Annotated in this window: 54 protein-coding genes (1 of these 54 cut by a window edge); 17 read left to right on the top strand and 37 right to left on the bottom strand. The window is 72.0% G+C overall.

The features are described from left to right. Both ABZ893_RS10030 and ABZ893_RS10025 read right to left on the bottom strand, forming a co-directional pair. Positions 1-90: the 5' portion of a sigma-70 family RNA polymerase sigma factor gene (locus ABZ893_RS10030; protein ID WP_361399693.1), read on the bottom strand. It extends 429 nt beyond the left edge of the window; 90 of the gene's 519 nt are visible here — the first part of the coding sequence; its start codon is at positions 88-90; its stop codon lies beyond the left edge, outside the window. A 98-nt stretch (positions 91-188) separates the two neighbouring features. Beyond that, positions 189-1,370 carry a glycerophosphodiester phosphodiesterase gene (locus ABZ893_RS10025; RefSeq protein ID WP_361399690.1) on the bottom strand — a complete coding sequence of 394 codons (1,182 nt, stop codon included), beginning with the start codon at positions 1,368-1,370 and terminating at the stop codon, positions 189-191. A gap of 284 nt (positions 1,371-1,654) precedes the next feature. On the opposite strand from ABZ893_RS10025, the gene ABZ893_RS10020 reads away from it, so the two are divergent. Continuing rightward, complete coding sequence (locus ABZ893_RS10020) at positions 1,655-2,326, top strand: lysophospholipid acyltransferase family protein (protein ID WP_361399687.1); 672 nt, start codon at positions 1,655-1,657, stop codon at positions 2,324-2,326. 127 nt (positions 2,327-2,453) lie between these two features. On the opposite strand, the gene ABZ893_RS10015 is transcribed toward ABZ893_RS10020, so the two are convergent. From ABZ893_RS10015 to argH, 3 genes are all read right to left on the bottom strand, one after another. Further along, positions 2,454-4,004, bottom strand: coding sequence for an MFS transporter (locus ABZ893_RS10015; RefSeq protein WP_361399684.1), 1,551 nt, complete (start codon positions 4,002-4,004; stop codon positions 2,454-2,456). Further along, entirely contained in the window at positions 4,001-4,552 is a 552-nt protein-coding gene (locus ABZ893_RS10010) for a helix-turn-helix domain-containing protein (protein ID WP_361399682.1), read from the bottom strand. Before ABZ893_RS10010 ends, ABZ893_RS10015 begins: the two co-directional genes overlap by 4 nt. A gap of 201 nt (positions 4,553-4,753) precedes the next feature. Further along, entirely contained in the window at positions 4,754-6,181 is a 1,428-nt protein-coding gene (gene argH, locus ABZ893_RS10005) for an argininosuccinate lyase (RefSeq protein ID WP_361399679.1), read from the bottom strand. A 247-nt stretch (positions 6,182-6,428) separates the two neighbouring features. Here argH and ABZ893_RS10000 point away from each other — a divergent pair, with 247 nt between their 5' ends. Together ABZ893_RS10000 and ABZ893_RS09995 are read left to right on the top strand one after the other, a co-directional pair. Then, positions 6,429-7,016, top strand: a complete 588-nt coding sequence (locus ABZ893_RS10000) for a pyridoxamine 5'-phosphate oxidase family protein (protein ID WP_361399676.1) — start codon at positions 6,429-6,431, stop codon at positions 7,014-7,016. 3 nt (positions 7,017-7,019) lie between these two features. Next, a complete protein-coding gene (locus ABZ893_RS09995) occupies positions 7,020-7,730 on the top strand; it encodes a L,D-transpeptidase family protein (RefSeq protein ID WP_361399675.1) in 711 nt (236 codons plus the stop codon). 14 nt (positions 7,731-7,744) lie between these two features. On the opposite strand, the gene ABZ893_RS09990 is transcribed toward ABZ893_RS09995, so the two are convergent. Both ABZ893_RS09990 and ABZ893_RS09985 read right to left on the bottom strand, forming a co-directional pair. Continuing rightward, positions 7,745-9,259 (bottom strand): HAMP domain-containing sensor histidine kinase, encoded by a 1,515-nt coding sequence (locus ABZ893_RS09990; RefSeq protein WP_361399672.1) that lies wholly within the window; start codon positions 9,257-9,259, stop codon positions 7,745-7,747. Continuing rightward, complete coding sequence (locus ABZ893_RS09985) at positions 9,256-9,984, bottom strand: response regulator transcription factor (RefSeq protein ID WP_361399669.1); 729 nt, start codon at positions 9,982-9,984, stop codon at positions 9,256-9,258. The genes ABZ893_RS09990 and ABZ893_RS09985 overlap by 4 nt, the downstream gene beginning before the upstream one ends. Before the next feature lie 262 nt (positions 9,985-10,246). Between ABZ893_RS09985 and ABZ893_RS09980 the strand changes: the two genes are divergently transcribed. The 4 genes from ABZ893_RS09980 (at position 10,247) to ABZ893_RS09965 (ending at position 13,955) form a co-directional block, all read left to right on the top strand. After that, complete coding sequence (locus ABZ893_RS09980; protein WP_361399666.1) at positions 10,247-11,614, top strand: ferric reductase-like transmembrane domain-containing protein; 1,368 nt, start codon at positions 10,247-10,249, stop codon at positions 11,612-11,614. 8 nt (positions 11,615-11,622) lie between these two features. Further along, positions 11,623-12,111 (top strand): FMN-binding protein, encoded by a 489-nt coding sequence (locus ABZ893_RS09975; protein ID WP_361399663.1) that lies wholly within the window; start codon positions 11,623-11,625, stop codon positions 12,109-12,111. Positions 12,112-12,142: 31 nt separating this feature from the next. Continuing rightward, a complete protein-coding gene (locus ABZ893_RS09970; RefSeq protein WP_361400200.1) occupies positions 12,143-12,835 on the top strand; it encodes an FAD:protein FMN transferase in 693 nt (230 codons plus the stop codon). A gap of 148 nt (positions 12,836-12,983) precedes the next feature. Further along, on the top strand, positions 12,984-13,955 hold the full coding sequence (locus ABZ893_RS09965) for a bile acid:sodium symporter family protein (RefSeq protein ID WP_361399660.1): 972 nt from the start codon (positions 12,984-12,986) through the stop codon (positions 13,953-13,955). Between the two features lie 118 nt (positions 13,956-14,073). Here the strand turns inward: ABZ893_RS09965 and ABZ893_RS09960 are convergent, their stop codons facing one another. The 8 genes from ABZ893_RS09960 to ABZ893_RS09925 all read right to left on the bottom strand — a co-directional run bounded on the left by ABZ893_RS09960 (position 14,074) and on the right by ABZ893_RS09925 (position 21,785). Continuing rightward, positions 14,074-14,613, bottom strand: a complete 540-nt coding sequence (locus ABZ893_RS09960) for an arginine repressor (RefSeq protein ID WP_361399657.1) — start codon at positions 14,611-14,613, stop codon at positions 14,074-14,076. Between the two features lie 17 nt (positions 14,614-14,630). Then, complete coding sequence (locus tag ABZ893_RS09955; RefSeq protein ID WP_361399654.1) at positions 14,631-15,833, bottom strand: acetylornithine transaminase; 1,203 nt, start codon at positions 15,831-15,833, stop codon at positions 14,631-14,633. Then, positions 15,830-16,753, bottom strand: coding sequence for an acetylglutamate kinase (gene argB / locus ABZ893_RS09950; protein ID WP_361399652.1), 924 nt, complete (start codon positions 16,751-16,753; stop codon positions 15,830-15,832). Before argB ends, ABZ893_RS09955 begins: the two co-directional genes overlap by 4 nt. Next, entirely contained in the window at positions 16,750-17,901 is a 1,152-nt protein-coding gene (gene argJ, locus ABZ893_RS09945; RefSeq protein ID WP_361399649.1) for a bifunctional glutamate N-acetyltransferase/amino-acid acetyltransferase ArgJ, read from the bottom strand. The genes argB and argJ overlap by 4 nt, the downstream gene beginning before the upstream one ends. 88 nt (positions 17,902-17,989) lie before the next feature. Then, positions 17,990-19,018 (bottom strand): N-acetyl-gamma-glutamyl-phosphate reductase, encoded by a 1,029-nt coding sequence (gene argC / locus ABZ893_RS09940; protein WP_361399646.1) that lies wholly within the window; start codon positions 19,016-19,018, stop codon positions 17,990-17,992. A gap of 102 nt (positions 19,019-19,120) precedes the next feature. Beyond that, complete coding sequence (locus ABZ893_RS09935) at positions 19,121-19,735, bottom strand: phosphoglycerate mutase family protein (protein WP_361399643.1); 615 nt, start codon at positions 19,733-19,735, stop codon at positions 19,121-19,123. Positions 19,736-19,820: 85 nt separating this feature from the next. Beyond that, the gene (locus tag ABZ893_RS09930) at positions 19,821-20,291 is read right to left on the bottom strand and encodes a GNAT family N-acetyltransferase (RefSeq protein ID WP_361399640.1); all 471 of its coding nucleotides are present in this window, start codon (positions 20,289-20,291) and stop codon (positions 19,821-19,823) included. A gap of 57 nt (positions 20,292-20,348) precedes the next feature. Continuing rightward, positions 20,349-21,785 carry a PLP-dependent aminotransferase family protein gene (locus tag ABZ893_RS09925; RefSeq protein ID WP_361399637.1) on the bottom strand — a complete coding sequence of 479 codons (1,437 nt, stop codon included), beginning with the start codon at positions 21,783-21,785 and terminating at the stop codon, positions 20,349-20,351. 475 nt (positions 21,786-22,260) lie between these two features. Here ABZ893_RS09925 and ABZ893_RS09920 point away from each other — a divergent pair, with 475 nt between their 5' ends. Together ABZ893_RS09920 and ABZ893_RS09915 are read left to right on the top strand one after the other, a co-directional pair. Then, positions 22,261-23,097: a DMT family transporter gene (locus tag ABZ893_RS09920; protein ID WP_361400197.1), complete on the top strand. Its 837-nt coding sequence runs from the start codon at positions 22,261-22,263 to the stop codon at positions 23,095-23,097. Positions 23,098-23,222: 125 nt separating this feature from the next. Further along, positions 23,223-23,435, top strand: coding sequence for a DUF1918 domain-containing protein (locus tag ABZ893_RS09915; protein WP_361399633.1), 213 nt, complete (start codon positions 23,223-23,225; stop codon positions 23,433-23,435). A 6-nt stretch (positions 23,436-23,441) separates the two neighbouring features. Here the strand turns inward: ABZ893_RS09915 and ABZ893_RS09910 are convergent, their stop codons facing one another. After that, entirely contained in the window at positions 23,442-24,650 is a 1,209-nt protein-coding gene (locus ABZ893_RS09910) for a family 10 glycosylhydrolase (protein ID WP_361399630.1), read from the bottom strand. Between the two features lie 176 nt (positions 24,651-24,826). Here ABZ893_RS09910 and ABZ893_RS09905 point away from each other — a divergent pair, with 176 nt between their 5' ends. Together ABZ893_RS09905 and ABZ893_RS09900 are read left to right on the top strand one after the other, a co-directional pair. Beyond that, a complete protein-coding gene (locus ABZ893_RS09905; protein WP_361399627.1) occupies positions 24,827-25,687 on the top strand; it encodes a 3-hydroxybutyryl-CoA dehydrogenase in 861 nt (286 codons plus the stop codon). A 193-nt stretch (positions 25,688-25,880) separates the two neighbouring features. Continuing rightward, positions 25,881-26,138 (top strand): hypothetical protein, encoded by a 258-nt coding sequence (locus tag ABZ893_RS09900; RefSeq protein WP_361399624.1) that lies wholly within the window; start codon positions 25,881-25,883, stop codon positions 26,136-26,138. A 24-nt stretch (positions 26,139-26,162) separates the two neighbouring features. On the opposite strand, the gene ABZ893_RS09895 is transcribed toward ABZ893_RS09900, so the two are convergent. The 10 genes from ABZ893_RS09895 to infC all read right to left on the bottom strand — a co-directional run bounded on the left by ABZ893_RS09895 (position 26,163) and on the right by infC (position 37,502). Further along, the gene (locus ABZ893_RS09895) at positions 26,163-26,753 is read right to left on the bottom strand and encodes an NUDIX domain-containing protein (protein WP_361399621.1); all 591 of its coding nucleotides are present in this window, start codon (positions 26,751-26,753) and stop codon (positions 26,163-26,165) included. Positions 26,754-26,830: 77 nt separating this feature from the next. Further along, a complete protein-coding gene (locus ABZ893_RS09890; protein ID WP_361399619.1) occupies positions 26,831-28,171 on the bottom strand; it encodes a transcriptional regulator in 1,341 nt (446 codons plus the stop codon). Positions 28,172-28,458: 287 nt separating this feature from the next. Next, on the bottom strand, positions 28,459-29,493 hold the full coding sequence (locus tag ABZ893_RS09885; protein ID WP_361400194.1) for a PP2C family protein-serine/threonine phosphatase: 1,035 nt from the start codon (positions 29,491-29,493) through the stop codon (positions 28,459-28,461). 467 nt (positions 29,494-29,960) lie between these two features. After that, positions 29,961-32,471, bottom strand: coding sequence for a phenylalanine--tRNA ligase subunit beta (pheT, locus tag ABZ893_RS09880; RefSeq protein WP_361399617.1), 2,511 nt, complete (start codon positions 32,469-32,471; stop codon positions 29,961-29,963). Beyond that, positions 32,471-33,595, bottom strand: coding sequence for a phenylalanine--tRNA ligase subunit alpha (gene pheS, locus ABZ893_RS09875; RefSeq protein ID WP_361399615.1), 1,125 nt, complete (start codon positions 33,593-33,595; stop codon positions 32,471-32,473). Before pheS ends, pheT begins: the two co-directional genes overlap by 1 nt. Positions 33,596-33,739: 144 nt before the next feature. After that, a complete protein-coding gene (locus tag ABZ893_RS09870) occupies positions 33,740-34,900 on the bottom strand; it encodes an ATP-binding protein (protein ID WP_361399613.1) in 1,161 nt (386 codons plus the stop codon). Positions 34,901-34,955: 55 nt separating this feature from the next. After that, positions 34,956-35,801, bottom strand: a complete 846-nt coding sequence (locus ABZ893_RS09865) for an RNA methyltransferase (protein WP_361399611.1) — start codon at positions 35,799-35,801, stop codon at positions 34,956-34,958. Positions 35,802-35,983: 182 nt separating this feature from the next. Beyond that, positions 35,984-36,367 carry a 50S ribosomal protein L20 gene (gene rplT / locus ABZ893_RS09860; RefSeq protein ID WP_037628363.1) on the bottom strand — a complete coding sequence of 128 codons (384 nt, stop codon included), beginning with the start codon at positions 36,365-36,367 and terminating at the stop codon, positions 35,984-35,986. Positions 36,368-36,464: 97 nt separating this feature from the next. Then, entirely contained in the window at positions 36,465-36,659 is a 195-nt protein-coding gene (rpmI, locus tag ABZ893_RS09855) for a 50S ribosomal protein L35 (RefSeq protein WP_100597076.1), read from the bottom strand. Between the two features lie 117 nt (positions 36,660-36,776). Further along, entirely contained in the window at positions 36,777-37,502 is a 726-nt protein-coding gene (infC, locus tag ABZ893_RS09850) for a translation initiation factor IF-3 (protein WP_361399608.1), read from the bottom strand. A gap of 346 nt (positions 37,503-37,848) precedes the next feature. On the opposite strand from infC, the gene ABZ893_RS09845 reads away from it, so the two are divergent. Further along, entirely contained in the window at positions 37,849-38,211 is a 363-nt protein-coding gene (locus ABZ893_RS09845; RefSeq protein WP_361399606.1) for a DUF1844 domain-containing protein, read from the top strand. Between the two features lie 110 nt (positions 38,212-38,321). Here the strand turns inward: ABZ893_RS09845 and ABZ893_RS09840 are convergent, their stop codons facing one another. Further along, positions 38,322-39,053, bottom strand: a complete 732-nt coding sequence (locus tag ABZ893_RS09840) for an SseB family protein (protein WP_361399603.1) — start codon at positions 39,051-39,053, stop codon at positions 38,322-38,324. Between the two features lie 103 nt (positions 39,054-39,156). Between ABZ893_RS09840 and ABZ893_RS09835 the strand changes: the two genes are divergently transcribed. Further along, a complete protein-coding gene (locus ABZ893_RS09835) occupies positions 39,157-39,855 on the top strand; it encodes a serine hydrolase (protein WP_361400192.1) in 699 nt (232 codons plus the stop codon). A gap of 6 nt (positions 39,856-39,861) precedes the next feature. Here ABZ893_RS09835 and mycP read toward each other — a convergent pair whose 3' ends face one another. Together mycP and ABZ893_RS09825 are read right to left on the bottom strand one after the other, a co-directional pair. Next, complete coding sequence (gene mycP, locus ABZ893_RS09830) at positions 39,862-41,028, bottom strand: type VII secretion-associated serine protease mycosin (protein WP_361399600.1); 1,167 nt, start codon at positions 41,026-41,028, stop codon at positions 39,862-39,864. Further along, entirely contained in the window at positions 41,025-41,840 is an 816-nt protein-coding gene (locus ABZ893_RS09825) for a hypothetical protein (RefSeq protein ID WP_361399597.1), read from the bottom strand. The genes mycP and ABZ893_RS09825 overlap by 4 nt, the downstream gene beginning before the upstream one ends. A gap of 1,173 nt (positions 41,841-43,013) precedes the next feature. Between ABZ893_RS09825 and ABZ893_RS09820 the strand changes: the two genes are divergently transcribed. Beyond that, positions 43,014-44,216, top strand: a complete 1,203-nt coding sequence (locus tag ABZ893_RS09820; protein ID WP_361399594.1) for an amino acid deaminase/aldolase — start codon at positions 43,014-43,016, stop codon at positions 44,214-44,216. 20 nt (positions 44,217-44,236) lie between these two features. Here the strand turns inward: ABZ893_RS09820 and ABZ893_RS09815 are convergent, their stop codons facing one another. The 5 genes from ABZ893_RS09815 to ABZ893_RS09795 all read right to left on the bottom strand — a co-directional run bounded on the left by ABZ893_RS09815 (position 44,237) and on the right by ABZ893_RS09795 (position 50,172). Next, positions 44,237-45,175 (bottom strand): DUF2510 domain-containing protein, encoded by a 939-nt coding sequence (locus tag ABZ893_RS09815; protein WP_361400189.1) that lies wholly within the window; start codon positions 45,173-45,175, stop codon positions 44,237-44,239. Between the two features lie 34 nt (positions 45,176-45,209). Beyond that, positions 45,210-46,502, bottom strand: a complete 1,293-nt coding sequence (locus ABZ893_RS09810; RefSeq protein ID WP_361399591.1) for a haloacid dehalogenase-like hydrolase — start codon at positions 46,500-46,502, stop codon at positions 45,210-45,212. A gap of 68 nt (positions 46,503-46,570) precedes the next feature. Continuing rightward, positions 46,571-47,353 (bottom strand): 3-oxoacyl-ACP reductase, encoded by a 783-nt coding sequence (locus ABZ893_RS09805; protein WP_361399588.1) that lies wholly within the window; start codon positions 47,351-47,353, stop codon positions 46,571-46,573. Between the two features lie 7 nt (positions 47,354-47,360). Beyond that, positions 47,361-48,734 (bottom strand): aldehyde dehydrogenase family protein, encoded by a 1,374-nt coding sequence (locus ABZ893_RS09800; protein ID WP_361399585.1) that lies wholly within the window; start codon positions 48,732-48,734, stop codon positions 47,361-47,363. Between the two features lie 73 nt (positions 48,735-48,807). Next, positions 48,808-50,172, bottom strand: coding sequence for a glutamine synthetase family protein (locus tag ABZ893_RS09795; RefSeq protein ID WP_361399582.1), 1,365 nt, complete (start codon positions 50,170-50,172; stop codon positions 48,808-48,810). Positions 50,173-50,258: 86 nt separating this feature from the next. On the opposite strand from ABZ893_RS09795, the gene ABZ893_RS09790 reads away from it, so the two are divergent. Both ABZ893_RS09790 and ABZ893_RS09785 read left to right on the top strand, forming a co-directional pair. Further along, positions 50,259-50,984, top strand: a complete 726-nt coding sequence (locus tag ABZ893_RS09790) for an FCD domain-containing protein (RefSeq protein WP_361399578.1) — start codon at positions 50,259-50,261, stop codon at positions 50,982-50,984. Positions 50,985-51,210: 226 nt separating this feature from the next. Then, positions 51,211-51,900: a gamma-glutamyl-gamma-aminobutyrate hydrolase family protein gene (locus tag ABZ893_RS09785; RefSeq protein ID WP_361400186.1), complete on the top strand. Its 690-nt coding sequence runs from the start codon at positions 51,211-51,213 to the stop codon at positions 51,898-51,900. 82 nt (positions 51,901-51,982) lie between these two features. Here ABZ893_RS09785 and ABZ893_RS09780 read toward each other — a convergent pair whose 3' ends face one another. Continuing rightward, positions 51,983-52,927: a LysR family transcriptional regulator gene (locus tag ABZ893_RS09780; protein ID WP_361399577.1), complete on the bottom strand. Its 945-nt coding sequence runs from the start codon at positions 52,925-52,927 to the stop codon at positions 51,983-51,985. Between the two features lie 70 nt (positions 52,928-52,997). Between ABZ893_RS09780 and ABZ893_RS09775 the strand changes: the two genes are divergently transcribed. Next, positions 52,998-54,155, top strand: coding sequence for a TDT family transporter (locus ABZ893_RS09775; protein WP_361399575.1), 1,158 nt, complete (start codon positions 52,998-53,000; stop codon positions 54,153-54,155). On the opposite strand, the gene ABZ893_RS09770 is transcribed toward ABZ893_RS09775, so the two are convergent. Beyond that, the gene (locus ABZ893_RS09770; RefSeq protein ID WP_361399572.1) at positions 54,082-54,810 is read right to left on the bottom strand and encodes a helical backbone metal receptor; all 729 of its coding nucleotides are present in this window, start codon (positions 54,808-54,810) and stop codon (positions 54,082-54,084) included. The two genes, ABZ893_RS09775 and ABZ893_RS09770, sit on opposite strands and share 74 nt — an antisense overlap. A 2-nt stretch (positions 54,811-54,812) precedes the next feature. Then, a complete protein-coding gene (locus ABZ893_RS09765) occupies positions 54,813-55,388 on the bottom strand; it encodes an XRE family transcriptional regulator (protein WP_361399569.1) in 576 nt (191 codons plus the stop codon). Positions 55,389-55,510 lie beyond the last annotated feature (122 nt).

The raw sequence follows: 55,510 nt of genomic DNA, 5'->3' as shown, positions 1-55,510 counted from the left end.
GCCGGGTTCGGTGCCGGCGGCATGGGTCTCGGCCGAGACCTCGGCGGCGACGAGCGGGCGCAGGGCGTCGATGACCAGGTCGTACGTCATGCCGGGCGGGACGCGACCGGCCGCGCCCTCGGTTTCCGGTGAGGCCCCGCGTCACCCCAACCGGGGCCGGGGTGCGCGGGGTTGACGACGTGGAGCCGTCAGGCCTTGCGGAAGTCCTCGCGGGCGAGGAGGGCCGTGTCGCAGTTGTCGGAGAAGACGCCGTCGATGCCGGTGGCGAAGTACGCCTTGAAGGCGCCGAACGCGTCGCCGTACGCGGTCGGGTCGGTGCCCTTCTTGAAGTCGGCGGGCAGGAAGGTGTTCTCGTTGCGCATCGTGTACGGGTGCAGGATCAGGCCCGCGTCGTGCGCGTCCTTGACCAGCGTGGTCGGCGCCTGGAGCTTGCCGTCCTTGTCCTTGGGGATGACGAGGTCGAGCGTGGGGCCGATGCCTTGCGCGTAGGACGCGATCTCCTCGAGCCCCTTGGGGGTGATGAGGTCGGCGACGGTGCGCGGGTCCCCGGAGTCGACGAAGTCGTACGGGCGTGAGTTCGCCGTCGACAGGAGCACCACGAGCGGGTTGCCGACGAGCTTGCCGAGGCGCTGGATGCTGGTCGGCTCGAAGGACTGGAGGAAGACCGGCGATTTCTCCTTGTCGACGCCGTACTTGCGCAGCAGCGGCGCGACGCGCTCCTCCAGGCCGAGGCCGAGCTTGCGGAAGTAGGTGGGGTGCTTGGTCTCGACGTGGATCCACACCTCCTTGCCGCGTTCCTTGCTCTGCCGCTCACGCCACCTCAGGACCTCGTCGAACGTGGGGATCTCCCAGCGGCCGTCGTAGAGGGTGTTGCGCGGGCGGGTGGCCGGGATGCGCTCCTTGGCGCGCAGGGTCTTCAGCTCGGCGAGCGTGAAGTCCTCGGTGAACCAGCCGGTGGTGGCGACCCCGTCGAGGCTCTTGGTGGTTCTGCGGTCGGCGAACTCGGTGCGCGCGGAGACGTCGGTCGTGCCCCCGATCTCCGGCTCGTGACGGCATACGAGGTGACCGTCCTTGGTGGGCACGAGGTCGCCCGCCTCGATGACGTCCGCACCCATGTCCAGGGCGAGTTGATACGAGCCGAAGGTGTGCTCCGGCCGGTAACCGCTCGTGCCGCGGTGGGCGATGACGGTGGGCACGGGCAGGTTCCTGTAGCCTCCGCCGCCGTGATGTCCGCCACTGCCGGGCTCGTCCGCGCGCGCCGCGCCGGGCGCTCCCAGGACGGCACCACCCGCACCGAGGACCGCCGCGCCGAGGACCGAACGGCGGCCGAGCTGTGTTCCCTGGGACTTCTGAGACTTCTGCGTTCCCATTGAGCACTCCTCCCACATCGCTGCCTTGCACCTGTCAAAGCGTCACCGATGCTAGGTGTGCGGGAGTGACGTGCGGGAGACCTTGGGCCGAACGGGAGGGTGCGGCCGGGTGATACCTGCGGGTCGTGTGACGGCCAACGGAACGTAAACCAGTGTCAACACTCCGCATCCACCAGGTGACCCGATGTGCACCGGGCGGGCGCCCGCGAGTATCGTCCTCACCTGCGCAGTCTTCAGCGCTTCCGCGGCGGCTCAGCCCGCCACCCCCTGACCCGGAGGGCCCGTTGTCCCGTTTCGCGTTCATCAAGGCAGTGCTCTCACCGGCCATGCGCCTGATGTTCCGTCCCCGGGTGGAGGGCGCCGAGAACATCCCGGGCACCGGTCCGGTCATCCTCGCGGGCAACCATCTGACCTTCATCGACTCGATCGTGCTGCCCATCGTCTGCGACCGTCAGGTCCAGTTCATCGGCAAGGACGAGTACGTCACCGGCAAGGGTCTCAAGGGCCGCGTCATGGCGTGGTTCTTCACCGGCGTCGGCATGATCCCGGTCGACCGCGACGGTGCGAACGGCGGTGTGGCGGCGCTCATGACCGGCCGTCGCATCCTGGAGGAGGGCAGGGTCTTCGGCATCTACCCCGAGGGCACCCGCTCCCCCGACGGCCGGCTCTACCGCGGCCGCACCGGCATCGCCCGGCTCACGATGATGACGGGCGCGCCCGTCGTCCCGTTCGCGATGATCGGCACGGACAAGCTGCAGCCGGGCGGCAAGGGCTTCCCCCGTCCGGGCCGCGTCACGGTCCGCTTCGGCGAGCCGATGGAGTTCTCCCGCTACGAGGGCATGGACCGCGACCGCTATGTGCTGCGCGCCGTGACGGACTCCGTGATGACGGAGGTCATGCGGCTGTCGGGTCAGGAGTACGTGGACATGTACGCGACCAAGGCCAAGGCGGCGTAAGCGCTGCGCTGACTTCTGGACGGCGCTGACGCACCGCCAATGAGGATGGGCCGCACCTGATCGGGTGCGGCCCATCCTTGCGTTTCCGCGGTTGCTCCTTACGCATGACGCGTTCCGGAGTCAGGCGTCACGGGTGTTCGACTCCGTCCTCCAGCTTCTGACCCCGCAGCAGGAACCACGCCGCCACCGCGGTGGCGATGAGCACCGCCGCACCGATGCCGGAGGCCGCGTGCAGGCCGTCGACGAACGCGCCCTGCGCCGAGGCGAGGAGTTCGCCCGCGGTGTGCGGGGGCAGCGCCGTGGCCGACTCGACCGCGCCGCCCAGGGACTCGTGGGCGGCCGAGGCCACGTCCGCCGGGGTGCCCGCCGGGGCGGTGAAGTCCCGGTAGACGCCCGTGACGATGGAGCCGAGCAGGGCGATGCCGAGGGCCGCGCCCAGTTCGTACGCCGTCTCGGAGACCGCGGACGCGGCACCCGCCTGGTCCTTCGGCACGCTGGAGAGGATCACGTCGGCCGTGACGGTGAACGAGAAGCCGGCACCGACGCCGACGACCAGCAGGACCGAGCCGAGCAGCGGATAGCCGGTCGACTGGTCGAGCACGGTCAGCGCGGCGAGCGCGATTCCGACCGCCGCGAGGCCGCCCGCGACGACTGACCGCACCGAGTACCGGCGCGCCACCGTACCGGCGACCAGTCCGGCCGCCACCGAGCCGATGGCGGCGGGCAGTTCGGCGAGTCCCGCCTCGAACGGGCCGCGCCCCTGCACCAGTTGCAGGAACTGCGACAGGAAGAACACCAGGCCGGACAGGCCCAGGATGGTGAGCAGGTCGGCGAGGACCGCGGCCGAGAAGCCCCGGTTGCGGAACAGGCGCATGTCGAGCAGCGGCGCGGGCAGCGTGAGCTGGCGCCGGACGAACCAGGTGAGGGCCCCGACGCCGAGCACCGCGGACGCCGCCACCGCTGCGCCGAAGCCGTGCGACGCGGCCTCCTTGATGGCGTAGACGACGGCGATCATGCCGACGAGGGACAGGACGACGCTGATCAGGTCCCACGGGCCCGGCGCCGGGTTCTTCGACTCGGGCAGGAACTTGATGCCGACGAGGACGAGGACCGCCATCACGGGCAGGTTGATGAGGAAGACCGAGCCCCACCAGAAGTGTTCGAGCAGGAAGCCGCCGACGACGGGACCCACGGCGGCGCCGGCCGATGCGGCGGCGCCCCAGATGCCGACGGCGAAGGAGCGTTCGCGCGGGTCGTGGAAGATGTTCCGGATCAGGGCCAGCGTCGAGGGCATCAGGGTCGCGCCCGCGACACCGAGCAACGCCCGCGCCAGGATCATCAGTTCGGGAGTCGTCGCGTACGCGTTGAGGACCGAGACGGCGCCGAACGCGACGGCGCCGCTGAGCAGCAGCTTCTTGCGGCCGATGCGGTCGCCGAGGCTGCCCATGGAGACCAGCAGGCCCGCGATGACGAACGAGTAGACGTCACCGATCCACAGCAGCTGGTTGCCGGTCGGCTTCAGGTCCTCGCTGATGTACGGCGTCGCGAGACCGAGCACCGTCGCGTCGACCGCGACCAGGAGCACCGCGAGCACGAGGACGGAGAGCGCGAGCCATCGTCCCCGTCCGGGCCTCGGCTCCACCTCCGCCGCCGGTATGCGCTGGTGTGTGCTGGTCATCGTTCCACTCTCCGTCTGGCGCCGCCGAGCATCAGCTCGACGATCATGTGCTGGAAGTCCTTGGTGGCCATTCGGCCGTCCTGTACGGCCCAGGCGGCTCCCCCGATCAGGGAGTAGAGCGCCTCCGTGAGCCACGCGGGTGTCAGGTCGATCCGGAACTCGCCGCGTTCCTGGCCGCGGGTGAACAAGGCGGCGATACGGGCGTCGAGCCGGGCCCAGCCCTCGTTCTGCGCGTCACCTTCGAACAGCTGGTTCTCGGTGACGAGGAAGGCGAGGAGTCCGGCCGCCGGCTCGATCTCTTTCACGAGCCGCCGTACGGCGTCGTCGGCGCTGCCCTCGTCGAGCCGGGCGGCGTCGAGGGCCGCCTCGCACTCCTGGATCCCCAGATCCTCCAGGGCCCGCACGAGCGCGTCCCGCCCCGCGAAGTGCCGGTGCAGCGTGGCGCGGCTGAGCCCGGCGGCGCGGGCGACCTCGTCCATCGTGGCGGTGGACTTGCGGGTGAGCAGGGCGGCGGCGGTGCGCAGCACCTGTTCTCGGTCGACTGACATGAGACGAGAGTAGCCCATGTGAGACATCTTTGTCTCATCGAGGGCATCGGCGTCTCAGGGGAGGTGGGTTTTACGGGGATCAATCGGACGGCGGCGCTGAGGTGCGGTGCGGCTGTGCTGCTGTACGGCCACCGGAAAACGCGACGTGGCCCGGCCCCCCGAAGGGGCCGGGCCACGCGCTGCGACAGCTACAGCTACAGGTCAGGACTTGGCGTCCGCCCACGCCCGCTGCACAGCGAGGTCGTCCTTCACCTCGGTGAGCTGCACCGCGACGGCTGAGGGAGCGGTGCCGCCGCGTCCGTTGCGCGAGGCGAGCGCGCCGGGGACGTTCAGGACGGTGCGCACCTCGGGCGTGAGGTGCTCGGAGATCTTCGCGAACTGCTCGTCGGTGAGCTGGTCCAGCTCGATGCCGTGCTGCTCGCACTCCTTGACGCACTCGCCGGCGACCTCGTGGGCGACACGGAACGGCACGCCCTGCTTGACGAGCCATTCGGCGATGTCGGTGGCGAGCGAGAAACCGGCCGGGGCGAGCTCCTCCATCCGCTCCCGGTTCACCGTGAGCGTGGCCATCATGCCGGTGAAGGCGGGCAGCAGGACCTCGAGCTGGTCGCAGGAGTCGAAGACCGGCTCCTTGTCCTCCTGGAGGTCGCGGTTGTACGCGAGCGGGAGGGCCTTCAGCGTGGCCATGAGGCCGGTCAGGTTGCCGATGAGGCGGCCGGACTTGCCGCGCGCGAGCTCGGCGATGTCCGGGTTCTTCTTCTGCGGCATGATCGACGAGCCGGTGGAGAACGCGTCGTGGAGGGTGACGAAGGAGAACTCCTTCGTGTTCCAGATGATGATCTCCTCGGCGATCCGGGAGAGGTTCACGCCGATCATCGCGGTGATGAACGCGAACTCCGCGACGAAGTCGCGCGAGGCGGTGCCGTCGATGGAGTTGGCGGCCGAACCGTGCTCGAAGCCGAGGTCCTTCGCGACGGCCTCCGGGTCGAGGCCGAGGGACGAACCGGCGAGCGCGCCGGAGCCGTACGGCGAGACCGCCGTGCGGTCGTCCCACTGCCGCAGCCGCTCGGCGTCCCGGGACAGGGACTGGACGTGCGCCAGGACGTGGTGCGCGAACAGGACCGGCTGGGCGTGCTGGAGGTGCGTGCGGCCGGGCATGGCGACGTCGGAGTGCGCCTCGGCGAGGCCGACGAGCGCGTCCTGGAGGTCGGCGATCAGGCCGCCGATGACGCGCGCGTGGTCCCGCAGGTACATCCGGAAGAGCGTGGCGACCTGGTCGTTACGGGACCGGCCGGCGCGCAGCTTGCCGCCGAGGTCGGGGCCGAGGCGCTCCAGGAGACCGCGCTCCAGGGCGGTGTGGACGTCCTCGTCGGCGATCGTGCCGACGAACGAGCCGTCGGCCACGTCGCCTTCGAGCTGGTCGAGGCCCGCGAGCATCCGGGTCAGCTCGTCCTCGGTGAGCAGGCCCGCCTTGTGCAGCACGCGCGCGTGGGCGCGGGAGCCGGCGATGTCGTACGGCGCGAGGCGCCAGTCGAAGTGGACCGAGGCGGAGAGTTTCGCCAGGGCCTCGGCGGGGCCGTCGGCGAACCGGCCGCCCCAGAGGCGGACATCGCCGGTGTTGCTGCTCACGGTTTGCTCCTAAGGTGCGGTGGGGCGGGCGGGGCTTCTGTTCCCCGTCGCGCCCTGTCCCGTAACGGGTGTCGGGCGAGGTCGCGCTGCGCCACGACCCACGAGGACGACGCCGGCCCTCCCCGCGTTATGCATGAGTATGCATTCGACTGCATGATTCGTCAATCCAGCCGCCCGTCGCGCGCGACACCCCTGCCCCGCATAATCCTTAGACAGGCAAACGATCTTCGGTCGATAATCGTGAGCCATGGGAAAGACCTACGAACGCATAGACGGCAGGCTCCGTACGTTCATCGAGGAACAGCCGATGTTCTTCACCGCGACCGCGCCCCTCTCGGACGACGGCACGATCAATCTCTCCCCCAAGGGCCTCACCGGTTCCTTCGCCGTGCTCGACGAGCGGACCGTCGCCTACCTCGACTTCGCCGGCAGCAACGCCGAGACGATCGCGCACCTGCGCGAGAACGGCCGCATCACCCTCATGTGGTGCGCCTTCCAGGGTCCTCCGAACATCGTCCGGGTGCACGGCAGCGGCGAACCCGTCTTCCGTGACGACCCACGCTTCAGGGACCTGCTCGAACACTTCCCTGACATCGACCCATCCCTCCACGGACTGCGCGCGATCATCGTCGTGACCGCCGACCTCATCCGCGACACCTGCGGCTACGCCGTCCCCCTGATGACGTACGACGAGGACCGCGATCTGCACGGGAAGCGCTTCGCGCGTGAGGACGACGCCTCCCTGAGCGAGTACTTCACCAAGAAGGAGCACGTCGCGCGGAGTATCGACGGCCTGCCCGGGCTGCCGCTCCCCCTGCCGCCCACTACCGTCTGACACATGCGCTCACGATCCGTCATCGCTGCCTGTGTCGCCGTGCCCACCGCCCTGCTGATCATGGGTGCGGCGCCGTCCGGGGGCTCCGGGACGCTGCCCGGGCGGATGGCCTATACGGGCGGCGGGTCGCAGCTGGTCACCGCGCAAGCCGCGAGCACCGGTTCCACCACCGGCACCGTCACCTGGTGGGACCGGCGCGGCGGGGAGTGGGTCGCGATGGGTTCGGCGGCGGCGCGGTTCGGGGCGAAGGGGCTCGCCGAGGGCGCCACCCGCAAGCAAGGCACGAACACGACGCCCACCGGGCTGTACAACCTGCCGTACGCCTTCGGGACCGAGCCCGCACCGGTCGGCACGGCCACCCCGTACCGGCCCGTGCATCAGGACTCCTGGTGGTGTCAGGACAACGCCTCGCAGTCCTACAACCGCTGGACCGAGCCCCGTCCGGCCGACTGCCGCGCCGCCGAGTCGGAACATCTGGTGTCGTACGCGACGCAGTACGCCCACGCCTTCGTCATCGGCTACAACTACGACCGGCCGGTACGCGGGCGTGGGGCAGGGATCTTCCTGCACGTGAACGGGCGTGGGGCGACGGCCGGTTGCGTGTCCGTCCCGGCCGACGCGATGCGGCGCATCCTGCGGTGGGCCGACCCGGAGCGCCGGCCGCACATCGCGATCGGGACCGATTCGGGCGCGACGGCGATCACCCGTTACTAAGCGATCACCCGTTACTAAGAGGGCGGCGTGTCAGGAAGCCGGACCGTGAACACCGTCGCGCCCCGCTCACTCCTCAGCGTGGCCGTCCCTCCGTGCGCGTCCGCGACTGCCGTGACGATGGCGAGGCCGAGTCCCGCACCGCCGCCCGCCCCCGCCGTCCGGGGCCGGTCCCCGTGGGTGAAGCGTTCGAAGATCCCGCCCTGGATCTCCTCCGGTACGCCGGGGCCGTCGTCCCGTACCGACAGCGAGACTCCTGATGCGTCGGTCTCGATGCGGGTGGTGACCCGGGTGCCGGGCGGGGTGTGCAGGCGGGCGTTGGCCAGGAGGTTCGCGACGGCCTGGTGGAGGCGGTGCGCGTCGCCGGTGACGGTGACCGGTTCCTCGGGGAGTTCCATGGCCCAGCGGTGGTCCGGGCCCGCGGCGCGCGCGTCGGTCACCGCGTCGAGGACGAGGCGCGTGAGGTCGACCGGCTCGCGTTCCAGGGGCCGGCCCGCGTCGAGGCGGGCCAGCAGGAGCAGATCCTCGACCATGCCGCCCATCCGTCCCGACTCGGCGGCGATGCGCTCCAGTGCGCGGCGCACCTCCGCGGGGACGGGGCCCCGGTGCAGGAGGGCCAGTTCCGCGTGCCCCCGGATGGAGGCGACGGGCGTACGCAGTTCATGGCTGGCGTCGGCGGAAAAGCTGCGCAGGCGTTCCTCGGAGGCGTGGCGGCGGGTGAGCGCGTCCTCGACGTGGCCCAGCATCCGGTTGAAGGCGGAGGCCACCTGGCCCACCTCGCTGCGCGGGTCGGACTCGGGGGCGCGCGGGGGCAGGGCCACCTCGCCGCTCGCGAGCGGGAGTTCGCTGACGCGGGTGGCGGTCGCGGCTACCCGGCTCAGCGGACGCAGCGACCAGCGCACCCACAGCGCGCCCGCGACGCCGGTGACGGCGAGCGCGATCCCGAAGACGCCCGCCGAGACCAGTTCGAGCCGGTGGACGGCGGATTCCACGGGCTCCATCGGCAGGCCGGTGAGCAGGACGTCGCCGTCCCTGCCCGTGTGTGCCTGGACCCGGTAGTCGTCCAGCGATGACAGCTGAATGGTGTGGCCGCGCCCGTCGGCCGGTACGGCGGCGAGGGTCCTGCGGTCGGTGTCGGACAGCCGTACGGCCAGATCGGCGGTGCCGTTGGAGGCGGCCGCCCGGACGACGGCGGCGTTGGTGACGGAGCCGTCGACCAGCCGGATGCCGAGGGTGCCGGTGGCCTGGCGGCGGGTGTCGGCGCTCTCGTCCCCGTCGTGGTCGTTGCGCGTCCGGCCACTGTGTTCGAGGCTGGCGGGCAGGGCGGTGCCCGCGTCGTGGAGCTGCTGGTCGACCCGTCCGGTGAGGAAGCCGCGCAGCTCGACGACGGCGGCGACGCCGACGGCCGCGCAGCTGATCGCGAGCAGCAGGACGAGCCCGGCGGTGAGCCGCGCGCGCAGGGTGTGCGGGACCAGCCGGATGCGCGGGATGCGTGGGAAACGCCGGATGCGCGGGATACGCGTACCGCTCATCGGCCCGCCGGCTTCAGCACGTATCCGGCGCCCCGCACCGTGTGGATCATGGGTTCGCGGCCGGCGTCGATCTTCTTGCGGAGGTAGGACACGTAGAGCTCGACGACGTGGGCCTGGCCGCCGAAGTCGTAGGACCAGACGCGGTCGAGGAGCTGGGTCTTGCTGAGGACGCGGCGGGGGTTGCGCATCAGGCAGCGCAGGAGCTCGAACTCGGTGGGCGACAGGTCGATTCCCGTGCCGTCGCGCGTGACCTCGCGGGCGTCCTCGTCCATGACCAGGTCACCGACGGTGAGCCGGTCGCTCTCGGCGAGTTCCCGGGTCATGCCGGCGCGGCGCAGCAGGCCGCGCAGCCGGGCGACCAGTTCCTCCAGGCTGAACGGCTTGGTCACGTAGTCGTCGCCGCCCGCGGTGATGCCGGCGACCCGGTCCTCGACGGTGTCGCGCGCTGTGAGGAAGAGGACGCACACGTGCGGCTGCTCGTCGCGCAGCTCGCGCAGGACGGACAGGCCGTCGCGGTCCGGCAGCATGATGTCGAGGACGACGGCGTCGGGCTGGAACTCGCGGCCCTCGCGCACGGCGTCCCGGCCGGTCCCGACCGTGCGGACGTCCCAGCCCTCGTAGCGCAGGACGCCGGTGACGACCTCGGCGATGTCGGGTTCGTCGTCGACGACGAGGACGCGTACGGGGGCGCCGTCGGGGCGGGTGAGTGCGGGGCGTTCGTTCATGTCTCCTCAAGCATGTCTCTTCGAAGCGTCTCTTGGATTGCTATGAGTTCGCTCTGAGCGCGTGCCGGGGCGGGACGGTCCTGAAAACGACCTTGAAACGGCCCCGAAACGCCCTGATTCGGCCCCGAAAAGCGCGCCGCCGCACGGGCCGGCCCCGCCCCTGACCCACGTGCGGAGCCTCTCGCTCAGAGCCCGCTCAGAAGTTCGGGCCGCAGAGTTGGATCTGTCCTGCCCGCCCCCGATCCCCCGAGGAGCCCACCCGGTGACCACGACGCACAGTCCACCGCCGCTCAGCCATCGCGCCCCGCGCCGCTCGCGCCACCGCTCCCCCGCGGTGCCGCTGCTGGCCGCCGCGTACGCGGGCGGGGCCGCGGTGCTCGCCCTGTGGTGGCAGGGCACGGGCGTCGTGTCCGGACTGGACGGCTGGCTGACGGGCGCGGGCCGGATCATGGGCCTGATGTGCGGCTACATGTGCGCGCTGCTCGTCGCCCTGATGGCCCGCGTACCGCTCCTGGAGAAGGGCCTCGGCAGCGACCGGACCGCACGCTGGCACGCCTCGGCCGGCCGCTGGACGATCGGCCTGCTCTTCGGCCACATCGTCTTCATCACGCTCGGCTACTCGGCCCAGGGCCACACCAACCCCGTGTCGGAGCTGACCACGATCGTCTTCGACTACCAGGACATGCTGAAGGGCACGATCGGCGCGGCGATCCTCGTGCTCGTGGGGTTCGTGTCCGCGCGCGCGGTGCGCCGCCGGATGCGGTACGAGACCTGGTACTACCTGCACGTTCTGACGTACCTCGCGATCTTCCTCGCGTTCTGGCACCAGCTCACGCTCGGCGCCGACTTCGCCGGCAGTGCGGTCGCCCGCGCCGCTTGGTACGTGCTCTACCTCGGGGTCGCCGCGCTCGTGCTGTGGTTCCGGGTGCTCGTTCCGGTGCGGCTCAACGTCCGGCACCGGCTGCGGGTCGAGGCCGTCGTTCAGGAAGCACCGGGGGTGACGTCGGTGTGGGTGAGCGGGCGGCAGCTCCAGGAGCTGGGCGCGGAGGCGGGGCAGTTCTTCCGCTGGCGGTTCCTGGCTCCCGGCATGTGGAGCGCCTCGCACCCGTACTCCCTGTCGGCGGTGCCGCGGGACGGGTTCCTGCGGATCACGGTGAAGGCGCTCGGCGACCACAGCGCGTCCCTCGCAGGCCTGAAGCAGGGCACGCGGGTGTGGGCCGAGGGACCGTACGGGGCGCTGACGGCGGGGCGGCGGCGCTCGCGCCGGGTGCTGCTGATCGCGGGCGGCACCGGCATCACGCCGCTGCGCACCCTGTTCGAGACGCTGCCGGCGGCGCCCGGCGACCTGACGCTGCTCTACCGGGCCCGTACCGCCGAGGAGCTGGCGCTGCGCGGCGAACTGGAGTCGATCGCCGCCGGCCGCGGCGCCCGTCTCGTGTACGCGCTGAACGACGCCGACGGCTCCCGCACGGACATCACGGCGGACGGCCTGCGCCGGATGCTGCCGGACATCGCGTCCCACGACGTGTACCTGTGCGGGCCACCCGGTCTCGCACTCGCCGCGTACGACGCCCTGCGCGAGGCCGGGGTGCCCGCCTCCCGTGTCCACCACGAGTCCTTCGAGCTGTGAGCCGCGCCATGAGAGCCCATCCGATCCGCCGCACCGTCCTGACCTGCGTCGCGACCGTCACCGTGACGACGCTGGCGCTCGCGCTCAAGCCGCACTCCCAGCAGGCCGTCGCCGCCCCGCCCGCCCCGGCCGCCGCACAGGCCCCGGCGGCGTCGGGCGGGACCGGATCGGGCTCCGGGTCCGGCTCGGCGTCTCATAAAGGCGTCGCCAAGGCCGCCGTCAAGCGCACCCTCGACGGCGAGATCGTCCAGACGCGCTACGGCCCCGTCCAGGTCCGGATCACCGTCGCCGGCACGAAGATCACCGCGGCCAGTGCCGTCCGGACCCCCTCGGGCGACCGCCGCAGCCAGGACATCGCCTCGTCCTCGGTGCCGGTCCTCGTACAGGAGACCCTGAGCGCCCAGAGCGCGCACATCAACGCCGTCTCCGGTGCCACCTACACCAGCGAGGGCTACATCACCTCGCTGCAGAGCGCATTGGACCAGGCCCGTGCGTGACGAGGCGGAGCTGCACCGGGTGGTGCACACCATGGGCACGGTCTTCTCGGTGACCGCGCGGGGCGAGGACGTGACCCCACAGGCGCTGGACGAGGCGGAGGCCTGGCTGCGTCACGTGGACGCCGTCTTCTCGACGTACCGCGAGGGCAGCGAGGTCAGCCGGATCGCCCGGGGCGAGCTCGCGCCCGAGGACAGCGCGCCGGAGGTCCGCGAGGTGCTGCGGCTGTGCGAACGGGCCCGCGAGCAGACGGACGGCTGGTTCACGACCGGGTACGCCGGCGGTTTCGACCCGAGCGGCCTGGTCAAGGGGTGGGCGGTGGAGCGGGCGGCCGAGGGGCTGCTCGCCGCGGGCGCGACGGGCGTCTGCGTGAACGGCGGCGGTGACGTCCAGCTGCACGGCGGCCCCTGGCGCGTGGGCATCGCGGATCCGCTGCACCCCGGTCAGGTGGCGGCGGTCGTCGAGTCCCAGCAGGGCACGCTCGCGGTCGCCACGTCGGGGCCGGCCGAGCGCGGCTGCCACATCGTCGACCCGCACACCGGGCGGGCGCCCGCCGACGGTCTCGCCTCGCTGACCGTCGTGTGCGAGGGGCTGACCGACGCGGACACGTGGGCGACCGCCGCGTACGCGATGGGGCCACAGGCGCGGGCGTGGCTGGAGGCGCAGCCCGGCGTCACGGCGTTCGCGATGACGCCGGACGGGGAGACGTGGTCGGTGACTCCGTAAAGACGGTGGCTACGTAAAGCCATTGCGACTCCCCCGAGAACCATTGCGACGCTCCCCGAAAAGCCACTCCGACCGCCCCATAAAGATGTAAGGACCACATAACGAGACACGGTTGCGGCCACCCCGGCTCGGGGCGTTGCATCTCCCGGTGGAGACCCAACAGTTGACCCCGCAGCCCACCGACACCGGCGACCGCGCCGCGCGCCTCGCCGTCACCGTCTTCCCCGTACTCGTGCTCGCGGCGGGCGGCATCGGGCTCGCCCTCCCCGACGCTTTCACCGGGTGGAAGACGAGCGTGCCGTACCTGCTGGGTGTCGTGATGTTCTGTATGGGGCTCACGATGACCCCGGCCGATTTCAAGGGCGTCGCCAAGCGGCCCTGGGCGGTCGGTCTCGGCCTTGTCGCGCACTACGTGATCATGCCGGGACTCGGCTGGCTCATCGCCAACGCCCTTGATCTGCCTCCCCAGTTGGCGGCGGGCGTGATCCTCGTCGGCTGCGCGCCCAGCGGCACGGCCTCCAACGTCGTCACGTATCTGGCCCGTGGCGACGTCGCCCTGTCCGTCTCCGTCGCCACCGTCTCGACGGTGCTCGCCCCCCTCGTCACGCCTCCGCTGACGCTGCTGCTCGCGGGCGAGTTCCTGCCAGTGGACGCCGCGTCGATGGTCACGGACATCCTCAAGACGGTGCTGCTGCCGGTCGTCGCGGGCCTGCTCGTCCGCCTCGCCCTGGGCCGGTTCGTCGACCGCGTGCTCGGGGCGCTGCCCTGGCTGTCGGCGCTGACCATCGCCGTCATCGTCGCCGTGGTCGTCGCGGGCAGCGCGGGCGCGATCAAGTCGGCGGCCGGGCTCGTCCTGCTCGCCGTCGTGCTCCACAACGGCCTGGGCCTCGCGCTCGGTTACGGCGCCGGGAAGCTGGCCCGCCTCGGGGCGCCGTCGTCGCGCGCGATGGCCTTCGAGGTCGGTATGCAGAACTCGGGGCTCGCCGCGTCGCTGGCCACGGCCCACTTCAGCCCGCTCGCGGCGCTCCCTGCCGCCGTGTTCTCCGTATGGCACAACGTGTCGGGCGCGCTGGTCGCGGCCTGGATGTCTCACCGGGCGCGCCGCGCCGAACAGGCCTGAGAACGCGAACGCGCCCCGAACTTCCTTATGATGCAAGGAAGTTCGGGGCGCGATCACTCAAAAGGGCGAGCGCATGAAGACGTAAGCCCGTGAGCCGCTCCCCCAAGAAGAGCCGCGCTCAGTGCTCGTTCTGCGCCAGCCGCAACAGATGGTCGGCCAGTGCCTGCCCGCCCGCCGGGTCGCGGCTGATCAGCATCAGGGTGTCGTCGCCCGCGATCGTGCCGAGGATGACCTGGAGTTCCGCCTGGTCGATCGCCGAGGCGAGGAACTGGGCGGCGCCGGGCGGGGTGCGCAGGACCACGAGGTTCGCCGAGGCCTCCGCGGAGATCAGCAGCTCGCCCGCGAGCCGCCGCATCCGCTCCTCCTTGGCGGAGACCCCGAGGGGCGCCTGCGGAGTGCGGAAACCACCCTCGCTGGGCACCGCGTAGATCAGCTCGCCACCGGTGTTGCGGATCTTCACCGCGCCCAGCTCGTCGAGGTCACGGGAGAGGGTCGCCTGCGTGACCGTGAGCCCGTCGTCGGCGAGCAGCTTCGCCAACTGGCTCTGCGAGCGCACCGGTTGCCGGTTGAGGATGTCCACGATCCGGCGGTGGCGGGCAGTGCGGGTCTGCGGCACGGCGGGCCCGCCGGCGTGCTCGTTGTCCTGCGCCTGACTCATCGTCGTCGTCCCATTCCTCAGGATCGTCCTTCCCCGTCGGCCCCTTCGTGGGCCTTGTCCAGGATGCCGGGGAGCGCCTGGAGGAAGGTGTCCACCTCGTCGTCGTGGAGGTTGAGCGGCGGCATGAGCCGTACGACATCGGGGGCGGGCGCGTTCACCAGGAGGCCGGCGTCCTGAGCCGCCTGCTGCACCTGGGGCGCGAGCGGCTCGGTGAGCACGATACCCAGCAGCAGTCCGGCGCCCCTGACATGGCTGACGAGCGGGTGCTGGAGAGACGTGATCCCGTCCCGCAGCCGTGCCTCGGCGCGCTTCACGTTCTCCAGGAGGCCTTCGCCCGCGATGGTGTCGAGGACGGCGAGTCCGGCCGCGCAGACGACGGGGTTGCCGCCGAACGTCGTGCCGTGGTGGCCGGGCTTCAGCAGCTCGGCCGCCGCGCCGAACGCGACGGTCGCGCCGAGGGGCAGCCCGCCGCCGAGGCCCTTGGCGAGCGTGACGATGTCGGGGTCGATGCCCTCTTCCGCCTGGTACGCGAACCAGTGGCCGGTGCGGCCGACACCGGTCTGCACCTCGTCGAGGACGAGGAGCGTGCCGGTGGCGCGGGTGATCTCCCGGGCCGCCCGGAGGTAGCCGGCGGGCGGCTCGACGACGCCGAACTCGCCCTGGATCGGCTCGATGATGACGAACGCGGTCTCCTCGGTGACCGCCGCCCGCAGCGCCTCGACGTCCCCGTACGGGACATGCGTGACGTCGCCGGGCAGGGGCCGGAACGGCTCCTGCTTGCCGGGCTGTCCGGTGAGGGAGAGGGCGCCCATGGTCCGGCCGTGGAAGCCGCCGTTCGTGGCGACCATGTGCGTCCGGCCGGTCAGGCGGCCGATCTTGAAGGCGCCCTCGTTGGCCTCGGCCCCCGAGTTGCAGAAGAAGACGCGGCCGGGGCGCCCGAAGAGCTGGAGCAGCCGCTCGGCGAGCGCGACGGGCGGCTCGGCGACGAAGAGGTTGGAGACATGGCCGAGCGACGCGATCTGCCCGGAGACGGCCTCGACGACCGAGGGGTGCGCGTGGCCGAGGGCGTTGACCGCGATACCGCCGACGAAGTCGAGGTACTCCTTGCCGTCGGCGTCCCACACCTTGGCGCCCGCGCCGCGGACGAGCGGCAGCTTGGGCGTGCCGTAGTTGTCCATGAGCGCGCCCTGCCAGCGCGCGGTCAGCTCCTGGTTGCTCACGACTCCCCCTGTACGTCGATGGCGTCGGGCGCGTCCGGCACGACCATCGTGCCGATGCCCTCGTCGGTGAAGATCTCCAGCAGGATCGAGTGCTGGACCCGGCCGTCGATGACGCGGGCCGTGGTCACGCCGTTGCGCACGGCGTGCAGGCAGCCCTCCATCTTCGGCACCATGCCGCTGGCCAGCTCCGGGAGGAGCTTCTCCAGCTGGCTGGCGGTGAGCCGGCTGATGACCTCGTCGGAGTTCGGCCAGTCCTCGTACAGGCCCTCGACGTCGGTCAGGACCATCAGGGTCTCGGCATCGAGCGCCGCAGCAAGAGCCGCAGCCGCCGTATCAGCATTGACGTTGTAGACATGTCCGTCGTCCTGGGAACGGGCGATCGACGAGACGACCGGGATGCGGCCGTCGGCGAGGAGCGCCTCGATGGCGCCCGTGTCGATCTGGGTGATCTCACCGACGCGGCCGATGTCGACCAGCTCGCCCTCGATGCGCGGCTGGTGCTTGGTCGCGGTGATGGTGTGCGCGTCCTCGCCGGTGAGGCCGACGGCCAGCGGGCCGTACTGGTTGAGCAGGCCGACGAGTTCGCGCTGGACCTGTCCGGCGAGCACCATGCGTACGACGTCCATCGCGTCCTCGGTGGTGACCCGCAGGCCCGCCTTGAACTCGCTGACGATGCCGTGCCGGTCGAGCGCCTTGCTGATCTGCGGGCCGCCGCCGTGCACGACGACGGGCTTGAGGCCCGCGTGGTGCAGGAAGACGACGTCCTGGGCGAAGGCGGCCTTCAGGTCCTCGTCGATCATGGCGTTGCCGCCGAACTTGATGACGACGGTCTTGCCCTGGTGCCGGGTGAGCCAGGGCAGGGCCTCGATGAGGATCTGTGCCTTGGGCAGCGCGGTGTGCTTCCGCGTGGTGTTGCTCATGAGCTGTACGCGCTGTTCTCGTGGACGTACTCGGCGGTCAGGTCGTTGGTCCAGATCGTCGCGGTCTCGGAGCCGGCCGCGAGGTCGGCGGTGATGACGACCTCCCGGGCGCTCATGTCGACGAGCTCGCGGTCCTCGCCGACGCCGCCGTTCTTGCAGACCCAGACGCCGTTGATGGCGACGTTCAGGTGGTCGGCCTCGAACACGGCGGACGTCGTGCCGATCGCCGAGAGCACCCGGCCCCAGTTGGGGTCCTCGCCGTGCAGCGCGCACTTGAGGAGGTTGTTACGGGCGATGGAACGGCCCACCTCGACGGCGTCGGCCTCGCTCGCGGCGTTCACGACGTCGATCTTGATGTCCTTGCTGGCACCCTCGGCGTCACCGATGAGCTGGCGTCCGAGGTCGTCGCAGACCGTGCGGACGGCGGCGGCGAACTCGGCGTGGTCCGGGGTGACTTCGGCGGCGCCGGAGGCCAGGAGGAGGACGGTGTCGTTCGTCGACATGCAGCCGTCGGAGTCGACCCGGTCGAAGGTGACGCGGGTGGCGTCGCGCAGCGCCTTGTCGAGGATTTCGCTGTCGAGGTCGGCGTCCGTGGTCAGGACGACGAGCATGGTGGCGAGGCCGGGGGCGAGCATTCCCGCGCCCTTGGCCATGCCGCCGACGGTCCAGCCGTCGCCCTGGAACACGGCGGTCTTGTGCACCGAGTCGGTGGTCTTGATGGCGATCGCGGCCTTCTCGCCGCCGTCCGCCGACAGCTCGCCCGCGGCCTGCTCGACGCCCGGCAGCAGCTTGTCCATGGGCAGGAGCACGCCGATGAGACCGGTCGACGCGACGGCGACCTCGCCGGCGTTCAGGCCCAGGGTCTCGGCCACCTTCTCGGCGGTGGCGTGCGTGTCCTGGAAGCCCTTCGGTCCCGTACAGGCGTTGGCGCCACCGGAGTTGAGGACGACGGCGGAGACGAGCCCGCCCTTGAGGACCTGCTCGGACCACAGGACCGGAGCGGCCTTGACGCGGTTGGAGGTGAAGACGCCCGCGGCGGCCAGGCGCGGCCCGTGGTTGACCACGAGGGCCAGGTCCGGGTTGCCGTTCTCCTTGATCCCGGCGGCGATGCCCGCGGCCGTGAATCCCTTGGCTGCCGTCACACTCACTGGGTCTCCTTGTTCGCTTCTCCGCCCGCGCGGCGCAGCGGCGCGGCTTTCGTATCCATCTGCGGCCCGGCGGCCGCGCGTGCGTCGCTCACGGAGCGACTCCGATCGTCGAAAGGCCCGTGGTCTCTTCCAGACCAAGGGCGATGTTCATGCTCTGGAGGGCGCCGCCCGCGGTGCCCTTGGTGAGGTTGTCGATGGCGCTGATCACGATGATCCGGTGGGCCGCCGAGTCGAACGCGACCTGCACCTGCGCGGCGTTCGAGCCGTACACCGAAGCGGTCGCGGGCCACTGCCCGGCCGGGAGCAGGTGCACGAACGGCTCGTCGGCGAAGGCCTTCTCGTAGACGGCGCGGATGCTTTCGGCGCTGACGCCCGGCTTCGCCTTGGCGCTGCACGTGGCGAGGATGCCGCGCGGCATCGGTGCCAGCGTCGGCGTGAACGACACGGTGACCGGCACTCCGGCGACCGCGCCCAGGTTCTGGATCATCTCGGGGGTGTGCCGGTGCCCGCCGCCCACGCCGTACGGGGACATGGAACCCATGACCTCGGAGCCGAGCAGGTGCGCCTTGGGCGCCTTGCCCGCGCCGGACGTGCCGGAGGCGGCGACGACCACGGCCTCCGGCTCGGCGAGCCCGGCCTGGTAGGCGGGGAACAGCGCGAGCGAGACGGCGGTCGGGTAGCAGCCGGGGACCGCGATCCGCTTGGTGCCCTCGAGCGCGGCGCGGGCGCCGGGCAGCTCGGGGAGCCCGTAGGGCCAGGTGCCGGCGTGGCCGCTGCCGTAGAACTTCTCCCAGTCGTCCGGGTCCTTCAGCCGGAAGTCGGCGCCCATGTCCACGACGAGCGTGTCCGGGCCGAGCTGCTCGGCGACGGCGGCGGACTGCCCGTGCGGCAGCGCGAGGAAGACGACGTGGTGCCCGGAGAGCACCTCGGCGGTCGTCGGCTCCAGGATCCGGTCGGCCAGCGGCACGAGGTGCGGCTGGAGACCGCCGAGGCGCTGCCCCACGTTCGAGTTGCCGGTCAGGGCGCCGATCTCCACATTGGGATGTGCGAGCAGCAGACGCAGCAGCTCTCCGCCCGCGTACCCGCTTGCTCCTGCCACTGCTACGCGTACCGCCATGGAACCCTCCTCTTGGATGGCATGACTATACGTCGGCCTGCACGTTTATGCAACGCGGTGATCGCTTTTCACGACGTGTCCCGAGGCCTTACGGGTACCCCCTCAGACCGTTGCATCCAGGCGCACGCTCCAGCGACCCGCGTTACCCACGAGGACGGCGGTCGACAGCGGACGGACGTCGATGTTCCAGTACGTCGCCGGGGGCGCCTTGAGGGCGTAGACGAGGGCCGCCTTCACCACGGCCGGCTCGGCGACGGCGACGACTCTCGCGTCGCGGTCCGAGGCCTGGGCGGGTCCCGGCCGGTCGAGGCCGAGCGCGCGGGGGCGGGTGTCGAGCCAGCCCCCGACCCGGGAGATGAACGTGAGCAGCGACTCCCCGCCGTGCGGCGCCGACCGCGGGTCGCGCAGCCATACGTCGACGGCGCCCGGCTCGACGGCCGTCACCTCGGCGAGGGTGCGGCCACGCCAGCGGCCCATGTCGCAGTCCCGGAGGGCGACCTGGGCCAGCGGCGCGAGGCCCAGCGCCTCGGCGGTGCCACGGCTGCGCGCGGTGGGCGCGCAGTACCGCAGCTCCGCCGCGGCGAGCGGCACGAGTCCGGGTGAGGCCATCTGCACCTCGTGCCACCCGGTGTGGTCGAGGGGCCGGTCGTCGTCGAAGCGCTCGGCGAGCAGCGAGGCACTGCGCGCGGCGGCGAGAAGCGTCACTCGAACAGCCATCCGGCGATCGTGGGGTGTGCCGCCGTAAGGGTCAAGGGCCATCGGGGCGTATGCGTGACGTATGGGCCCCGGTGGCGCGCTCACTTCAGCCCTGGTCGCCCGCTCGCTTCAGGACGAGGGCCATCCACTTCTCCGGCTCGGCGAGCGGCGCGAATCCGGCCTTCTCGTACACGCCGTGCGCGTCGTGCGTGGCGAGCAGGATGCGGTGGACCCCGTACGACTCCAGGTGCGCGCGGAGGGCGGCGACGAGGGCGGTGCCCAGGCTCTTGCCGCGCGCGGCCGGGTCCACGTAGACGTCGCAGAGCCAGGCGAAGGTGGCGTGATCAGTCACCACTCGGGCGTACGCGACCTGCTCGCCGGAAGCGCTGTCGTACACCCCGAAGTTCAGCGACCCGGCGATCGCGCGGTCCTGGTGCTCGCGGGCCCTTCCCAACGCCCAGTACGCGTCCGTGGAGAGCCAGCGGTGCACGCGGGCGGCGTCGACGCGCGCGGTGTCGTACGAGATCTCGTAACCGTCGGGGAGCATGGCGAGGGGGTTCGGTGGGTCTGTCGTCATGGCGGGGAGATTTTCAGGTGGGGTGGGGGCGCGTCGAGCCGATTTCTCGCCCCGGATCTATTGCAGTACCTCGTCGCAGGCGGTGCGCAGGCGGCGTACGCCCTCGGTGATCTCCGTCGTGCCGGCGACCGCCGCGAAGCTCAGGCGGATGTGTGGTGCCGGGGGTTCGGCGGCGAAGTAGGGGCGGCCGGGCGCGACGGCGACGCCTGCCCGCAGCGCGCCCGCGGCGAACGCCGTCTCGTCGGTACCGTCGGGCAGCCGCGCCCACAGCAGATAACCGCCCAACGGCACGTGCGCCACGGAGAGTTCGGGCAGCGTCGTACGCAGGGCCGCCGCCATCGTGTCGCGGCGCACCTTCAACTCGGCCGCCACGGTCCGCAGATGACGTGGCCAGGCCGGCGAGCCGACGAGTTCGAGCGCGGCCTCCTGGAGCGGGCGCGGTACGAAGAAGTGGTCGACGACCTGGATCGCGCGCAGCCGTTCCAGGACCGGGCCGCGCGCGGCGAGGCAGCCGATACGGAAGCTGGGCGAGGTCGCCTTCGTCAGGGAGCACACGTGGACGACCACACCGTCGTGGTCGTCGGTCGCGAGCGGTCTCGGCAGCGGTCCCGCGTCCTCGTGGACGAGGCGGCGCACGAAGTCGTCCTCGACGACGAACGCCCCGGCCTCGCGCGCGATCCGCAGCACCTCGGGGCGCCGCTCGGCGGCCAGCACGGCGCCGGTCGGGTTCTGGAACAGAGGCTGGCACACGAACACCCGCGCGCCGGTCGCCCGGAACGCCTCGGCCAGCAGCTCCGGCCGCACCCCGTCCGTGTCCACCGGCACGGGCACGGGCCGCAGCCCCGCCGCCCGCGCGATCGCCAGCATTCCGGGGTACGTGGGTGACTCGACCAGGACGGGCGCGCCGGGCGGCGCGAGCGCGCGCAGCGCCGTGGCCAGCGCGGACTGGCCGCCGGACGCGACGAGCACCTCGGCGGCGGTGATCGCGCCACCGATGCCGCGCGCGAACCACTCACGGAGTTCGGGGATCCCGTCGACCGGGGGCCGTCCCCACGCGCCGGGGCGGCGGCCCGCGCGGGCGAGCGCGGCGGACAGGGCGCGTTCCGGCTGGAGGGTGGGGTGCAGGTAGCCGCCGTTGAACTCGACGACGCCGGGTGGCGGGGCGGAGAGCGTGGCGAGGACTCCGGAGGCGTCGACGGCCCGCGGTACGACTTCGGTCGCGGAGTCGGCGCTCAGGGCGAGCGCCTGCCAGGACGTGTCACCGACCGGCTGCGCCGCCGCGCGGGGCTCGGCCCGGAAGGCACCGGCCCCGGGGCGCGTCACGACGAGCCCCTCGGCGGCGAGCTGCGCGAGCGCGCGGGAGACGGTCACCGGGCTCACCCGGAACCGGTCGACGAGAGCCCGGCTCGACGGCAGCTTTCCACCGGGAGAGTAGCGGTCCAGCTCGCCCCGCAACCTGGCCGCCAGCTCACCTACGCTGCTACGCTCGTTCATGAGAGCTGAGAATAGCGCTACTGCGCCTATGGGGATAGCAGTTGGCGGAGGGACGGCGACGGGCGGGAGCACCTCCGCGGGCGAGACGGCGCCGGGCGGCGGGACGCCGGCGGGCGGGAGCACGCTGGCCGGCACCGCCGCGACCGAGACGATGCCCGGCGGCGGAATGCCGACGGGCGGCAGCACCCCGGCCGGCACCTCCGCAAGCGAGGCGCCGACCGCACCCGCCACCACGAGCGCGACCGCCGGTACCGCTCCCGATGCGAGCGTCACTCCGGGCGGCCCGCAACGTCCCGGCGCGAGCCTCACCCCGGGCCCCTCCCAGCGCCCCGGCGCCAGCCGTCCCACCCCTGGCCCACAACGTCCGGGCACGACCCCCACCCCGATCACCCCACAGCACCCCGGCCCCAGCCGTCCCACCTCCGCCACCCCCCAACACCACCCCACCCCCCGATCCCCCCGCACCGGCACCCTCCTGGCTGCCCTGGGCGTCACCGCCTTCTCGCTCACGTTCCCCGCCACCGCCTGGGGGCTCGAAGGGTTCGGGCCGTGGAGTCTTGTCACCGTGCGCAGCGTGCTCGCCGCGCTGATCGCCGGGTCCTGCCTGCTCGCGCTGCGCGTCCCCGTCCCCGAGCGGCGGCATTGGGGCGGGCTCGCGGTGGTCGGCGCGGGCGTCGTCCTCGGGTTCCCCCTCCTCACCACGCTCGCCCTGGAGACGGCCACCACCGCGCACTCCGCCGTCGTCGTCGGGCTGCTGCCGCTGACGACCGCCCTGTTCTCGGCGCTGCGCACCGGCGCGCGGCCCTCGCGGAGCTTCTGGATCGCGGCCTGCGCCGGCGCCGCCGCCGTGATCGCGTTCACCGTGCAGCAGAGCGGCGGCACCCTCACCACCGCCGACCTGTACCTCTTCGGCGCGCTTCTCATCTGCGCCGCCGGGTACACGGAGGGCGGCCGGCTGGCCCGCGTCATGCCGGGCTGGCAGGTCATCGGCTGGGCGCTCGTGCTGTGCCTGCCGCTCGCCGTGCCCGGGGCGCTCGTCGCGCTGAGCCACGAGCCCGTGCACCTGACCGGGCACGCCGTGGCGGGACTGCTCTGGGTGGCCGTGGGCTCGCAGTTCCTCGGCCTGGTCGTCTGGTACCGCGGCATGGCCATGATCGGCATCCCGAAGGCGAGCCAGCTCCAGCTCGCGCAGCCGCTGCTCACCCTGGTCTGGTCTGTGTTCCTGCTCGGCGAGCACCTCTCCCCCGCCGCGCCCCTGACGGCGGCGGCCGTACTCGTATGCATCGCCGTCACACAGCGAGCCCGCGGCTGACCAACGCCCCGCACCGGCCGTCAGGCCCTCGCTGACCAGGGCGCCCGCCGCCCAGGGTCCCCAACCCCGGGACCCGGCCCTACTCTTGAGATACGGGTCGACGAGGGACGAGGAGGTCACTCACGATGCGTGCCACCAAGGGCGACCGGCTGCGGGTGCACGGCAGGACCGTGGGCGAGCACGACCGGGTCGCCGAGATCGTCGAAATCATGGGCCACGACGGCGAACCGCCGTTCCGGGTCCGCTTCCAGGACGGCCACGAGGCGGTCGTCTCACCAGGTCCCGACTCCGTCGTGCAGCACGAGGAAGCCGCACGCCACGAGGACCCGGCGCCCTAGCCCGGCTCAGTAGTGGTCGCCGACCACCCGGGCCATGGCACCGATCCGGTCGGCCCCCACCTCCGTCCCCGAGAAGAACACATGGCCCCGCACCTGCGGGAACCGCTCGGTGAAGGTGAGGTGGCGGGACAGCTCGGCCGGATCCTGCCAGGCCGCGGGCTGTGCCGGATCGCCCGCCTTGTACAGCGCCTCACCCGCGTAGAGGCGCACCCCCGTCCCCCGTACGACGTCCGACCACCAGGGGACGAGCTTCGCGTAGTCCGCGGCGGGGAAGCCGAGGTTCCAGTAGAGCTGCGGGCAGATGTAGTCGACCCAGCGCTTGCGCACCCACATCCGGGTGTCGGCGTGCAGGTCGTCGTAGGTCTGCACGCCCGCGCGGGTGTCCGAGCCGAGGGGGTCCGTCGCTGCGTTGCGCCACACGCCGAAGGGGCTGATCCCGAACTGGGCCATCGGCCGGAGCGCTTTCACCCGAGTGGCCATCCCCCGGACGAGCCGGTCGGTGTTGTCGCGCCGCCAGGCGGCCCGGTCCGCGAAGTCCCCGCCGTACTCCTCGTACGCGGCGTCGTCGTCGAAGGACTGGCCGGCGACCGGGTACGGGTAGAAGTAGTCGTCCCAGTGCACGGCGTCGACGGCGTACTTCCGGACGGCGTCGAGCATCGCGTCCTGCACGAAGTCGCGTACCTCGGGCAGGCCCGGGTTGTAGTAGAGCTTCCCGCCGTAGGGGACGGCCCAGCCGGGGTTACGGCGGGCCGGGTGCGTGGGCGCGAGGCGGGTGAGGTCCGTGTGGTTGGCGACGCGGTAGGGGTTGAACCAGGCGTGCAGTTCCAGCCCGCGCCGGTGCGCCTCCTCGACGGCCGTGCCGAGCGGGTCCCAGCCCGGGTCCTGGCCCTGCACCCCGGTGAGGACCGCCGACCACGGCTCGTACGAGGACGGCCACAGGGCGTCGGCCGTGGGCCGCACCTGGAGGATCACGGTGTTCAGGCGGCGGCTCACCGCGGTGTCGAGGTGGGCGACGAGTTCCGCGCGCTGCTCGGCCGCGCTCAGGCCCGGCTTCGAGGGCCAGTCCCGGTTGGCCACGGTCGCGATCCACATGCCCCGCATCTCGTGGGTCACCGGGGTGCCGTCGGACGGAGCGGCGGCCGCGTCCCCGGCCGCGAGTCCGGTCAGTACGGCGGCCGCCGCCGCCGTGAAACCCCTGCGTGACAAATGCCTCATGCGCCGACCCCCTGGCCCACGGGCCCGGCTGGTCCCGGGCCGCACTGGGGACAGGATGCCCGACCCGGCCCGCCGCATCCGGGAGGCGCCGAGTAACGTGCAGGGCCGAGGCAGGCGCCGGAACCCGGGGGTCCTGCCGGCCGGAGAACAGCGAAAGGCACGAGGTGACCGACCCTATGGGGGACATCCAGCGCGTCGGAGTGGTGGGCTGCGGCCAGATGGGCGCCGGGATCGCAGAGGTCTGCGCCCGTTCCGGTCTGGACGTGAAGGTGGCGGAGACCACCGGCGAGGCCCTGGAGATCGGCCGTACCCGGCTCCTCAACTCCCTCTCCAAGGCGGCCGAGCGCGGCAAGATCAGCGAAGCCGAGCTGGCCGAGACGCTGGACCGCCTGAGCTTCACCACCGACCTCGGTGAGTTCGCCGACCGGGATCTCACCATCGAGGCCGTCGTCGAGAACGAGCAGGTCAAGACGGAGATCTTCCAGGTCCTGGACCAGGTCGTCACCCGTCAGGACGCCATCCTTGCCTCCAACACCTCGTCGATCCCGCTCGTGAAGCTGGCCGTGGCGACCTCGCGCCCCGACCACGTCATCGGCATCCACTTCTTCAACCCGGCGCCGGTGCAGAAGCTCGTCGAGCTGATCCCCGCGCTCACCACCTCCGAGGGCACCATCAGCCGTGCTCAGGCCCTCGTCGAGAAGGTCCTCGGCAAGCACGCGATCCGCGCCCAGGACCGCTCGGGCTTCGTGGTGAACGCGCTGCTCGTGCCGTACCTCCTCTCCTCGATCCGGATGTTCGAGTCCGGCATCGCGAGCCGTGAGGACATCGACAACGGCATGGAGCTCGGCTGCGCCCACCCCATGGGCCCGCTCAAGCTCTCCGACCTGATCGGCCTCGACACGATCGTGTCGATCGCGGACTCCATGTACGCCGAGTACAAGGAGCCCCTGTACGCCGCTCCCCCGCTGCTCCAGCGCATGGTCGACGCGGGCCGCCTGGGCCGTAAGACCGGTTCGGGTTTCTACCAGTACGCGTGACCGTGCGCGGTTGACTCCGCGTGACCGTGGGTCCGGGCCCGGCGCTCTTCGGAGTGCCGGGCCCGAACCGTTCGCACAGGGTGTGCGCGCCGGGCCCGCATATGCCCGTCGCACACTCTCCCGCCGTACCCACCAGGCGAGTTGACTTTCCGCGCAGGACACAGCGTCCACCGCTACGGAAAGGAGCCGGACCGTGACCGCCGACCCCGAGCGTCCCGTGGTCCCGGAAGATCTCGCGGAGTTACGCCGCAGCCTCGACGTGGGTCTCGCCCGCGTCGACGGCAGGCTGGCGCTGCTCACCCAGCGCGACGAACAGAGCGTGAAGGAACAGGACGACCTGAACACCCGGGTCGCCGCACTCGAACACACCCGCTGGCCGTTGCAGGCCGTCGCCGCGCTCACCGCGGTCGGCGCGCTCGCCCTCGCCGTCTGGCAGGCGGTCGGCCGCTGAGCACGGCCCGCGAAACCTTGACGGCTAGGCACCTCCCGCGAAGCCTGACGGCTGAGCACCGCCCGCGAAGCCCGACGGCGGGACCACCCCGAGCCTGAGATGGTGCAGCATCAGCAGCGCGGCGGCCATGTTGGCGGCCGGGACCTCGCCGCGGGCGACCATCCCGGGGACGAGTTCGAGCGGCACCCACGCGCGGCGGTCCGACTCGAAGTCGTCCTCGGGCGGGCCGACGTACGCGGCCTGCTCCGCCCAGTAGACGTGGTGCCGGGCGTCCTCCAGGCCGTTGGACGGTTCCACGCTCATCAGGTGACGTAAGGGCCCCGGCCGCCAGCCGGTCTCCTCCTCCAGTTCTCTCGCGGCGGCCGCGGCCACGTCCTCGCCGTCCTCGACCACGCCGGCCGGGAGCTCCCAGCCCCAGCTGTCGGTGATGAAGCGGTGCCGCCACAGGAGCAGCACCTCGTTCGCCTTGTTGACCACGGTGGCCACGGCGACGGGCCGCAGCCGGATGACGAAGTGGTCGAGATGCCGGCCGTCCGGCAGTTCGACATCCGCCAGATTGACCCTGAACCAACGGTTTTCATACACAGTTTGTTCGTTCTGTTTCGTCCACTGCACGGTTCTGCCACCTTCCGCCGAGTCAGATGGCAATATCGCAGCAGCGGCGGAACGGGCGGGAACGGCGCACGGCGGGCTCAGAGCGGTACGCGCAGCGCCCCGTCGATGATTTCGGCGGCCTCGGCCGTGCCCGCGCAGCCGCTGAGCACCAGGTGCTCGCGCACGGCCCGGAGCCTTTCGCGCAGCCGCTGGGACTCCATCCCCCGGGCCTGTTCGGCCATTTCGACGGCGATGGCGATCGCCTTCTCGGCGTTGCCCTGCCGCAGCTCGATCTGGCTGAGCATGGCCAGGCGGTGTACGCGGCCCCGGTCGTGCGCGGGGTTGTGCACGGCGGCGGCCGCGTGCTCCCGCGCCGAGGTGAGGTCACCGAGGCTCAACAGGGCTTCCGCCACCTGCACGTTGACGAGTCCGGGCTGCACGTAGCCCGTCTCGTCCGGTTCATGTCCCGGCCGGATGCGCTCGGCGGCCGACTCGGCACGCCGGATGCAGGACAGCGCGCTGCTGCCGTCGCCGAGATGTGCGTACGCCTTCGCCTGCATCGCATACAGATCCGAGGCGAGGGCGGGGGTGATGTGGCGGCCGGCGGCCCGCAGCGCGGCCTCCGCGAAGGCCACCGACTGGCGGTACTCGCGCATGTGGAGCGACTGGTTGACGAGCAGGGCGATGACGTACGCGCCGAGCCCCCGGTCCCCGCTCGCCTTGGCCAGGCGCAGGGCCTGGTGGAAGTAGCGCTGGGCGAGGCCGTGCGCGTCGGAGTCGTAGGCGCAGATCCCGGCGATGGCGACCAACCCGCCCGTGGCGCGGTGCAGTTGGCGGCCCGTCGCGTCGGTGTAGCTGCCGCGCAGCAGGGGCGCGGCCTCCGCGTTGAGGAAGCCGACGATGCGGGTGCGCGTCGCGATGCCGCCGGCCTTGCGGTACATCTGCTCGTAGTGCGTGCGGGCCGAGCGCATCATCTCCAGGTCGGCGGGGCTGACCCGGTGCCGGCCGCCGCGTGACACGTCGGTGTCCTCAGGCGGGTTCTCCCACTCCCATACGGGCATCACGGCCGGGGTGCCGGTGACGGCGGGGGCGCCGAGTATGTGGGGCCGCTGCTGCTCGTCCGAACGCCACAGGGCGGTGGCGCGCTCGACGAATCCGGAGAGGGTCTGGGCGTGCTGGCCGGCCGGTTCGCCGGGTACGCCGAGGCCGATGTCGTCGAGGGTGACGGGCCGGTGCAGGCGGGCGGCGAGAACCTCGCAGATCAGGTCGGGCACCTGGCCGCGCGGCCGCTGGCCCTTCAACCAGCGGGCCACGGCGGTGTGTTCGTAGCGCAGGGCGAGCCCGCGGGTACGGCCCTCCTGGTTCACGTGCGCGGCGAGGCCCGCGTGGGAGATTCCGGCCTCGTCGAGTATCGCGTCGAGCAAGGTGTTGGGCTGCATGGATGCCCTCCGGTGGCTCGGTGCCGTCAGCGTAGTGGAGCGGGGTTCACACGGGGTGTGAACCGAGTGCCCGAATACGGGTGTTGCGCACTCTTTTGTGGCGTGATGCATCTCGATTGACTGAACTGCCTCGTTGAGAGGCCCGCCGGGCCGCCGGCTCCCCCTCGTAAGTGCGGCGGCCCGCCTCGCGCCGTCCGGCCGGCCGCCTGACCGACGAAACTCCGTGGCCGGCGGACGGCGCGCCTCCGGGGTGGGAGCCCCGGGGTCAGGGCCACCGGCCGCGCCATCTACTTGGCGCCGCTGTGGACCCGGGGCTCCCCATATTGCACAGGCACCCTCGTCCGGTCGTTCCGGAGCACGAGCAGCGCGGCGTCGTCGGTGGGTAACCCGCCGGTGTGGCGCAGGAGTTGGGCGAACACGGCACGGATGACGGCCTTCGGGACGACCGGCTGCACGCGAACGGCCTCGGCGAGCGCCACCGCCAGCGGAAAGAACCGCCCCCGCCCGTCCCGCGCGTCCTCGATCCCGTCGGTGTGGAGCAGCAGCCCCTCCCCGGGCAGCAGCCGCCCGCACCGGACGACGGGCAGCTCGGCCGGCAGCGGGAACGGACCGAGCGGCGGCAGGGGTTCACCCCCTGCGACGAGTTCGGCGTACCCCCGCGCCACGGCCGCGGGCCCCGCCGCCTTGCCGCGCAGCAGATACGGCCACGGATGCCCGCAGTTGAGCGCGACCACCTCACCGTCCCGCCGGATCTCCAGGAGCAGTACGGTGACGAACTCCTCCGCCGACGGACTGGCGGGGTCCCCGCCGCCCGCCGAAGGATGCTCCTCGCGCGACCGCTCACGCAGATGCCGGCCCATGGCCCGCTCCAACCTCCGCATCACACAGGCCAGTTCGGCCTCGTCGTGCGCGGCCTCACGGAAGCTGCCGAGGACGGCGGCGACGGTCGCGAGGGCGGCGACCCCGTGCCCGCGCACGTCCCCCATGACGACGCGTACGCCGTGATCGGTGGCGACGACCTCGTACAGGTCACCGCCGACGGTGGCGCCCCGGTCGGCGGAGAGCTGTCCGGCGGCGAGGGCGAGCCCGTCGATGCGGGGAGGCAGCGGACGCAGCAGTACGTCCTGCGCGGCGCCGGCGATTCTGCGGAGCTGGTGCAGCTCGCGCAGGAACCCGCGCCGCACATGGAGGACGAGTCCGGTGCCGACGGCGAAGAAGACGGCGCTGGAGACGATGCGCGCGCCGAGCCCGGTCTGCTGGGCGAGAGGACAGGCAAGCTTGAAGGTGATCGCCACGGCGCCCCAGGCGGTGGGCAGCGCCAGATCCAACACGCGGCACACCCGAGGGCTACGGGGTCGGCAGGCCGTCCCGCGAAGGATACGAATCATGCCGACGGCCTCCCTAAGGCCCAGCTCAGCGCGTCAGGCCCGGCGGACCGGAATGATTCTGTCCACCCCCACCCCGAACAGCCCCAGATCGCCCACTGTACTCACCCAAACGAGTGAGGAACCCCAGCAAAACCCGCATTTATGCGCGCCGCCACAAGCGCCCCAAAGGGGCGCGAGGAACTGCGCGACAAGCCACGACCAAACCCGCAGCCGACATCGGGCCCCGAAAGGGGCGCGGGGAACTGCGCGACAAGCCCCCACCGAGCCCGCACCCATCCCCACACCCCCACCACCCCCAAAAAGGGGCGCGGGGAACTGCGCAAACCCCAGCCACAAAAAACCCGCAGCCAAAGCCCACACAGCTCCCCGCACAAACACAGGAACCGCCAACCGGCGAACCCCTACGCCCCCCGAAGCACCGCCCCAGTCCGCTCAGCGGCCAGCGAAACGGCCGAGTCACGAGCCGCAGACGCCTCATCCACAGTCAGCGTGCGATCCGCCGCACGGAACCGCAGCGCGTACGCAAGAGACTTACGCCCCTCACCCAGCTGCTCACCCGTGAACACATCGAACAGACGAAGAGACTCAAGAAGCTCCCCCGCCCCCTCACAAAGCGCCTTCTCCACCTCGGCGGCCGGCACGGACGAGTCAACGACAAGCGCGACATCCTGCGTGGCCACAGGGAACGTGGAGATCCGCGGCGCCTGAATCGCCCCGGTACCGGCCTGCTCCAGAAGGTCGAGGTCGACCTCCATCGCGCAGCTGCGCTCGGGCAGGTGCAGCGCCTTGATGACGCGCGGGTGCAGCTCACCGGCGTGGCCGACCAGCGTCTCCGTGCCGTCCACCACGACGGACAGCGCGGCGCACCGGCCCGGGTGCCACGGCGCGTGCTGGTCGTTCCGGACGATCAGCTCGACACCGGCCTCACGGGCGACGGTGCGGGCCGCCTCGACGGCGTCCGCCCAGTCGGCCGGACGGCCGTTGCCCCACCAGCCGGCCTGCTCACGGGCGCCCGTGAGGACGACCGCGGCGTGGCGCGGCTGACGCGGCAGCGCGGCGTCGAGCCCGGCGATCTCCTCGTCGGTGGGACGACGGTCGACGGGCAGGCGGACCGCCGGCTGCTCCTCGCCGGTCGGCCGGAAAACCAGGCCGGTCTCGAAGAGCGCCAGGTCGTGCGAGCCACGCCCGTCGTTGCGGCGCAGCGCCTCCAGGAGACCCGGCAGCAGCGTCGTGCGCAGCGCGGGCTCCTCGTCGGAGAGCGGGTTGACCAGCTTGACCGTGGTGCGGCGCGGGTCGTCCTTCTCGATGCCGAGCTTGCCGAGCGTCTCGTCGCTGATGAACGGGTAGTTCAGCGCCTCGACGTAACCGGCGCCCGCCAGGGCGCGGCCGGCACGGCGGTGCAGACGCTGGCGCTCGGTCAGACCGCGGCCGGCCGGAGGCCTCGGCAGCGTCGAGGGCAGGTTCTCGTAGCCCTCGAGCCGGATGACCTCTTCGGCCAGGTCGTTCGGGTCGGCGAGGTCGGGACGCCACGACGGCACGGTGACGTTCAGGTTGTCCTGGCCGTAGACGTCGCAGCCGACCTGCTGGAGGCGGCGCACCACGGTCTCGCGGCCGTAGGTGACGCCCGCGACCTTGTCGGGGTGGTCGGCCGGGATCGTGATGATGTGCGGCGCGTGGGGCGCGATGACCTCGGTGACGCCTTCCTCCGCGGTGCCGCCCGCGAGCAGCACGAGGAGGTCGACGACACGCTGGGCCGCGGCGGACGCGGCCATCGGGTCGACGCCGCGCTCGAAGCGCTTGGACGCCTCGGTGGACAGCTTGTGGCGGCGCGCGGTGCGGGCGATCGCGACGGGGTCGAAGTGCGCGGCCTCGATGACCACGTCGGAGGTGCCCGCCTCGGCGTCGTGGTCGGCGATCTCCGTGTCGGCGCCGCCCATGACACCGGCGAGGCCGATCGGGCCGCGGTCGTCGGTGATGACGAGGTCCTCGGCGTCGAGGACGCGCTTGGCGCCGTCGAGCGTCGTGATCTTCTCGCCCTGCTCGGCCCGGCGCACGCCGATCGTGCCCTGCACGAGGGAGCGGTCGTAGGCGTGCAGGGGCTGGCCGAGCTCCAGCATCACGTAGTTGGTGATGTCGACGGCCAGCGAGATCGGGCGCATCCCCGCCTTCTGCAGGCGGCGCTGGAGCCAGATCGGGGAGCGGGCCTCGGGGCTCAGGCCGGTGACGGTGCGCGCGGTGAAGCGGTCGCAGCCGGTCGGCTCGGAGATCTGCACGGGGTAGCCGTGCGCGTTCGGCGCGGGCACGTCGAGCAGCGCCGGGTCGCGCAGCGGGAGCCCGTACGCGATGGCGGTCTCGCGGGCGACGCCGCGGATGGACAGGCAGTCGCCGCGGTTCGCGGTGACGGCGATGTCGAGGACCTCGTCGACGAGCTCGAGGAGCGCGATCGCGTCGGTGCCGACCTCGTGCTCGGGCGGCAGCACGATGATGCCGCCGGAGCCGTCGTCGCCCATGCCCAGCTCGTCGCCGGAGCAGATCATGCCGTGCGACGTACGGCCGTACGTCTTGCGCGCGGCGATCGCGAAGTCGCCGGGCAGCACGGCGCCCGGCAGGACCACGACGACCTTGTCGCCGACGGCGAAGTTACGGGCGCCGCAGACGATCTCCTGCGGTTCGCCGGTGCCGTTGGCCTGGCCGACGTCGACGGTGCAGAAGCGGATGGGCTTCTTGAAGCCCTCCAGCTCCTCGATGGTCAGGACCTGACCGACGACGAGGGGGCCCTTGAGGCCGGCGCCGAGCTGCTCGACCGTCTCGACCTCGAGGCCGGTGGCGACGATCTTGGCCTGCAGGTCGCGGCCGGTCTCGGTGGCGGGGAGATCGACGTACTCCCGCAGCCAGGAAAGCGGGATACGCATCAGATCTCCATCCCGAACGGCCGGGTGAACCGGATGTCACCCTCGACCATGTCTCGCATGTCTTCGACGTTGTGGCGGAACATCAGCATCCGCTCGATGCCGAACCCGAAGGCGAATCCGCTGTACTTCTCCGGGTCCACGCCGGCCGCCCGCAGCACCTTGGGGTTGACCATGCCGCAGCCGCCGAGCTCGATCCAGCCCTCGGAGGAGCAGGTACGGCACGGCCGGTCCGGGTTGCCGACGGACTCGCCGCGGCACACGTAGCAAACCATGTCCATCTCGGCGGACGGCTCGGTGAACGGGAAGAAGTTGGGGCGCAGGCGGGTCTTCATGCCCTCGCCGAAGAGCGCCTGGACCATGTGGTCGAGGGTGCCCTTGAGGTCCGACATGGTCAGGCCCTCGTCGACGGCGAGCAGCTCGACCTGCATGAACACCGGGGTGTGCGTGGCGTCCAGCTCGTCGGAGCGGTACACGCGGCCCGGGCAGATCACGTAGACCGGCGGCTCACGGTCGAGCATCGACCGGATCTGCACGGGGGACGTGTGGGTGCGCAGGACTACGTTCGACTCCGCCTCGCGGCCCTTGGGGCCCTGGACGAAGAACGTGTCCTGCATACCGCGCGCCGGGTGGTCGGGGCCGATGTTCAGGGCGTCGAAGTTGAACCACTCCGCCTCGGCCTCGGGGCCCTCGGCGACCTCGTAGCCCATGGCCACGAAGACGTCCTCGATGCGCTCCGAGAGCGTGGTCAGGGGGTGGCGGGCGCCGGCCGGCGTCCGGTCGTGGGGCAGCGTGACGTCCACGGCCTCCTCGACCAGGACGCGCGCGTCGCGCTCGGCCTCGAGCTCGCTCTGGCGGGCGGCGAGCGCCTTGCTGACCGCGCCGCGGGCCATGCCGACGCGCTTGCCGGCCTCGGCCTTGGCCTGCGGGGGCAGGGCGCCGATCTCGCGGTTGGCGAGCGAGAGCGGGGAGGTGCCGCCGGTGTGGGCGACCTTGGCCTCCTGGAGCGCGCCGAGGGAGTCCGCGGCGGCGAAGGCGGCGAGCGCCTCGTCCCGCATCCGCTCGATCTCTTCCGGTTTCAAGGCCTCGACCTCAACAGGGTCGTACGACTTATTCGGTGCCGACATCTCTTCCCGTGCTTCCGGTTGGTTTGGCGGATGGTCCCCGTCCACGACTCGGAGACGATTCGTCTCTGGTACAGGGACGCAAAGTGCCAAAGACCGAGTCTAACGGGGGTGGGGTGTGCCGATGCGCCCGTGGGGGCAGCTCGCTCAAGCGTTCAGATACGCCGGGGCTCCCACGGGCAACGTAAATCGGAACTGGGCGCCGCCGCGGGGGGCGCGGCCGACCGTGATCGTTCCGCCGTGGGCCTCGACGATGCCTTTGACGATGTACAGGCCGAGTCCGGTGCCGCCGCGCTTGCTGCCCCGCCAGAAGCGGGTGAAGACGCGGTTCATGGACTCCTCCGGGATGCCGGGGCCCTCGTCGCTCACGGTGACCGACGTGCCGGCGTACTCCCGCTCGCGGGGTGATGCCGAGGGCATGACCTCGATGGTGACCGTTCCCTCGCCGTGGCGCACGGCATTTTCCAGGAGGTTGCTGAGCACCTGGTCGATCTTGTCGGGGTCGGCCCAGAGGTCGGGCAGCGGCTGCTCGACGCGGACGAGGAAGCGGTCGGCGGCCTGGCCGGAGGCGACGTGGGCCTGGATGTGGCGGCTGACGGCGGCGCCGATGTCGACGGGCTGACGGCGCACTTCGAGGCGGCCCGAGTCGATACGGGAGATGTCGAGGAGTTCGGCGATGAGGCGCGTGACCCGGTTCGCGTCGGCGTCGACGGTCTCCAGCATCAGTTTCTTCTGGTCGTCGGTGAAGCGCTCCCACTTGGCGAGCAGTGTCGCGGTGAAGCCCTTCACGGAGGTGAGGGGCGAGCGCAGCTCGTGGGCGACGGTCGCGATCAGTTCGGCGTGGCTGCGCTCGGTGCGGCGGCGGGCCTCGGTGTCCCGCAGCGTGACGACGAGGCGGCGGACGGGGCCGGTGGGCACCTCTCGCACGTACCGGGCGGAGACGAGGACTTCGCGGGCGCCGGGCAGCAGCAGATTGCGCTCGGGCTGGCCGACGCGGGTGGCGAGGCCGCCGTACGGATCGGTGAGCTGCCACCAGCGGCGGCCCTCCAGGTCCTCTAACGGGAGCACGCTCTCCAGCGGGGCGCCGATCGCTTCGGCGGCGGGGACGGAGGTGATGCGCACCGCCGCCGCGTTGAAGCAGATGACATGTCCGCTCTCGTCGGCGACGACGAGTCCGTCGGGCAGGTCGTCGGGGTGGATCCCCAGGTCAGCGACGTCGGCGAGGGCGTCCGGGTCGGGGCCGCACCGGGCCGCGGGGCGGCGCAGGGAGTCTGGTGCCCCCGGTGCTCTGCTGGTGCCGACGCTCATATCCCCGTATCCCGCCTCTCGGAACGACGCGGTGGCCTCCGAGTTCGCCACCCTACTAGCTGGGGGTGACGGAGCGGCACCCTCCGGGGGCGCGCTGTGCGCGCGCGGAGGCGTACAGGCAGACGGCGGCCGCCGTGGCGAGGTTGAGGCTCTCGGCCTTGCCGTGGATCGGGACGCGTACGACGGCGTCGGCGAGTGCGCGGGTCTCCTCCGGGAGTCCCCAGGCCTCGTTGCCGAAGATCCAGGCGGTGGGGGTGCCCATGGTGCCGCGGTCGAGCTCGGTGTCGAGGTCGTCCTCCCCCGCCCCGTCGGCGGCGAGGATCCGCACGCCCGCGTCCTTGAGCCCCTGCACGGCCCGCTCCACGGGTACGCCGACGGCGACCGGCAGGTGGAACAGCGAACCGACGGACGCCCGCACGGACTTCGGGTTGTAGAGGTCGACGGAGGCGTCGGTCAGGACGACGGCGTCGGCTCCGGCGGCGTCGGCGCAGCGCAGAACGGTGCCGGCGTTCCCGGGGTCACGCACGTGGGCGAGCACGGCGACGAGCTTGGGGCGTGCGGCGAGGATCGTGTCGAAGGGGGTGTCCAGGAAGCGGCAGACCCCGACGAGGCCCTGCGGGGTGACGGTCGTCGAGATGTCGGCGATGACGTCCTCGTCGGCGAGGTGCACCTTGGCACCGGCGGTGCGCGCCTCCGCGACGATGTCGGCGTAGCGCTCGGCGGCGTCGGGGGTGGCGAACAGCTCGACGAGGGTGTCGGAGTGCGCGGCGGCCTCCCGTACGGCCTGCGGCCCCTCGGCCAGGAAGAGCCGCTCCTTCCCCCGGAAGTTCCGCCGGGCCAGCCGCCGTGCGGCACTGACACGAGACGACTTGGGAGAGATCAACTCAGGGCCGACGGCCATTACTCACCTTCGTGGGGGCGGGTTCGAAAAGGGGGCGGGGGGTGCGCCCCGTAAGGGGCGCGGGGAACTGCGCGACCAGCCCCCGACGACGCGCGGACGACTGACGGCAGCCGGACGGGACGCAATCGGACCCGCAAACCAAATGGCTTGCGGGTCCGATACATCCAGCTAAAAGCGGAGCGTCACGCAGCCTTGGGCGCGTTGACGTCAGCCGGAAGCGCCTTCTGCGCAACCTCGACCAGCGCGGCGAACGCGTTGGCGTCGTTGACGGCCAGCTCGGCGAGGATCTTGCGGTCCACCTCGATGTTGGCGGCCTTCAGACCCTGGATGAGGCGGTTGTACGTCATGCCGTTCTGGCGGGCAGCGGCGTTGATGCGCTGGATCCACAGCTGACGGAAGTCGCCCTTGCGCTTCTTGCGGTCGTTGTAGTTGTAGACCAGGGAGTGGGTGACCTGCTCCTTGGCCTTGCGGTACAGACGCGAACGCTGACCGCGGTAACCGCTGGCGGCCTCGAGGATCGCCCGACGCTTCTTGTGCGCGTTCACTGCGCGCTTGACGCGTGCCACTAGTTAACTCCTTGTAGCGGGGCCGTGGTTGGACTCACACGGCCCGAATTCGATTGGGTCCCGGTGCGAGCTCTGGCGCGCTGTCGCGCGCCGGAACTCACTTGCCGAGAAGCTTCTTGATCTTCTTGGCGTCGCCCGGGGCCAGCTCGACCGTGCCGGTGAGGCGGCGCGTCACGCGGGACGACTTGTGCTCGAGCAGGTGGCGCTTGCCGGCGCGCTCACGGAGCACCTTGCCGGAGCCGGTGATCTTGAAGCGCTTGCTGGCACCGCTGTGCGTCTTGTTCTTCGGCATAGCGCCGTTCTCTCCTCGTCAGTGGCGCTCCCTGCCGGCCCGGGGGTGCGGACCGGCATACGGAACGTCCAGATGTATCGGTTGGCATCCGGTCCGTACGGGCTGTACGTGACCGGATCAGGCCTCGGCGGAAGCCTCGGCCGGAGCCTCGTCGGCAGGGGCCTCGTCGGTCGCCTCGGCCGGGGCCTCGGACTCCGACTCGGCGGCGTCGTCGCTGGCCCGCTGCGTGCGGCCGTGCGTCGGCAGGGCCGCCTGCTCGGCCTTGCGGGCCTCCTGGGCCTCGCGGGCCTCGGCCATGGCCTCGGTCTTCTTCTTGTGCGGACCGAGAACCATGATCATGTTTCGGCCGTCCTGCTTCGGGTTCGACTCGATGAACCCGAGGTCCTCGACGTCCGAAGCGAGACGCTGGAGCAGTCGGTAGCCGAGCTCCGGCCGGGACTGCTCGCGACCACGGAACATGATCGTGATCTTGACCTTGTCGCCCTGCTTGAGGAACCGGACGACGTGACCCTTCTTGGTGTCATAGTCGTGCGGGTCGATCTTCGGCCGGAGCTTCATCTCCTTGATGACCGTGTGCGCCTGGTTCTTGCGCGCCTCACGGGCCTTCATGGCCGACTCGTACTTGAACTTGCCGTAGTCCATGAGCTTGCAGACGGGCGGACGGGCGTTCGCCGCCACCTCGACGAGGTCGAGGTCGTACTCCTGAGCAAGCTCAAGGGCCTTGGCAAGCGGAACAATCCCGACCTGCTCGCCGCTGGGACCGACAAGTCGCACTTCGGGAACGCGAATCCGGTCGTTGATGCGGGGCTCGGCGCTGATGGATCCTCCTCGGTAGCACCACACGACGGTCTGGCGGACCGCCGCGTAACGTCTGTTTCGTAAGCACCAACCGCGCCGGCGCATGAAAAATGCCCCGGACGGTACACAGGCGGGGCTCCAAGGAATACCGGAACACCGCCGCGTGACCGCGGGGCGCACATCGGACGGCTCCATCGTCCGTACGGAACGATGGGGACCGTCTGACCGGTGACCCGCCGCCCCTAGGAGCGGTCAGGTGGGAGATCGGAGCCTCCACTTGTGGGCCGGTCACTCAAGCGAGTGCATGGGTGTCCGGCCGGTCGTTACACAAGGTTAGCAGCTCCCGGGGGGTGGGCCCAACCGGGTACGCGGGCCGCTTATCGTGTGAGGCATGAATGACGCCACCCCCGCCGCCGAAAACACCGACTACGACGCCCTGGCCCGGGACATCGCCGAGGTCCCCGCCGTCGAGGTGATCGTGACGGTCGCGGTCAACCTGATGAGCGCCGCCGCCGTGAAGCTGGGCCTCACCGAGGAGGGCGACGCCCATAAGGATCTCGACGAGGCGCGCAAGCTCGTGCACGCGCTTGCCGGGCTGCTTGACGCTAGCGCTACCGAGATCAGCTCGTTCCACGCAGCTCCGCTGCGGGATGGGCTGAAGTCGTTGCAGCTTGCGTTCCGCGAGGCGTCCTTTGTGCCGGACGAGCCGGGGCAGGGGCCTGGTGAGAAGTACACGGGCGCCGTTTATGGCTAGGTGGTGCCCGTGACGATCGGTCCGTTTGGGCTGGTCGCGCAGTTCCCCGCGCCCCTTCGGGGGCGCACATTTAAGGGAGCGCACGTTTAAGAGAGAGCGCTCTTTTACTTTTAGGGGCGTACGTACAAGGGCTCGCCGGGTGGCGTGGTTTCGGGTGGCAGTAGTGCCAGGTCGAGGCCTCGTACCAGGCGGGCCCTCAGTGTTTCGTCGGCGGCGATTCGTTCGGCCACCGCGCGGGCGGTTTCGGCTGTGTCGGTGGCCGGGTCGATGACCAGGGCCAGGATGCCGTCCGCGTTGCCCGGGCCGAGGTGGGCGCGGAGCACTCCGGGTTCGGCGGCGACGGCGGCGCGGACGGCCTCCGTGACGGCCGGGTCGGCGAGCGGTTCGGCGCTGGTGCGGCCCTCGGCGGCCGCGCGCAGGGCCGCGCCGGTGAGTTCGTAGGCGACGGGGCCCGCGAGGTCGATGACCACGGTGTCGGCCTTCTCGTGGGCGGCGGCCTCCAGTGCCTGGCGCAGGGGGACCGCGACGGGGCGGGCCGCCTTGTCCCAGCGGGCCAGGGACTCGATGGAGGTGAACGCGGGCAGGGCCTTGCGGTCGCCCGCCGTCAGCGTGGGGACGGCCATGTCGCTGGTCTTCTCGCGGCGGAGCCCGTTCTCGTCCTCCTCCACCTCGCCGAGCACGGCGACCATGGGGACGAGGAGCCGTGCTTCCTTGAGGGCCTCGAGGACGGGGCCGTGTGCCGTGCGGTCCTCGGCCCAGGCCGCGAGGGCCGCGCTCAGCCGCGGGTCCGCGCTGCCGTCGTCGTCGGGGAAGCCGGGGTCGGGAATGTTCTTGTTCGCCACGTCCACCGACCTTACCGACCCGGTGGCCTGGCGCTCGGGGCGGGCGGGGCGCAGACTCGCGGGCGTGAATCGTGACGACGCGCTGACGGAGGTGCTGGCACCCCTGCTGCCGGCTCTTCCCGGCGGCGGCGCGCGGTGCGCCGTGGCGGTGGGTGCGCTCGACGGGGCGGCGGAGGATGCCGCATACGACGGGGCGTCGGCGTATGCCACCGCCAGCATCGTCAAGGTCGATGTCCTCGTGGCGCTGCTGCTGCGGGCGCAGGAGGCCGGGCGGGCGCTGACCTCTGAGGAACGTGCGTACGCGGTGGCGATGATCGAGGACAGTGACAACGCTTCCGCGACGGCTCTGTGGGAGGCGGTCGGCGGTGCGGAGGGGCTGGGCGCGGCGAACGTGGCGCTCGGGCTGACCGGGACGGTCGCGGGTGCGGGCGGGCTCTGGGGGCTGACGCGGACGACGGCCCGGGATCAACTGGCGCTGCTGCGGGTCGTGTTCGACCCCCGGCATTCCGGCCTGAGCAGGGCGTCGCGTGCGTATGTCGCTTCGCTGATGGGGCGGACTGCGGCTGACCAGCGGTGGGGTGTGTCCGCGGCGGCGGATACGGGCGACGGGTGCGCGCTGAAGAACGGGTGGCTGCCGACCGGCCCGGAGGGGTTGTGGGTCATCAACAGCGTGGGCCGTGTGACCGTACGCGGGAAGGCGTGTCTCGTCGCCGTGCTCTCCGACGGCAACGCGACCATGGAGGCCGGGGTGGCGCTGGTGGAGCGTGTCGCGAAGGCGGCGGTCGGTGTGCTCTGCGGCTGAGCCGGGTCAGTGGTGGGAGCGGCGGCCGCGCCACAGGTATCCGGCGGCCACGAGGAGCACCACGCCGAGGCCGCCCGCGAGGGGGCCCACCCAGCCGGTGGCCGCGGCGTCGGCCGTGTCGGGGCCGGGGCCGAAGTACCGCTTCCGGTAGGACGCGGCTTGCAGGCCCTCGGGCTTGAGGTCGTCGCCCGCGCGGATCGCGGCGGCCGGGTCGACGAAGCCGAAGCCGAGCGAGTCGTCGCGGCCGCCCGCGGGCGTGTCCCGGGCGGTGTCCTCCAGGAGCTGCTTTATCTGCGCCGGAGTGAGGCCGGGGTGCGCCGCGCGGACCAGGGCGACGGCGCCGGAGACGAACGCGGATGCGGCGCTGGTGCCCCAGCCCGAGTAGTACGTGCGGTCGGGGTCGGCGATCGCGATGGCGTTGCCGGGGGCGCTGACGGTGGCGTACCAGCGGCGGGTGGAGAACGGGGCCCGGTGGAGGTAGCGGTCGACGGCGGTGGCCGTGATCACGCCGGGGTACGCGGCCGGGTACGAGACGTGGTCGCCCTTCTTGCCGCCGTTGCCGGCCGAGGCGACGACGACGGAGCCCTTCTTGAGGGCGTACTGGACCGCGGCGTCCTCGGAGGGTTCCGGGTGGGCGGTCGCGGAGTCGTCGCCGAGGGAGAGGTTGATGACGTCGGCGCCGTGGTCGGCGGCCCAGCGGATGCCTTCGGCGAGTGCGTTGCCCCGGGTGGACCGGGCCTGTTTGCGGGCCGGGTCGCCGTCCTCCAGGATCACGCGAACGGGCAGGATCTTCGCCTCGGGCGCGATGCCGAGTACGCCGTCGCCGCCGCCCGCACCGTGGCCGTGCCCGGCGATGATCCCGGCCATCGCGGTGCCGTGCCGGGCCCAGGAGCGGTCGCCGCGCTTGGCGCCCATGCCGACGAAGTCCTTGGCGGGCAGGACGTTGCCCTTGAGGTCGGGGTGGGAGTCGTCGACTCCGGTGTCGAGGACGGCGACGGTGACGCCCTTGCCCTTGGTCGTACGCCAGGCCTGTTCCGTGTGCATGGCGTCGAGGCCCCACTGCTGGGCGCGTACGGAGTCGGCGTAGGCCGTGGTCGAGGGGAGCAGCGCGAGGGCCGTGGCGGCCGTGAGGGCGGTGGCGGCGGTGCGCCAGGCGGCGGCCGGGCGGGTCATGACGGTTCCTCGGTGGCTCGCGCGACGGTGGCGCGCAGGCGGCGTTCGATCCGGTCGGCGACGCCCTGTGCCTCGTAGCCGAGGCCGGCCTGCGCGGGCGCGGTGACGCTGGTGGACTTCATGGCCTCGGCGGCGGGCTGCGGGTCGGTCACCTTACGGCCGTCCGCGAAGCCGGAGACCGCGTAGGCGACGACGGGCGCGTCGGTGAGGACGGCGATGGACCAGGAGGCCCGCTGCGCGTCGCCGAACCCTTCGGCGACGGTGCCCTTGGCCGCGTACGGGCGGGGCATGAGGTCGGTCCTGCGGTCGAGGCCGTCCTCGGTGAACCGGGTGCGCAGCGCGTTCATCGCGTCGGCGTCCGCCTTGGTGAACAGCAGGCCGACGGTGGTGACATGGCTGCGGGTGGCGTCGGTGTAGGTGGCGCGCAGGAGGCGCAGGCAGCCGGCCTGCCGGAGCGCACGGTGCAGCAGCGGGTCGAAGGCGTTCTCGCAGGTGCTGTCGGGGGCGACGGCGATACGCGTCCAGGTGCGGTCGGCTCCGCCGGGTCCGGCGCCGGTGCCCTTGATGACGGGCGGGAAGAGCTGGTCGACGGGGGCGCTGTGCCAGAGGGTTCCGGCGGTGGTGTACGCGCTGGGCGCACCGATGCCGGGGCTGTCCCCGGTCAGCCAACTCCCGGTCGCCGCACCGCCGATGAGCCCGAGGCCGAGCACGGCACACGCGGCGGCCACGGCGACGCGGGGCCGGATACGGGCACCGATGGGACGCAGGCGGGTGGTGCTGTCGTCGTACGAGGCGGGCCTCGGAAAAAACACGAAGGGCCGTCCGGCGCCGGGCCCGGGGGTGAGGTCTACGGAGCCGATGGGACGCCGGGTGCCTCCGGCGGGCGGGGGTCCGGCGGGGGGCGTGGGAGGGGTGGCCGGCCGGGGTACGGCGGAGTGGTTGGCGGGCGGCCGGGGGGCGGTGGGGTGTTGGGCGGGGGGCGTGGCGATGGGGCGGGCGGGGGTGGCCGCCTGGTGAGGCGGGGTGGTCCCCTGGGAGGGCGTGGCCGGGGTTGCCGACGCACCGCCGGGCGGGGGCTGGTGAGCCGGGGGCGCCGCCGGCGAGGGCGTGGCCGGGCGGCCCGGCGACGTACCCGGTGGGGGTTGGTGTGCCGGAGCGGCTGCCGGTGAAGGCGCGGCCGGGCGGCCTGGGGCGCCTGCCGCGGGCGGCTGCGTCTGGCGGGCGGGGGTGCCGGCCGCGGGCGGCTGCGCCGGACGGCCCGGAGCGGCTTCGCCGGTTCCGTCCGCCGCGGAGTTCCTGATCGGGCGCAGCCGAGCCGTGGTCTCCGTCGGGCGCTCGGGCGGCATGGGGCCGGGGGACGCGGCGGACGACGGGCGGCCGGAAGGCGCAACCGGCGGCACGGGCCCCGGGGACGCGACGGACGACGGGCGGCCGGAAGGCGCGGTCGGCGACATGGAGCCGGAAGGCGCGGCCGGTGGCATCGGGCCCGCAGGCGTGGCCTGCGGAGGAACGTTCGCCGGGCGCAGCGGCCTCGCCGCCTCGTGGCGCACCGGCACCGGACCCGTAGCCCCCGCCGACCCCGGAACGTTCGTCACCGTCCCCGGCGCAGCCACAGGTCGCGCAGGCGACGCCGGAACGTTCGCCACCGGACCGGGCGCAGCGGGAGCCGCAGGCGGTGCGTCCGGGAAGCGGGCCGAGGCCGGAGGCGGCGGAGGCGTCTGGCCCGGAGCCGGTATCGGCGAATGGGAGCCGGAGGCGGACGCGGGCAAGTCGTCCTGGCGCGTGGGTGGCTGGGAGGGGCGTGGGGGGATCGAGGCGCGGCGCGCTTGCGTGGTCATGCCTCCCCGTCCCCCGTCCCGTACTCGTCCTGCGCGCGTCACTCTACGGGCTGACAGCGCCCCGCAGGGAACCCGGAGCGCTGGTCAGGACGATCTGCCCGGATCCTCCCCCTACCCCGCGGTAATCGCGTCTGGCAGGCTTCGGGCATGACACCGCGCGCAGCCGACAGAGCCCGCTACGACCGGGCCACCGCACACCTCGACGCACCGGTCGCGATCGTCGATCTGGACGCTTTCGACGCCAACGCGGACGACTTGGTGAGGCGGGCGGCCGGCAAGCCGATCCGGGTCGCGAGCAAGTCGGTGCGCTGCCGGGCGCTGCTCGAACGGGTCCTGGCCCGCCCGGGCTTCGCCGGGATCATGTCGTTCACGCTCGCCGAGTCCCTGTGGCTGGCCCGGTCCGGTTTCGAGGACGTCCTGCTGGCGTACCCGTCGACGGACCGCGCCGGTTTCGCCGAGCTGGCGCACGACCCGAAGCTCGCGGCCGCCGTCACGGTGATGGTGGACGACCCGGCGCAGCTGCGGCTCGTCGACGACGCGCGGGACGGCGGGCAGGAGGAGATCCGGGTCTGCCTGGAACTGGACACGTCGTGGCAGGTGCTGGGCGGCCGGGTACGGGTCGGCGCGCGCCGCTCCCCGCTGCACTCCCCCGCCCAAGTCGCCGACATGGCAAGGGCGGTGGCCCGTCGGCCGGGGTTCAGACTGGTGGGCGTGATGGCGTACGAAGGGCATGTCGCGGGCGTCGGCGACTCGATCGCGGGGCGGCCGGTGCGGTCGCGGGCGATCCGGCTGATGCAGGCCGCGGCCCGTAAGGAACTGGCCGTCCGCAGGGCCGAAGTGGTGCGCGCCGTACGGACGGTGGTGCCGGACCTGGAGTTCGTGAACGGCGGTGGCACGGGCAGCGTGCAGCACACCGCGGCCGAGCGCGCGGTGACCGAGATCGCGGCGGGGTCGGGGCTCTACGTGCCGCGCCTCTTCGACAACTACACGTCGTTCACGGGCCGTCCCGCCGCCCTGTTCGCCCACCCCGTGGTGCGCCGGCCGGGCGTCGGCGTGGTGACCGTCCTCGGCGGCGGGTACCCGGCGTCGGGCGTCGCCGGCCCCGACCGGCTGCCGGTGCCGTACCTCCCGGAGGGCCTGCGTTACGACCCGCAGGAGGGACCCGGCGAGGTGCAGACCCCGCTGCTCGGGGCGCCCGCCGACGACCTGCTGATCGGCGACAAGGTGTGGTTCCGGCACGCGAAGGCCGGCGAGCTGTGTGAACGGTTCGACGTGCTGCGCCTGGTGGAGGGCGACAAGGTGACGGCGAGCGTGCCGACGTACCGGGGCGAGGGCTACACGTTCCTCTGACCGCTGAAGTCTGAGCCGCGCTAGGGGGTGGCTGTCGGGCCGATGCTGCTGCCGACACCGCCTCCGGACGTGCTGTCGCCGACCGCCCTGATGCTCTTGACGATGCGGTCCATGTCGGAGAGCGGTGGCGCGTCCTTGCCGGCGTCGACGGTGATGCGGACGGCCACCAGGGCCTCGGAGCCGACGCTGGAGGGGAAGACCACGGACTCGACGTAACCGCCGGGTCCCTTCGCCGTCTTTACCTTCCAGCGGACGAGGTAGCCCGCGCGGCCCGCGACGGCGGTCTGGCGGGCGGCGACCTGCTGGTGCGACACGATGCCGCCGTAGTGCTGCGTGTCGGTCCCGTTCTTGTCGTACGAGGCGTTCGCCGCGTCCTTGATGTCCTTCTTGGCGATGGCTTCGGGGGAGGTCTCGTCGGTTCCGGTGACGGTGCGGGAGACGACGGTGCCGTGCCGGCACACGCCCCAGTCGCCGGGGCAGTCGTAGGTGCCGGTGGTGGTGATCAGCGTGTCGTCGTCGACGACGTTCTCGGCCTTCTGCCAGCCGTCGATGACGGGGAGCGTGATGCCGTTGAGCTGGTCGACGGCGGTGTTCGCGTCCTCGGTGGGGCTGGGTGAGGCGGTGCTCTCCGCGGCGGTGGGGGCAGTCGGCGTCGAGGCGCTGGTCGTTGGGCCGGTACGGGACTGCGGGTCGCTGTCACTGCCGAGCAGGACGACGGCGCCGGTGGCGATGGCCGCGACGAGCACGATCGCGGCGCCGCCGAGGACGACGGCCCTGGTCCGGCCGCCCGTGGCCACAGGTCCTACGGGCGATGCGGGAGGCGGCCCGAAGCCCGGCACCCCCTGCGCGGCCGGAGCGTCCTGCGGCTGCCGCCGGTGTTCGGTCCATGCGGCCCCGTCCCACCAGCGTTCGGCGGGCGGGGCCGTCGGGTCCGGGTACCAGCCCGGCGGGGGTGTCATGCTCACCCCGGCACTCTAGGTCGTGCGGCGGACGTCAGTGCGCGGTGTCCGTCTTGTCGCTCACGACGGAGCCGTCCTCGCGCAGGAGCGGGCCGAATCCGCCTTCGGGCTTGTTGTAGGCGGCGGTGGAGCAGGGGTAGGTGCCGGGCTTCTGGGGCAGCGGCTCGATGAACATGGGGTTCACGACCCAGCGTCCGTCGGCGTTGTCGTAGGCGCGGCACATCACCTCGTTCTTGTTGCGGTTGAGCACGAGGTGCGCGCCGGTGGCGTCGCCGACGAAGGTGACGTCGGTGTCGGCGTCACCGCCGCCGAGGGCGATGCGGTGGCCGGGGTCCTGCCGGTCCCAGGCCCCGGCGCCCTTGATCCCGTAGATGTCCTGGTTGATCCAGCAGCGCTTGCCGTCGATGTACGGGATGGCCTCGCCCTGGGTGCGGCCGGTGCCGCCGCAGCCCTCGTTGTACGTCGTGATGCGGCCCCGGCTGTCGAGGACGGAGCGGATGGCGATGGTGTGGGCGCGGTCGATGCCGACGCCGCGTGACCACACCTCGGTGACGGGCTCGGACCCGGCCGACACGATGTAGACGTCGAAGCCGGCCTTCTGGAGCGTGCGGATGAGGTCGCGCTGCTGCTCGTAGTAGCGGACGTAGCCGGGGACGGTGTGGGTGCCCAGGGTCTGGGTGGCGCCGACGGGGGCGCGGAGGGCCTCGCGGCGTGCCTGAGCGGCGTACGACTCCAGTTCGGGGACGGTGTGTCCGGCGAAGAGCTGGGGGACCCAGGCGTACTGGGGGACGGTGCGGCGGTGGTTCCACTCGCCGGCGAAGGCGGCGGCGCCGCTCATCGTCTTTCCCGACTCGCGGATGTTGAAGATCTCGTCGGTGCAGTCGGTGTCGGTGGAGGTGGGCAGGGGTGCGCCCACGGGGACGTCGGTGCCGCAGGCCGTGGTGAGGGCCTTGTCCGCGTCGTCGGTCAGCCACTTGCTGGTCTGCTTCCAGCTCGCGGGCCTGAGGATCTTGTCGTGCTTGAGCGACCAGGCGATGGTCGCGTCGGTGACGTCGTTCTTGGAGACGGTGTTGTCCCAGTCGAACGCGGCGACGGGGCGCGGGCCCTTGATGCCTCCGCAGGTCCCGCGTTCGTCGATCATGCGCTGGAGTCGCGCCCGGTTCTCCCCGTACCAGGGCAGCTTCGCCGACAGCTGCGGGCAGCCGTGGGAAGCGTTGGAAGCGGACGGTGCGGACGTGGCGGCGGCCGCAGGAGAGTTCAGGGTGGCGGCCGCCATGAGTGCGGCGGCCGCTACCGAAGTCCACGCGGCAACATGGTTGTTACGCATGTGAGGGGACCGTACCCGAACGTGCCGGGCCTGTTGAGGGTGCGCACATCGTGTCGCGCGGCGCCGGTCTACAGGGGCGTGACGTACGCGCCGGAGATACCGCCGTCGACCAGGAAGTCCGTGGCGTTGACGAACGAGGAGTCGTCGCTGGCGAGGAAGGCCACGGCGGCGGCGATCTCGTCGGCCTCCGCGAAACGGCCCACCGGGATGTGCACGAGGCGGCGGGCGGCGCGCTCCGGGTCCTTCGCGAACAGCTCTTGCAGGAGTGGGGTGTTGACCGGCCCCGGGCACAGGGCGTTGACCCGGATCCCCTCTCGCGCGAACTGCACGCCCAGCTCGCGCGACATGGCGAGGACGCCGCCCTTGGACGCGGTGTACGAGATCTGCGAGGTGGCCGCGCCCATGCGGGCCACGAACGAGGCGGTGTTGATGATGGAGCCCTTGCCCCGCTGCCGCATGTAGGGGATGGCGGCCTTGCAGCACAGGTAGACGGAGGTGAGGTTGACCTCCTGGACGCGCTTCCAGGCCTCCAGGCCCGTCTCCAGGATGGAGTCGTCGTCGGGGGGCGAGATCCCGGCGTTGTTGAACGCGATGTCGACCGAGCCGTAGGTGTCGTACGCCGTCTTGAACAGGGCCTCGACCTGTTCGGCGTCGGTGACATCGACCTGGACGAAGGTGCCGCCTACGTCCTCGGCGGCCTTCTTGCCGGCGGCCTCGTCGATGTCGCCGCACACGACGTTGGCGCCCTCGGAGGCGAGGCGGCGGGCGGTGGCGAGTCCGATGCCGCTGCCGGCCCCGGTGATGACGGCGGTGCGGCCGACGAGGCGGCGGCAGATGTTCGTGTCGGTCATGACTGGCTCAGGCCTCCGTGCTTTCCGTACTTTCCGTACTGATGAAGACGTTCTTGGTCTCGGTGAACGCGGTGAGGGCGTCGGGGCCGAGTTCGCGGCCTACGCCGGACTGCTTGTAGCCGCCGAACGGGGTGGAGTAGCGGACGCTGGAGTGGGAGTTGACCGACAGGTTCCCGGCGCGCACGGCGCCCGCGACGCGCAGGGCGCGGCCCACGTCGCGGGTCCACAGGGAGCCGGAGAGGCCGTATTCGGTGGCGTTGGCGAGGCGCACGGCGTCGGCCTCGTCGTCGAAGGGCAGCACGACGGCGACGGGTCCGAAGACCTCCTCCGTGGCGGCCGGCGCGTCGGGGGCCACGTCCGTGAGGACGGTCGGCGGGAACCAGAATCCGTCGCCCTCGGGTGCGCTGCCCCTGATGGCCTGCGCGCCCCCGTCGACGTAGGACCGCACGCGCTCCAGCTGGGTCTTGGAGATGAGCGGGCCCATCTGGGTCTTCTCGTCGGAGGGGTCACCGACGACGACGGACTCGACGGCCGGGGCGAGCAGGGCCAGGAAGCGGTCGTAGACGGAGCGCTGGACGAGGATGCGGGTGCGGGCGCAGCAGTCCTGGCCCGCGTTGTCGAGGAACGACATGGGGGCGGAGGCTGCGGCCGCTTCGAGGTCGGCGTCGGCGAAGACGATGTTCGGGCTCTTGCCGCCGAGTTCGAGCGTCACGCGTTTGACCTGGTCGGCGCACTGGGCTGCGATCAGTTTGCCGATGCGGGTGGAGCCGGTGAACACGATCTTGGCGACGCCGGGGTGCTCGACGAGGGCGGTGCCGGTGACGTCGCCCGCGCCCGGGAGGACCTGGAAGAGATACTCGGGAAGGCCTGCTTCCAGGGCGAGTTCGGCCAGACGCAGGGCGGTGAGCGGGGTCGTCTCGGCGGGCTTGAGGATGACGGCGTTGCCGGCGGCGAGCGCGGGGGCGGTGCCCCAGGCCGCGATGGGCATCGGGAAGTTCCAGGGCGCGATGACGCCGACGACGCCGAGGGGTTCGAGGATCGTGATGTCGAGACCGCCGGCGACCGGGATCTGGCGGCCGGTCAGGCGTTCCACTCCCCCGGCCGAGTAGTCGAGCAGGTCGCGGACGTTGCCGGCCTCCCAGCGGGCGTTGCCGAGCGTGTGTCCGGCCTCGCGAACCTCCAACCGGGCGAGTTCTTCGTTGTGTTCGTCGACCACGGCGGCGAAGCGGCGCAGCAGCCGGGCCCGGTCGGCGGGGGCGGCCGCGGCCCAGGTGCGCTGCGCGCGATGAGCGCGCTCGACGGCGAGGTCGACCTGGTCGCGGTGGGTCCCGTGGATCGTGGCGATGACTTCTTCGGTCGCCGGGTTGAGGATGTCGTGCACGTCGAGCCTTTCGTCCTACGTGGAGTTGCCCGGCCTCCAGGGCCTGTCTTTCCCAAGGTCCGCCCGAAGGGCTCTAGTGCCTTTCGAAGGACCTGCGGAGTTCCCAGTCGGTGACGGCGGCGTCGAACGCGTCGAGTTCGACCCGCGCCATGTTGCGGTAGTGGGCGACGACCTCGTCGCCGAACGCGGCCTTGGCGATGGGGCTGGTCTCCCACAGTTCGGCGGCTTCGCGCAGGGTCGTGGGGACGTGCGCGTAGTCGCCGGTGTAGGCGTTGCCGGTGCATTCCTCGGGCAGTTCGAGCTTCTGCTCCAGTCCGTAGAGGCCCGCGGCCACGAGTCCGGCGACCGCGAGGTGCGGGTTCACGTCGCCGCCGGGCAGCCGGTGTTCGAGGCGCAGCGAGCGGCCGTGGCCGACGACACGCAGGGCGCAAGTGCGGTTGTCGTGGCCCCATGCGGCGGCGGTCGGCGCGAAGGAGCCGGGCTGGAACCGCTTGTACGAGTTGATGTTGGGCGCGAAGAGCAGGGAGAAGTCGCGGAGCGCGGCGAGCTGCCCGGCGAGGAAGTGCCGCATGACGGGTGACATGCCACCGGGTCGGACGCTTGCGAAGACGGGGCGGCCGTCGGCGTCGGCGAGCGAGAGGTGGATGTGGCAGGAGTTGCCCTCGCGCTCGTTGAACTTGGCCATGAAGGTGAGCGCGTAGCCCTCCTGGGCCGCGATCTCCTTGGCGCCGGTCTTGTAGACGGCGTGCTGGTCGCAGGTGACGAGGGCTTCGTCGTAGCGGAACACGATCTCGTGCTGGCCGGGGTTGCACTCGCCCTTGGCGGACTCCACGACGAGACCGGCGGCGGCCATGTCGTTGCGGATGCGGCGCAGCAGCGGCTCGATGCGTCCGGTGCCGAGGACCGAGTAGTCGATGTTGTACTGGTTGGCCGGGGTGAGGTTCTTGTAACCCGCGTCCCAGGCCTGTTCGTAGGTGTCCTTGAAGACGATGAACTCGAGTTCCGTGCCGACGTTCGCGGTGTAGCCGAGTGCGGCGAGCCGGTCCAGCTGGCGGCGCAGGATCTGCCGGGGGGCGGCGACGACGGGTGAGCCGTCGTTCCAGGCCAGGTCCGCGACGAGCATCGCGGTGCCCTCGTTCCAGGGGACGCGGCGCAGGGTGCCGAGGTCGCCGTGCATGGCGAAGTCGCCGTAGCCGCGGTCCCAGGAGGACATCTCGTAGCCGTCGACCGTGTTCATGTCGGTGTCGACGGCGAGGAGGTAGTTGCAGCCCTCCGTGCCGTGGGCGAGGACCTCGTCGAGGAAGAAGCGGGCGGCGAACCGCTTGCCCTGGAGCCGGCCTTGCATGTCGGGGAAGGCCAGGACGACAGTGTCGATCTCTCCGCTCGCCACGAGGGCGCGCAGTTCCTCGACGGTGAGTGGGGGTGTGCGGTCTGCCACGGGAAAGCCTCCTTGGGGCTTCTTCGGTCAGCCGAGACCCATAAGGTATTGCGGAGAACCATTGCTTGGGAAGGGGGCGCGGCGACATGTCGCACACCGAGGGTGACGACCGGCTCACGCCGGTGCTGCGGCCCGTGCGGGCGGGCAACGGGTTCGAGGAGGCCCTTGAGCAGATCCTCCAGGTCGTCCGGCTCGGCCTGGTGCCGGGCGGTGAACGGCTGCCGTCGGAGCGGGAGTTGGCGGAGCGGCTCGGGATAAGCCGGGTGACGCTGCGGGAGGTTCTGAAGGTGCTTCAGGACCAGGGGCTCGTCGAGTCGCGCCGGGGGCGGTACGGCGGCACGTTCGTCGTGGCCCGCACGGACGCCCCCGGCGAGGACGAGCTGCGCCGCCGCCTCGCGGACGTCGACGTGGAGGACGCGCTGCGCTTCCGCGAGGTCCTGGAGGTGGGCGCGGCGGGCCTGTGCGCCGCGCACGGACTGACCGGCGAGCAGGCGGAGCAGCTGCGTGACGCGCTGGCCCGCACGCATGACGCGCCGCTCGCCGACTACCGGCGCCTCGACACCCTCCTCCACCTCACGCTCGCCGAACTGTGCGGCTCCCCCACGCTCACGGCCCAGTACGCGGCGGTGCGCGCGACGGTCAACGACCTGCTCGACTGCATCCCGCTGCTGGTACGGAACCTGGAACATTCGCAGCGCCAGCACACCGCATTGGTCGAGGCCGTGCTCGACGGGGACGCGGACGGGGCGCGGGAGATGATGCGCGAGCACTGCGCGGGGACGGCGGCGCTGCTGCGGGGGTTTCTGACGTGACGGGTTGCGGCACCGGGGCTTTCTGACGTGCCGCGTTACGGCGACGACACCGGCCCGGGGGCTTGATTTCTTCACGCGCCCGCCACAAAGGTTTTCGCGTACACCATTGAGTCGTTCCGGGAGTGCCCGCATTCTGAACGTCGCGGTGTTCGCCGCGATGATCTCGTACCCTCAGGGCGACCTGACGGAGATGGGACCGAGCACGTCGAGGGAGCACGGGCACATGATGGGCAGGCCACTGATCGGCGTCAGCACGTACTGGGAGGCGCAGGCGAGCTGGGGCGTGTGGGAGCTGCCCGCGGCGCTGCTCGCCGCCGGGTACCCACGGCTCGTGCAGTCCGCCGGCGGCCTCGCCGCGATGCTGCCGCCGGACGACCCCTCGTACGCGCCCTCGGTGGTCGCGCGGCTCGACGGGCTCGTCATCTCCGGCGGGCCCGACGTGGATCCGGGCCGTTACGGCGCCGCGCGCGACGAGCGCACCGGGCCTCCCGCGGTGGAGCGGGACGCGTGGGAACTCGCCCTGATCCGGGCCGCGTTGGCGTGCGGGAAGCCGCTGCTCGGCATCTGCCGCGGGATGCAGCTCCTGAACGTGGCGCTCGGCGGCACGCTCACCCAGCACATCGAGGGACACGTCAAGGACATCGGCGTCTTCGGCCAGCATGCGGTGACGCCGGTGCCGGGGACGCGTTACAGCGAGCTGGTGCCGGAGGTGTCGGACGTGCCGACGTACCACCACCAGGCGGTCGACCGTCTCGGCCGCGGTCTCTTCGCCTCCGCGCACACGGCGGACGGCACGGTCGAGGCGATCGAACTCCAGGGCCTCACCTGGGTACTCGGCGTCCAGTGGCACCCGGAGATGGGCGAGGACACGCGCGTGATGAACGGCCTGATCCGCGCGGCGGGCGGCACCAACTGACGCGCCCTGCGGGGCTCAGCCGAAACTCCCTGCCCCACGCGGCCCGCACCCGCCCCACACCGACCGCCCCCGCGTAAGCGTCCTACGTCGACCGCCCCCGCGTGAGCGCCAGCAGATCCCTCGCCGGCCCCACCGGCCGATGACCCGTCGGCCACACCGCTCGCAGGTCGCGGCGAAGCCGTACCCCCTCCAGCGGGATCTCGACCAGTCTGCGGGCCGCCAGTTCCTCGCCCACGGCGAGTTCGCTCAGGACCGAGGGGCCCGCGCCGCTCACCGCCGCCGCCTTCACCGCCGTCGTCGAGGACAGCTCGATGAGGGGGCGGGCGAGGCCCCCGAGTGCGGCGTCGAGCACCTGGCGCGTACCGGAGCCCCGCTCCCGCAGGATGAGCGGCGTCGCCGCCAACTCGTCGGGGGCCAGCGGCTTCCTGCGCCGGGACCACGGGTGGCCGGGGGCGGTGACGACGATGAGCCGGTCCCGGGCGATGACCGTGGCGTCCAGGCCGGGCGGCACGTCCAGGCCCTCGACGAAGCCCAGATCCGCCTCGCCCGAGAGCAGGCGCTCGGCGACCGCCGCCGAGTTGCCCGCGTGGAGCGACACCGCCGTGTCGGGGCGCTCCGCGCGGAGCGCGAGCAGCCAGTTGGGCAGCAGGTACTCGGCGATGGTCATGCTCGCCGCGACGCGAAGCCGCGAGTCCCGGCGGTCGCGCAGCGCCTGCGCGCCCGCGTCGAAGGCCTCCGCCGCCTCGACGATCCGCCGCGCCCAGTCCGTGACGAGCGCGCCCGCGTCGGTGAGCCGTGAGCCGGACGGGGACCTGTCCACGAGGGCGACGCCGAGCTGGCGCTCCATGGAGCGGATGCGGCTGCTGGCGGCGGGCTGGGTGATGCCTGTCTCGCGGGCGGCGCGGCCGAGGCTGCCGAGCCGCGCCACGGCGAGCAGGAGTTCCAGGGCGCCGAGGTCCGGGACCCGGTGGGCCAGCCCCGCCCCGACCGTCGAACCGTCCGCCGCACCTGCCGTATCGCCACTCATAAACCTAGCTTATGCCCTCATAGAGGGATGGTCCCTGGCGGGGGGAGCGGCCCGGCGGGACCGTGGTGTCATGCTCACCGTCGCCGCGCCACCCGCCACCGTCCACATCCCGGCCCCACGTCGTGCCGCCGTCCGCGAGCTCGGCCCCAACTGGTACGCGTCCGTCATGGGCACCGCGATCATCGCGAACGCGGGCGCCGCGCTCCCCGTACACGTGCCGGGCCTGCGGGCGGTGTGCACGGCGATGTGGGCGCTCTCGCTCGTGGCGCTGGTCGCCCTCCTCACGGCGCGCGCCCTGCACTGGACGCACCACGGCGACCGTGCCAGGGAGCATCTGCTGGACCCGGCCGTGGCCCCCTTCTACGGCTGTCTGGCGATGGCGCTGCTGGCGGTCGGCGCGGGCACGATGCTCGTCGGGCAGGACTGGATCGGGACGTCGGCGGCCGTCGCTCTCGACACGGTGCTGTTCACGGCGGGCACGGCGATCGGGCTGGTGGCGGCGGTGGCCGTCCCGTACCTGATGGTGGCCCGGCACCGGATCGAGCCGGGCGAGGCGTCGCCCGTGTGGCTGCTGCCCGTGGTGGCGCCGATGGTGTCCGCGGCGGTCGGCCCGCTCCTGGTGCCGCATCTGCCGGCGGGGCAGTGGCAGCAGACGCTGCTCGTGGGCTGCGTCGGCATGTTCGGGCTGAGCCTGATCGCCGTCGTCCTGATGCTGCCGGTGATCTTCGCGCGGCTCGTGACGGCGGGCCCGCTGCCGGTCATGCTCACGCCCGCCCTGTTCCTCGTACTCGGCCCGCTCGGCCAGTCCACGACCGCCGTGAACAAGTTCGCGGACCTCGCGCCGGGTGTCCTGCCCGTCGCGTACGCCCAGGGGTTCGGCGTCTTCGCCGTGCTGTTCGGTGTCCCCGTGATGGGGTTCGCGCTGCTGTGGCTGGCGCTCGCGGCGGCGTTCGTCGTGCGGGCGCGGCGCCACGGGATGCGGTTCTCGATGACGTGGTGGGCGTTCACGTTCCCGGTCGGCACGTGCGTCACGGGCGCGGAAGGCCTCGGCAAGCACATGGGCCTCGCCGTCTACGACGGCCTGGCGGTCGTCCTGTACGCCGTGCTCGTCTGCGCCTGGGGCGCCGCCGCCGTGCCCACGGTACGCGGCCTGCTCAGCGGAGCGCTGCTCGCAGCGCCGCGCCGAGCACTTCCGGCGCCCGCGCCAACGACGGCCCGTACCAGGTGAGATGACGCCCGCTGACGAGCGCGGCGGGCACCGGGAACAGCTCGGGCCCGTCGTCGCGCGTGAAGCGGTACGGCTCGTCGGGCAGCACCGCCAGATCGATGTCCGCCGTCCGCAGTTCGTCGGCGGCAAGGCGCGGATAACGGTCGGCATGGTCCGCGTAGACGTTGTCCACACCGAGCCGCGCGAGCAGATCCCCGGCGAACGTGTCCCGGCCGAGCACCATCCAGGGGCGCCGCCACACGGGGATCGCCGCCCGGAGCCGCCGGGCCGGCGACTCAAGGCCGTCCCACGCGGCCGCCGCCTCGTCCAGCCAGCGCGGGCGGCTCGGGGCGCCGCAGGCCGTGAGGACCCGCTCCAACTCGCGCAGGGCGCCCGGCAGATCGCGGATCTCGGTGACGAGGACGTCGAGCCCGGCGTCGCGCAGGGCCGCGAGGTCGGGCGCGCGGTTCTCCTCCTCGTTGGCGATCACGAGGTCGGGGGCGAGGCCGATGATCCGGTCGACGTCGGGATTCTTGGTGCCGCGGATCCGGACAACGTCCAGCTCCGCCGGGTGCGTGCACCAGTCCGTGGCGCCGACCAGCGTGCCGGGCACGGTGACGGCGACCGCCTCGGTCAGCGAGGGGACGAGGGAGACGACGCGCGGGGTGCGGGACATGTTCACCGCGCGCGTTCGTCCCGTGCCTCGATGTGCTCGGCGACCGCGACGACGAGCACGCGCGCATCGGGCCCGGTGGCTCGCCAGCGATGCCGTACGCCACCGGTCAGATACAGGGTGTCGCCACGGCCCAGACGGTGGGCGCGGCCCTCGGCCTCGACCTCGACGGCGCCCTCGGTGACGTACAGCAGCACGTCGTTGCGCAGCTGGAACTCGCGGCCCGGGTCGTGGTCGCCGATGAACTCCTCGGCGTGCAGCTGGTGGTGACCGCGGACGAGGGAGCGCACGACGGCCTCGGCCGACACCTCCTCGGCCACGCCGGGGTCGTCCGCGCGCACCAGGTCCACGGTGTGGGCGGGGTCGGCTGCCGCGAGGAGTTCGACGGCGGTGGTGCCGAGCGCGTCGGCGACCTTCTCCAGGGAGCGCCGGCTCGGTCTGGCGCGTTCGTTCTCGATCTGGCTGAGGAACGGGACGGACAGGCCACTGCGTTCGGCCACCGCGGCGAGGGTGAGTTCCTGGGCCCGGCGTCTGCGCCGTACGGCCGCGCCCACGCGAAGTGTCTCTTTGTGTTCGTCCATCGTCCCGGCTCCCTCCCGCGCGTCGTCACCTCTTCGGTTCCCTTGCACCCTACGCAGGTTCGGCAATCGGTTTCATGTGAGCGGGCGAACGCGCGTGGGCGGCCGGTTGTGGAAACCGGCCG

Source organism: Streptomyces sp. NPDC046821 (genome assembly GCF_040645335.1).
Taxonomy (GTDB): Bacteria; Actinomycetota; Actinomycetes; order Streptomycetales; family Streptomycetaceae; genus Streptomyces.
Note: the sequence above shows the minus strand (reverse complement) of the source record. Positions and strands in the feature narration are given on the sequence as shown.

Bases quoted from the DNA above. Each gene is read 5' to 3' on its own strand.
- ABZ893_RS10025 (WP_361399690.1), bottom strand. From the start codon at position 1,370: ATGGGAACGCAGAAGTCTCAGAAGTCCCAGGGAACACAGCTCGGCCGC.
- ABZ893_RS10015 (WP_361399684.1), bottom strand. From the start codon at position 4,004: ATGACCAGCACACACCAGCGCATACCGGCGGCGGAGGTGGAGCCGAGG.
- ABZ893_RS10010 (WP_361399682.1), bottom strand. From the start codon at position 4,552: ATGTCAGTCGACCGAGAACAGGTGCTGCGCACCGCCGCCGCCCTGCTC.
- ABZ893_RS10000 (WP_361399676.1), top strand. From the start codon at position 6,429: ATGGGAAAGACCTACGAACGCATAGACGGCAGGCTCCGTACGTTCATC.
- ABZ893_RS09995 (WP_361399675.1), top strand. From the start codon at position 7,020: ATGCGCTCACGATCCGTCATCGCTGCCTGTGTCGCCGTGCCCACCGCC.
- ABZ893_RS09990 (WP_361399672.1), bottom strand. From the start codon at position 9,259: ATGAGCGGTACGCGTATCCCGCGCATCCGGCGTTTCCCACGCATCCCG.
- ABZ893_RS09985 (WP_361399669.1), bottom strand. From the start codon at position 9,984: ATGAACGAACGCCCCGCACTCACCCGCCCCGACGGCGCCCCCGTACGC.
- ABZ893_RS09975 (WP_361399663.1), top strand. From the start codon at position 11,623: ATGAGAGCCCATCCGATCCGCCGCACCGTCCTGACCTGCGTCGCGACC.
- ABZ893_RS09970 (WP_361400200.1), top strand. From the start codon at position 12,143: ATGGGCACGGTCTTCTCGGTGACCGCGCGGGGCGAGGACGTGACCCCA.
- ABZ893_RS09960 (WP_361399657.1), bottom strand. From the start codon at position 14,613: ATGAGTCAGGCGCAGGACAACGAGCACGCCGGCGGGCCCGCCGTGCCG.
- argB (WP_361399652.1), bottom strand. From the start codon at position 16,753: ATGAGCAACACCACGCGGAAGCACACCGCGCTGCCCAAGGCACAGATC.
- argC (WP_361399646.1), bottom strand. From the start codon at position 19,018: ATGGCGGTACGCGTAGCAGTGGCAGGAGCAAGCGGGTACGCGGGCGGA.
- ABZ893_RS09935 (WP_361399643.1), bottom strand. From the start codon at position 19,735: ATGGCTGTTCGAGTGACGCTTCTCGCCGCCGCGCGCAGTGCCTCGCTG.
- ABZ893_RS09930 (WP_361399640.1), bottom strand. From the start codon at position 20,291: ATGACGACAGACCCACCGAACCCCCTCGCCATGCTCCCCGACGGTTAC.
- ABZ893_RS09925 (WP_361399637.1), bottom strand. From the start codon at position 21,785: ATGAACGAGCGTAGCAGCGTAGGTGAGCTGGCGGCCAGGTTGCGGGGC.
- ABZ893_RS09915 (WP_361399633.1), top strand. From the start codon at position 23,223: ATGCGTGCCACCAAGGGCGACCGGCTGCGGGTGCACGGCAGGACCGTG.
- ABZ893_RS09910 (WP_361399630.1), bottom strand. From the start codon at position 24,650: ATGAGGCATTTGTCACGCAGGGGTTTCACGGCGGCGGCGGCCGCCGTA.
- ABZ893_RS09905 (WP_361399627.1), top strand. From the start codon at position 24,827: ATGGGGGACATCCAGCGCGTCGGAGTGGTGGGCTGCGGCCAGATGGGC.
- ABZ893_RS09890 (WP_361399619.1), bottom strand. From the start codon at position 28,171: ATGCAGCCCAACACCTTGCTCGACGCGATACTCGACGAGGCCGGAATC.
- pheT (WP_361399617.1), bottom strand. From the start codon at position 32,471: ATGCGTATCCCGCTTTCCTGGCTGCGGGAGTACGTCGATCTCCCCGCC.
- pheS (WP_361399615.1), bottom strand. From the start codon at position 33,595: ATGTCGGCACCGAATAAGTCGTACGACCCTGTTGAGGTCGAGGCCTTG.
- ABZ893_RS09870 (WP_361399613.1), bottom strand. From the start codon at position 34,900: ATGAGCGTCGGCACCAGCAGAGCACCGGGGGCACCAGACTCCCTGCGC.
- ABZ893_RS09865 (WP_361399611.1), bottom strand. From the start codon at position 35,801: ATGGCCGTCGGCCCTGAGTTGATCTCTCCCAAGTCGTCTCGTGTCAGT.
- rpmI (WP_100597076.1), bottom strand. From the start codon at position 36,659: ATGCCGAAGAACAAGACGCACAGCGGTGCCAGCAAGCGCTTCAAGATC.
- ABZ893_RS09845 (WP_361399606.1), top strand. From the start codon at position 37,849: ATGAATGACGCCACCCCCGCCGCCGAAAACACCGACTACGACGCCCTG.
- mycP (WP_361399600.1), bottom strand. From the start codon at position 41,028: ATGACCCGCCCGGCCGCCGCCTGGCGCACCGCCGCCACCGCCCTCACG.
- ABZ893_RS09820 (WP_361399594.1), top strand. From the start codon at position 43,014: ATGACACCGCGCGCAGCCGACAGAGCCCGCTACGACCGGGCCACCGCA.
- ABZ893_RS09815 (WP_361400189.1), bottom strand. From the start codon at position 45,175: ATGACACCCCCGCCGGGCTGGTACCCGGACCCGACGGCCCCGCCCGCC.
- ABZ893_RS09810 (WP_361399591.1), bottom strand. From the start codon at position 46,502: ATGCGTAACAACCATGTTGCCGCGTGGACTTCGGTAGCGGCCGCCGCA.
- ABZ893_RS09805 (WP_361399588.1), bottom strand. From the start codon at position 47,353: ATGACCGACACGAACATCTGCCGCCGCCTCGTCGGCCGCACCGCCGTC.
- ABZ893_RS09790 (WP_361399578.1), top strand. From the start codon at position 50,259: ATGTCGCACACCGAGGGTGACGACCGGCTCACGCCGGTGCTGCGGCCC.
- ABZ893_RS09785 (WP_361400186.1), top strand. From the start codon at position 51,211: ATGGGCAGGCCACTGATCGGCGTCAGCACGTACTGGGAGGCGCAGGCG.
- ABZ893_RS09780 (WP_361399577.1), bottom strand. From the start codon at position 52,927: ATGAGTGGCGATACGGCAGGTGCGGCGGACGGTTCGACGGTCGGGGCG.
- ABZ893_RS09775 (WP_361399575.1), top strand. From the start codon at position 52,998: ATGCTCACCGTCGCCGCGCCACCCGCCACCGTCCACATCCCGGCCCCA.
- ABZ893_RS09770 (WP_361399572.1), bottom strand. From the start codon at position 54,810: ATGTCCCGCACCCCGCGCGTCGTCTCCCTCGTCCCCTCGCTGACCGAG.
- ABZ893_RS09765 (WP_361399569.1), bottom strand. From the start codon at position 55,388: ATGGACGAACACAAAGAGACACTTCGCGTGGGCGCGGCCGTACGGCGC.